Source organism: Paenibacillus helianthi, assembly GCF_001909055.1.
Lineage (GTDB): Bacteria > Bacillota > Bacilli > Paenibacillales > Paenibacillaceae > Paenibacillus_AQ > Paenibacillus_AQ helianthi.
In genome coordinates this window covers 1-57,671 of record NZ_LVWI01000103.1, presented here as the reverse complement: position 1 = coordinate 57,671, position 57,671 = coordinate 1, and the positions used below count along the sequence as shown (strand labels likewise).

58 protein-coding genes, 2 pseudogenes and 2 riboswitches (1 of these 62 running past the window's edge) are annotated in these 57,671 nt (G+C 48.4%); of the genes and pseudogenes, 15 read left to right on the top strand and 45 right to left on the bottom strand.

Annotated features, from left to right (window positions below; all coding sequences use genetic code 11):
* The 6 genes from A3844_RS30225 to A3844_RS30200 form a co-directional block, all read right to left on the bottom strand.
* A protein-coding gene (locus A3844_RS30225) for an extracellular solute-binding protein (RefSeq protein ID WP_083607100.1) crosses the window boundary here: on the bottom strand, positions 1 to 1,043 show its 5' portion. It extends 328 nt beyond the left edge of the window; the window shows 1,043 of its 1,371 coding nt (coding positions 1–1,043); it begins with the start codon at positions 1,041 to 1,043; its stop codon lies off the left edge, out of view.
* 219 nt (positions 1,044 to 1,262) lie between these two features.
* A complete protein-coding gene (locus A3844_RS30220) occupies positions 1,263 to 3,461 on the bottom strand; it encodes a DEAD/DEAH box helicase (protein WP_074109426.1) in 2,199 nt (732 codons plus the stop codon).
* Complete coding sequence (locus tag A3844_RS30215; RefSeq protein WP_074109425.1) at positions 3,458 to 4,777, bottom strand: ATP-binding protein; 1,320 nt, start codon at positions 4,775 to 4,777, stop codon at positions 3,458 to 3,460. Before A3844_RS30215 ends, A3844_RS30220 begins: the two co-directional genes overlap by 4 nt.
* Complete coding sequence (locus A3844_RS30210) at positions 4,777 to 6,384, bottom strand: TerB N-terminal domain-containing protein (RefSeq protein WP_074109424.1); 1,608 nt, start codon at positions 6,382 to 6,384, stop codon at positions 4,777 to 4,779. Before A3844_RS30210 ends, A3844_RS30215 begins: the two co-directional genes overlap by 1 nt.
* A 161-nt stretch (positions 6,385 to 6,545) precedes the next feature.
* Positions 6,546 to 7,763, bottom strand: coding sequence for an MFS transporter (locus A3844_RS30205; protein ID WP_074084448.1), 1,218 nt, complete (start codon positions 7,761 to 7,763; stop codon positions 6,546 to 6,548).
* An 80-nt stretch (positions 7,764 to 7,843) separates the two neighbouring features.
* Complete coding sequence (locus A3844_RS30200; RefSeq protein WP_074109423.1) at positions 7,844 to 8,611, bottom strand: DUF1836 domain-containing protein; 768 nt, start codon at positions 8,609 to 8,611, stop codon at positions 7,844 to 7,846.
* Positions 8,612 to 8,726: 115 nt separating this feature from the next.
* Between A3844_RS30200 and A3844_RS30195 the strand changes: the two genes are divergently transcribed.
* A complete protein-coding gene (locus A3844_RS30195; protein WP_074109422.1) occupies positions 8,727 to 10,040 on the top strand; it encodes a hemolysin family protein in 1,314 nt (437 codons plus the stop codon).
* Positions 10,041 to 10,206: 166 nt separating this feature from the next.
* Here the strand turns inward: A3844_RS30195 and A3844_RS30190 are convergent, their stop codons facing one another.
* A complete protein-coding gene (locus A3844_RS30190; RefSeq protein WP_074084451.1) occupies positions 10,207 to 10,560 on the bottom strand; it encodes a VOC family protein in 354 nt (117 codons plus the stop codon).
* Positions 10,561 to 10,711: 151 nt separating this feature from the next.
* Between A3844_RS30190 and A3844_RS33665 the strand changes: the two genes are divergently transcribed.
* Positions 10,712 to 11,200 (top strand): potassium transporter TrkG, encoded by a 489-nt coding sequence (locus tag A3844_RS33665; protein ID WP_074109421.1) that lies wholly within the window; start codon positions 10,712 to 10,714, stop codon positions 11,198 to 11,200.
* Positions 11,112 to 11,600 carry a potassium transporter TrkG gene (locus A3844_RS33660; RefSeq protein WP_074109420.1) on the top strand — a complete coding sequence of 163 codons (489 nt, stop codon included), beginning with the start codon at positions 11,112 to 11,114 and terminating at the stop codon, positions 11,598 to 11,600. The genes A3844_RS33665 and A3844_RS33660 overlap by 89 nt, the downstream gene beginning before the upstream one ends.
* Positions 11,601 to 11,638: 38 nt before the next feature.
* Here the strand turns inward: A3844_RS33660 and A3844_RS30175 are convergent, their stop codons facing one another.
* Positions 11,639 to 11,926: a hypothetical protein gene (locus tag A3844_RS30175; RefSeq protein ID WP_074084580.1), complete on the bottom strand. Its 288-nt coding sequence runs from the start codon at positions 11,924 to 11,926 to the stop codon at positions 11,639 to 11,641.
* 155 nt (positions 11,927 to 12,081) lie between these two features.
* On the opposite strand from A3844_RS30175, the gene A3844_RS30170 reads away from it, so the two are divergent.
* From A3844_RS30170 to A3844_RS32965, 3 genes are all read left to right on the top strand, one after another.
* On the top strand, positions 12,082 to 13,314 hold the full coding sequence (locus A3844_RS30170) for an aminopeptidase (RefSeq protein ID WP_074084453.1): 1,233 nt from the start codon (positions 12,082 to 12,084) through the stop codon (positions 13,312 to 13,314).
* 37 nt (positions 13,315 to 13,351) lie between these two features.
* On the top strand, positions 13,352 to 14,581 hold the full coding sequence (locus A3844_RS30165; RefSeq protein WP_074109419.1) for an aminopeptidase: 1,230 nt from the start codon (positions 13,352 to 13,354) through the stop codon (positions 14,579 to 14,581).
* A 228-nt stretch (positions 14,582 to 14,809) separates the two neighbouring features.
* Positions 14,810 to 14,983 carry a hypothetical protein gene (locus A3844_RS32965; protein ID WP_167374775.1) on the top strand — a complete coding sequence of 58 codons (174 nt, stop codon included), beginning with the start codon at positions 14,810 to 14,812 and terminating at the stop codon, positions 14,981 to 14,983.
* A gap of 88 nt (positions 14,984 to 15,071) precedes the next feature.
* Here the strand turns inward: A3844_RS32965 and A3844_RS30160 are convergent, their stop codons facing one another.
* From A3844_RS30160 to A3844_RS30150, 3 genes are read right to left on the bottom strand one after another with little or no spacing between them, the layout of a single operon-like run.
* Positions 15,072 to 15,761: an AlkZ-related protein gene (locus A3844_RS30160; RefSeq protein WP_143192210.1), complete on the bottom strand. Its 690-nt coding sequence runs from the start codon at positions 15,759 to 15,761 to the stop codon at positions 15,072 to 15,074.
* A 41-nt stretch (positions 15,762 to 15,802) separates the two neighbouring features.
* The gene (locus tag A3844_RS30155) at positions 15,803 to 16,378 is read right to left on the bottom strand and encodes a TetR/AcrR family transcriptional regulator (RefSeq protein ID WP_074084455.1); all 576 of its coding nucleotides are present in this window, start codon (positions 16,376 to 16,378) and stop codon (positions 15,803 to 15,805) included.
* A gap of 2 nt (positions 16,379 to 16,380) precedes the next feature.
* Complete coding sequence (locus A3844_RS30150; RefSeq protein ID WP_074109418.1) at positions 16,381 to 17,100, bottom strand: MBL fold metallo-hydrolase; 720 nt, start codon at positions 17,098 to 17,100, stop codon at positions 16,381 to 16,383.
* Between the two features lie 197 nt (positions 17,101 to 17,297).
* Here A3844_RS30150 and A3844_RS30145 point away from each other — a divergent pair, with 197 nt between their 5' ends.
* Positions 17,298 to 18,314, top strand: coding sequence for an alpha/beta fold hydrolase (locus A3844_RS30145; RefSeq protein ID WP_074109417.1), 1,017 nt, complete (start codon positions 17,298 to 17,300; stop codon positions 18,312 to 18,314).
* Here A3844_RS30145 and A3844_RS30140 read toward each other — a convergent pair.
* From A3844_RS30140 to A3844_RS30130, 3 genes and pseudogenes are all read right to left on the bottom strand, one after another.
* Positions 18,309 to 19,106, bottom strand: a complete 798-nt coding sequence (locus tag A3844_RS30140; RefSeq protein ID WP_074109489.1) for a hypothetical protein — start codon at positions 19,104 to 19,106, stop codon at positions 18,309 to 18,311. The genes A3844_RS30145 and A3844_RS30140 overlap by 6 nt on opposite strands.
* Positions 19,107 to 19,162: 56 nt before the next feature.
* A complete protein-coding gene (locus tag A3844_RS30135) occupies positions 19,163 to 19,525 on the bottom strand; it encodes a DUF6773 family protein (RefSeq protein ID WP_341864909.1) in 363 nt (120 codons plus the stop codon).
* A gap of 96 nt (positions 19,526 to 19,621) precedes the next feature.
* Positions 19,622 to 19,811 (bottom strand): annotated as a pseudogene (locus A3844_RS30130) (helix-turn-helix transcriptional regulator).
* A gap of 541 nt (positions 19,812 to 20,352) precedes the next feature.
* Here A3844_RS30130 and A3844_RS30125 point away from each other — a divergent pair.
* Positions 20,353 to 20,658: a DUF2089 family protein gene (locus A3844_RS30125; protein ID WP_074084460.1), complete on the top strand. Its 306-nt coding sequence runs from the start codon at positions 20,353 to 20,355 to the stop codon at positions 20,656 to 20,658.
* A complete protein-coding gene (locus A3844_RS30120; RefSeq protein WP_074084461.1) occupies positions 20,651 to 20,944 on the top strand; it encodes a hypothetical protein in 294 nt (97 codons plus the stop codon). The genes A3844_RS30125 and A3844_RS30120 overlap by 8 nt, the downstream gene beginning before the upstream one ends.
* Positions 20,945 to 21,038: 94 nt before the next feature.
* On the opposite strand, the gene pstB is transcribed toward A3844_RS30120, so the two are convergent.
* The 4 genes from pstB to A3844_RS30100 all read right to left on the bottom strand — a co-directional run bounded on the left by pstB (position 21,039) and on the right by A3844_RS30100 (position 24,716).
* Entirely contained in the window at positions 21,039 to 21,815 is a 777-nt protein-coding gene (gene pstB / locus A3844_RS30115; protein ID WP_074109415.1) for a phosphate ABC transporter ATP-binding protein PstB, read from the bottom strand.
* Between the two features lie 37 nt (positions 21,816 to 21,852).
* Positions 21,853 to 22,749 carry a phosphate ABC transporter permease PstA gene (gene pstA, locus A3844_RS30110; protein ID WP_074100573.1) on the bottom strand — a complete coding sequence of 299 codons (897 nt, stop codon included), beginning with the start codon at positions 22,747 to 22,749 and terminating at the stop codon, positions 21,853 to 21,855.
* The gene (gene pstC / locus A3844_RS30105; RefSeq protein ID WP_143186154.1) at positions 22,746 to 23,648 is read right to left on the bottom strand and encodes a phosphate ABC transporter permease subunit PstC; all 903 of its coding nucleotides are present in this window, start codon (positions 23,646 to 23,648) and stop codon (positions 22,746 to 22,748) included. Before pstC ends, pstA begins: the two co-directional genes overlap by 4 nt.
* Before the next feature lie 99 nt (positions 23,649 to 23,747).
* Positions 23,748 to 24,716: a phosphate ABC transporter substrate-binding protein gene (locus tag A3844_RS30100; protein ID WP_074100574.1), complete on the bottom strand. Its 969-nt coding sequence runs from the start codon at positions 24,714 to 24,716 to the stop codon at positions 23,748 to 23,750.
* Between the two features lie 319 nt (positions 24,717 to 25,035).
* On the opposite strand from A3844_RS30100, the gene A3844_RS30095 reads away from it, so the two are divergent.
* The gene (locus A3844_RS30095) at positions 25,036 to 25,935 is read left to right on the top strand and encodes a LysR family transcriptional regulator (protein ID WP_074109414.1); all 900 of its coding nucleotides are present in this window, start codon (positions 25,036 to 25,038) and stop codon (positions 25,933 to 25,935) included.
* A 75-nt stretch (positions 25,936 to 26,010) separates the two neighbouring features.
* On the opposite strand, the gene A3844_RS30090 is transcribed toward A3844_RS30095, so the two are convergent.
* The 10 genes from A3844_RS30090 to A3844_RS30045 all read right to left on the bottom strand — a co-directional run bounded on the left by A3844_RS30090 (position 26,011) and on the right by A3844_RS30045 (position 34,215).
* Complete coding sequence (locus A3844_RS30090; protein ID WP_083607098.1) at positions 26,011 to 26,862, bottom strand: class I SAM-dependent methyltransferase; 852 nt, start codon at positions 26,860 to 26,862, stop codon at positions 26,011 to 26,013.
* A gap of 34 nt (positions 26,863 to 26,896) precedes the next feature.
* Positions 26,897 to 27,811: a DMT family transporter gene (locus A3844_RS30085; protein WP_208619474.1), complete on the bottom strand. Its 915-nt coding sequence runs from the start codon at positions 27,809 to 27,811 to the stop codon at positions 26,897 to 26,899.
* A gap of 175 nt (positions 27,812 to 27,986) precedes the next feature.
* Positions 27,987 to 29,123, bottom strand: coding sequence for a zinc-dependent alcohol dehydrogenase (locus tag A3844_RS30080; RefSeq protein WP_074084467.1), 1,137 nt, complete (start codon positions 29,121 to 29,123; stop codon positions 27,987 to 27,989).
* Positions 29,124 to 29,213: 90 nt separating this feature from the next.
* A complete protein-coding gene (locus A3844_RS30075; protein WP_244169895.1) occupies positions 29,214 to 30,032 on the bottom strand; it encodes a VanW family protein in 819 nt (272 codons plus the stop codon).
* Positions 30,032 to 30,559, bottom strand: a complete 528-nt coding sequence (locus A3844_RS30070; protein WP_074100576.1) for a cysteine hydrolase family protein — start codon at positions 30,557 to 30,559, stop codon at positions 30,032 to 30,034. Before A3844_RS30070 ends, A3844_RS30075 begins: the two co-directional genes overlap by 1 nt.
* A gap of 177 nt (positions 30,560 to 30,736) precedes the next feature.
* Positions 30,737 to 31,459: a 7-carboxy-7-deazaguanine synthase QueE gene (gene queE, locus A3844_RS30065; RefSeq protein WP_178381934.1), complete on the bottom strand. Its 723-nt coding sequence runs from the start codon at positions 31,457 to 31,459 to the stop codon at positions 30,737 to 30,739.
* On the bottom strand, positions 31,452 to 31,934 hold the full coding sequence (locus tag A3844_RS30060) for a 6-pyruvoyl trahydropterin synthase family protein (RefSeq protein ID WP_074100577.1): 483 nt from the start codon (positions 31,932 to 31,934) through the stop codon (positions 31,452 to 31,454). The genes queE and A3844_RS30060 overlap by 8 nt, the downstream gene beginning before the upstream one ends.
* On the bottom strand, positions 31,934 to 32,596 hold the full coding sequence (queC, locus tag A3844_RS30055) for a 7-cyano-7-deazaguanine synthase QueC (protein ID WP_074109413.1): 663 nt from the start codon (positions 32,594 to 32,596) through the stop codon (positions 31,934 to 31,936). Before queC ends, A3844_RS30060 begins: the two co-directional genes overlap by 1 nt.
* 28 nt (positions 32,597 to 32,624) lie before the next feature.
* Positions 32,625 to 33,125: a preQ(1) synthase gene (queF, locus tag A3844_RS30050; RefSeq protein WP_074084472.1), complete on the bottom strand. Its 501-nt coding sequence runs from the start codon at positions 33,123 to 33,125 to the stop codon at positions 32,625 to 32,627.
* Between the two features lie 230 nt (positions 33,126 to 33,355).
* Positions 33,356 to 33,399: riboswitch (PreQ1 riboswitch) on the bottom strand.
* Between the two features lie 78 nt (positions 33,400 to 33,477).
* Positions 33,478 to 34,215: a ZIP family metal transporter gene (locus A3844_RS30045; RefSeq protein WP_074084473.1), complete on the bottom strand. Its 738-nt coding sequence runs from the start codon at positions 34,213 to 34,215 to the stop codon at positions 33,478 to 33,480.
* 248 nt (positions 34,216 to 34,463) lie between these two features.
* Here A3844_RS30045 and ymzB point away from each other — a divergent pair, with 248 nt between their 5' ends.
* Positions 34,464 to 34,799, top strand: a complete 336-nt coding sequence (gene ymzB, locus A3844_RS30040) for a protein YmzB (RefSeq protein ID WP_074109412.1) — start codon at positions 34,464 to 34,466, stop codon at positions 34,797 to 34,799.
* Positions 34,800 to 34,874: 75 nt separating this feature from the next.
* Here the strand turns inward: ymzB and murB are convergent, their stop codons facing one another.
* The 12 genes from murB to bcaP all read right to left on the bottom strand — a co-directional run bounded on the left by murB (position 34,875) and on the right by bcaP (position 48,208).
* On the bottom strand, positions 34,875 to 35,786 hold the full coding sequence (murB, locus tag A3844_RS30035) for a UDP-N-acetylmuramate dehydrogenase (RefSeq protein WP_074109411.1): 912 nt from the start codon (positions 35,784 to 35,786) through the stop codon (positions 34,875 to 34,877).
* Between the two features lie 236 nt (positions 35,787 to 36,022).
* Complete coding sequence (locus A3844_RS30030; protein WP_074100707.1) at positions 36,023 to 36,823, bottom strand: ABC transporter ATP-binding protein; 801 nt, start codon at positions 36,821 to 36,823, stop codon at positions 36,023 to 36,025.
* A gap of 464 nt (positions 36,824 to 37,287) precedes the next feature.
* Entirely contained in the window at positions 37,288 to 39,105 is a 1,818-nt protein-coding gene (locus tag A3844_RS30025) for an APC family permease (RefSeq protein ID WP_074109410.1), read from the bottom strand.
* A gap of 126 nt (positions 39,106 to 39,231) precedes the next feature.
* Positions 39,232 to 39,391, bottom strand: a riboswitch (cyclic di-AMP (ydaO/yuaA leader).
* A 228-nt stretch (positions 39,392 to 39,619) separates the two neighbouring features.
* Positions 39,620 to 40,051: a disulfide oxidoreductase gene (locus A3844_RS30020; protein ID WP_074100705.1), complete on the bottom strand. Its 432-nt coding sequence runs from the start codon at positions 40,049 to 40,051 to the stop codon at positions 39,620 to 39,622.
* Positions 40,051 to 40,806 carry a DsbA family protein gene (locus tag A3844_RS30015; protein ID WP_083607097.1) on the bottom strand — a complete coding sequence of 252 codons (756 nt, stop codon included), beginning with the start codon at positions 40,804 to 40,806 and terminating at the stop codon, positions 40,051 to 40,053. The genes A3844_RS30020 and A3844_RS30015 overlap by 1 nt, the downstream gene beginning before the upstream one ends.
* Before the next feature lie 380 nt (positions 40,807 to 41,186).
* The gene (locus tag A3844_RS30010) at positions 41,187 to 42,503 is read right to left on the bottom strand and encodes a hemolysin family protein (protein WP_074084479.1); all 1,317 of its coding nucleotides are present in this window, start codon (positions 42,501 to 42,503) and stop codon (positions 41,187 to 41,189) included.
* Positions 42,504 to 42,900: 397 nt separating this feature from the next.
* A complete protein-coding gene (gene gerQ / locus A3844_RS30005) occupies positions 42,901 to 43,299 on the bottom strand; it encodes a spore coat protein GerQ (protein WP_244169899.1) in 399 nt (132 codons plus the stop codon).
* Positions 43,300 to 43,723: 424 nt separating this feature from the next.
* Entirely contained in the window at positions 43,724 to 44,146 is a 423-nt protein-coding gene (locus A3844_RS30000) for a cell wall hydrolase (protein WP_074084481.1), read from the bottom strand.
* A 349-nt stretch (positions 44,147 to 44,495) separates the two neighbouring features.
* Complete coding sequence (locus A3844_RS29995; RefSeq protein WP_074100561.1) at positions 44,496 to 44,885, bottom strand: DUF2500 domain-containing protein; 390 nt, start codon at positions 44,883 to 44,885, stop codon at positions 44,496 to 44,498.
* A 212-nt stretch (positions 44,886 to 45,097) separates the two neighbouring features.
* Entirely contained in the window at positions 45,098 to 45,274 is a 177-nt protein-coding gene (locus tag A3844_RS32960; RefSeq protein ID WP_167374778.1) for a hypothetical protein, read from the bottom strand.
* Between the two features lie 231 nt (positions 45,275 to 45,505).
* Positions 45,506 to 46,798, bottom strand: coding sequence for a WD40/YVTN/BNR-like repeat-containing protein (locus A3844_RS29990; protein WP_167374777.1), 1,293 nt, complete (start codon positions 46,796 to 46,798; stop codon positions 45,506 to 45,508).
* Between the two features lie 24 nt (positions 46,799 to 46,822).
* A complete protein-coding gene (gene bcaP, locus A3844_RS29985) occupies positions 46,823 to 48,208 on the bottom strand; it encodes a branched-chain amino acid transporter BcaP (RefSeq protein ID WP_074100557.1) in 1,386 nt (461 codons plus the stop codon).
* Between the two features lie 258 nt (positions 48,209 to 48,466).
* Here bcaP and A3844_RS29980 point away from each other — a divergent pair, with 258 nt between their 5' ends.
* Positions 48,467 to 49,393: an L-lactate dehydrogenase gene (locus A3844_RS29980; RefSeq protein WP_074084484.1), complete on the top strand. Its 927-nt coding sequence runs from the start codon at positions 48,467 to 48,469 to the stop codon at positions 49,391 to 49,393.
* Between the two features lie 247 nt (positions 49,394 to 49,640).
* Here A3844_RS29980 and A3844_RS29975 read toward each other — a convergent pair whose 3' ends face one another.
* Positions 49,641 to 50,549, bottom strand: coding sequence for a tyrosine-type recombinase/integrase (locus tag A3844_RS29975; protein ID WP_074084485.1), 909 nt, complete (start codon positions 50,547 to 50,549; stop codon positions 49,641 to 49,643).
* 1 nt (position 50,550) lies between these two features.
* Positions 50,551 to 51,480, bottom strand: coding sequence for a LysR family transcriptional regulator (locus A3844_RS29970; protein WP_074084486.1), 930 nt, complete (start codon positions 51,478 to 51,480; stop codon positions 50,551 to 50,553).
* Positions 51,481 to 51,614: 134 nt separating this feature from the next.
* Here A3844_RS29970 and A3844_RS29965 point away from each other — a divergent pair, with 134 nt between their 5' ends.
* Complete coding sequence (locus A3844_RS29965; RefSeq protein ID WP_074109409.1) at positions 51,615 to 52,925, top strand: APC family permease; 1,311 nt, start codon at positions 51,615 to 51,617, stop codon at positions 52,923 to 52,925.
* A 97-nt stretch (positions 52,926 to 53,022) separates the two neighbouring features.
* Here A3844_RS29965 and A3844_RS32555 read toward each other — a convergent pair whose 3' ends face one another.
* Positions 53,023 to 53,637 carry a hypothetical protein gene (locus tag A3844_RS32555; RefSeq protein WP_167374776.1) on the bottom strand — a complete coding sequence of 205 codons (615 nt, stop codon included), beginning with the start codon at positions 53,635 to 53,637 and terminating at the stop codon, positions 53,023 to 53,025.
* Between the two features lie 191 nt (positions 53,638 to 53,828).
* Here A3844_RS32555 and A3844_RS29955 point away from each other — a divergent pair, with 191 nt between their 5' ends.
* On the top strand, positions 53,829 to 54,779 hold the full coding sequence (locus A3844_RS29955; protein ID WP_074109408.1) for an alpha/beta hydrolase: 951 nt from the start codon (positions 53,829 to 53,831) through the stop codon (positions 54,777 to 54,779).
* Positions 54,780 to 55,065: 286 nt separating this feature from the next.
* Here the strand turns inward: A3844_RS29955 and A3844_RS29950 are convergent, their stop codons facing one another.
* Both A3844_RS29950 and A3844_RS29945 read right to left on the bottom strand, forming a co-directional pair.
* Complete coding sequence (locus tag A3844_RS29950; RefSeq protein WP_074109407.1) at positions 55,066 to 56,286, bottom strand: aminotransferase class I/II-fold pyridoxal phosphate-dependent enzyme; 1,221 nt, start codon at positions 56,284 to 56,286, stop codon at positions 55,066 to 55,068.
* Positions 56,287 to 56,593: 307 nt separating this feature from the next.
* Positions 56,594 to 57,439: pseudogene (locus A3844_RS29945) on the bottom strand (GerAB/ArcD/ProY family transporter); the annotation flags it as partial.
* A gap of 10 nt (positions 57,440 to 57,449) precedes the next feature.
* Between A3844_RS29945 and A3844_RS29940 the strand changes: the two are divergent.
* On the top strand, positions 57,450 to 57,671 hold a 222-nt coding region (locus tag A3844_RS29940; protein WP_143192014.1), incomplete at its 3' end, for a helix-turn-helix domain-containing protein.

Here is a 57,671-nt window from a genome sequence, read left to right as displayed (position 1 = left end):
GATATTGCGAATGCACTTCCTGGTGCAAGCATGAATTGGTTAGGGTCGCCTTTGCCGTTAACTGTAGGGAATTGGAATGCTCCTACTTTACCAGCTACGGACGAAGCATCCACTGCGCCTGTTTCCCAAGATCCGATAACCCACATAGCCGCTTTACCGGATTTGAAGATGTTACCGCCGGCATTGGCGTCGATGGAAGTTGCGCCGTCAGGGAACGCGCCTGCTTGAACCAACTGTTGGAAAGCATCTACTGCTTCTACGAAAGCAGGATCTTCAAAGGTTTTCTTGCCATCCATTACGTCCTGCAGGAAGCCGGGGCCGCCGTTGGTGCGAAGCAGGATATTCATGAACAAGAAGGAGCCTGTCCAGGAATCTTTTTCACCGATTGCCAGTGGGGTAATGCCCTTATCCTTGAGGATCTTTACATCTTTAAGCATTTCTTCAAAGGTAGTTGGTGTTTTAGCGATACCAGCCTTTGCGAATAAATCTTTGTTGTAATAAACCACTTCGATGTTATTACCATCCGGCAGCGCGTATACATTGCCATTAAAACTGTAGTAGTCCAGCAGCCCCGATTGATATGTGTCTTTGAGTCCGTTCTGGTCCAGCATATCGTTCAGCGGAGCGAACAGTCCGGCATCTACAAACGGTTTCATTTGTGCGGCCGGGTTAACGATTGTGATATCAGGTACTTCTTTGGAAGCCGCTTGCGTTTTGAGCTTCACTTTTTGCTGGTCTGTGTTCAGCGTATCCAGTTCAATCTTGACATTTGGATGTTCCTTTTCGTACTGATCCTTCAGCTCATGCACCATTTTGTAGGACGGTGTGGTTGGATCGGGATAAATGTTCTGGAAGGTGATGGTTACCTTCTTGTCACTCTTCGTTGTATTTGTTGCTGTTCCGCTGTTGGTGCTGTCAGGTGCTGTACTTGCCGCTGCGTTATTCTTGCTGTTGTCGTTCGAGTTGCCGCATGCCGCAACGCTTAAAGCCATTGCTGCTGTTAGTGCGACGGTGAATGTTGTCTTCATTTGTCTGTTGACCATGAATCAATGCCCCCTGTGTTCGTGATAGGTTTATTATCTTCTGATTAAGCGCTTCCAACAAGGTGGGAACTGCAGAAATAAGGTTTGTTTTTTCTAGGTATACCAAAAAAATACTCCTGTGCTCAGCAGCAGGAGTATTTGAAATTTCAAATCTATTCATTAACAGGCCTTGCTATAAATAGCATGGACAGACCTTCTTGCTGATTCAGCACGTTTTCTTTATTCCGTTCTCCCCCACTGTTTCAGCACCTCTACCAGCCCCGGAACATCCAGCCCATCGAGCGAAAAAGCTTTTCGCAGCAGGTCATGCGGAATGAATTCATCGTATTTGCCAAGGTACGGTGCTTCATCTGGTCCCAGTAGAGCGATCGGATTGGATGCAGCGGTGGCCTCCGCTATAATCTCCTGCTCCAGCGTCTCAGCATCTGTTTTTCCGGCAACAACCATATAATAAGGCTCCATGGGGGTTACCGAACGTAATCCCAGCGGGCCTTTGAGATTATTCTTCAGCAGCCGTTCCAGGGTACGGAACTGCCGGCTTCCGGCCCAAGGGAGAATGAACATCGAATCTCCGCCTGCAGGAAGCACAGAATGCTTAAGCAGTCCGCTCTCCTTGGCCAGGCGGCGGGCCCGTTCCAGTCTTGCGGCCGCACTGGGTGCCAGATAGGGGTACAGCACCGTAGCTCCCAGTACTTCACGAATCTTAGTCATAATGCGGGTATGCACATCCCCGCCCGCGCCTAGCCATAAGGTATCGACCTTACCGCGCGAGCCTTTGACATACACGGCCTTATGCCGGTTGTCTACCTCTTCAACCTTCCAGAGCTTACCCGCAAGTGTGAAGCAGTATCCTGGCGGCGGCACTGTGGTAATCGAACCGATCTCCTCAGTGCCGTTATAGACCACATGCTCCTCGTCGTCTTTGAATACGGCATAGAACCGGAAGTTATTGACGATCTTCTCCCCCGCCAGCCCGATCAGCAGACTGCCCTCATCCATGGACTGAATATGACCCATGCCGATCATATATTCCATGAACGCATCATAATCGGCAGGCTCAATACTACTGAACGAAGGCAGGCTAAGCACTGCTGCCTTTAGATCCTCCGGCTCGGCTTCGCCCATACTCTTCAGTATGCTCATCGTCTGATGGTAGAGCAGCCCGACAGGAAGCTGCCGCACGACCAGCGGCTCGACCCACTTCTCGCGCACATAGAGTTCGATGACCGCGATAGCCCTCAGCAGCGTCCACGGCATCCGTGCAGGAAGCTGCGCCTCCTCGTCCTCTTCCTCCGGTGTGACGAAGATCATCTCCGAGGCGGCGTCTCCCCTTCGCCCGGAACGGCCCAGCCGCTGCACGAAGCTGGCGCAGCTGTAGGGCGCACCAAGCTGCAGTACGCGCTCCAGCTCCCCAAGGTCAATGCCGAGCTCCAGCGTCAGCGTAGCTGCCGCCACCGCCGGACCACTTCCCTGACGGAGCGCAGCCTCCGTCTCTTCACGCAGCATCGCGGAGATACTTCCGTGATGCACATGGAATACATCGCGCTCCCCCCGCTTCGCCGCAAGCCGCCGCATCTCCAGGATCGCCTCCTCGGCATCGGAGCGGCTGTTCGTGAAGATGAGCGCCTTCTTCGAATGTGTATGATCATAGATGAAACCATAATACGCCTGGCGCGCCCGCTCCAGATGTTCGGCCTGTACCTCGTCCCGTGCATCCGGGAAGGAAAAATGTTCTACGCTGAGGCGCAGCTTGCGCCCGCCCTGCGGTGCGGAGACCTCCACACTGTCGCGGGTACCGGCAGCCAGCCATTCCGTTACGGATGCGTAGTCGCTAAGTGTGGCAGATAGACCGATCCGCCGCGGGTGGCAGCCCGCCATCCGGTTGATCCGGGCAAGCTGGCTGAGCACCTGGATACCGCGGTCCGCCCCCATGAAGGCATGCACTTCATCGACTATAATGAAGCGAAGATCATGGAACAGCGCCGGAATGGCGTTGGGGCGGTTCATGAGCAGCCCCTCTAGGGATTCCGGTGTAATCTGCAGGACTCCGGAGGGGTTCTGCATCAGCTTCGTCTTGTCTGCCTGCGGTACATCCCCATGCCAGTGCCAGACGGGAATATTCCCTTCGCGCAACAAATCATTCAGCCGGGTGAACTGGTCATTGATCAGCGCCTTAAGCGGCGCTATGTAGAGAATACCCACCGAAGCTGAAGGATCTTCATACAGCTGGGTAAGAGCCGGAAAAAACGCAGCTTCCGTCTTGCCGGAAGCTGTGCCGGAGGCTATCAGCAGATGATGCGGTGTATCGAACAGGACGCGGCAGGCGTCCACCTGGGCCTCACGCAGTGTTTCCCAGCGGTTCTTATAGATAAACTCCTTAATAAACGGAGCAAGCCTGTAAAATGGATTATCGCTCATAGGTCAAACTCCGCCAGAAATCCGTCCAGCTCGTTCGTCTCTGTTTCAGCAGGCTTTACCGTCCGCTCGCCAACAAGCTTCTCGAACGATATTTCCGGATGCTGGTGCAACGTATGCAGCAGGTCCATGAAATCGCGCACCACCTCGCGCGCGGTGAGCAGTTCTTCCGCACCGAGACGGCCTACGGCTTCTTCCATGAAATGTACGAGCTGCTCCTGCGTAAGCTTGGCCTCATAACCGTAGTGAAGGGCGTGAATATCCCGCAGCTTTTGCAGCAGCACCAGAATTTCCTCGTGAGAGAGCATATCCAGTGATATAATCGGCCCGGTAAAATTATTAAGACCCGTCCCGCCATAACGTCCGGCTACAAGCCTTGACCGCAGCGCTTCATAACTGAACAGCCCGCGGCGTCCGTCTTCCACGAATTGCGGTGTCCCCCCAATAAAGATCCCCAGCCGCTCCGCCTTGCCCTGCATAGTATCGTTGAACATGGTCAACAACTTCTCATAATTGCTCTGGCGCGAAATACTGTTGGTGATCTTATATAAGTTAACCCCTTCATCAATAAACAGCAGCAACCCTTGATACCCGATGGCACCCGTGAATTCCGCCCATAGCTTCATATACTCATACCAGTTGTCATCGTCGATAATGACACCTACGCCAAGCGCCTTGCGCGCTTCGGTACGGGTGGCGAACTCGCCGCGCAGCCAGCGCAGGGAATCCTGCTTGAGCTCATCATCGGCAAGCTTATGGCCGTTCCAGTAAGCGGCTAACACCTTGGCAAAATCAAAACCGTGTACAAGCCCGCGCATTTCCGAAGCCACGGAATAGATTCTTTGTTCCACCTCTTCACCGAGCTGCGGGGCGTCCGGGCCATAGCCCTTCTCCTGCATCACGGCTTGCTGCAGGGTAACGATCCACTTCTGGAGGATCATCTCCAGTGCTCCGCCGTCCGGGCGTGTTCGTGTGGACAGGTGGCTCATCAGCTCTTTATATGTAGCTAGGCCCTGCCCTTTGGTTCCTACCAGACGCCTTTCCGGGGACAGGTCGGCGTCCGCCACTACAAAGTCCCGGTCCATGGCGTAGTTGCGGATAATCTGCAGCAGGAAGCTTTTGCCGCTGCCGAATTTACCGGTAATCAACTTGAAGGCTGCGCCGCCTTCGGCAATATTATCCATATCACGGAGTATGGCCTCGACCTCGGGCCGGCGGCCAACCGCGATATGCTCCAGACCAATACGCGGAACAACACCCGCTGTCAGCGAGTTCATCAGCGCAGTGGTCATCCGTTTTGGTATCTTCAGTACACTCATCAATCATTCACCCCACCCAAGTATGGCAGCAACGGCATAAATTCCTCGTTCAGCTCTTCTCCATCGATCAGCAGATCACCCAGAAGATCCATCGCAGTCTCATTGATTCCATCGAACAGCAGCTCAGTCATCGTTCCACCGGCCGCAGCCAGATTGTTCACCACATTCATTCCTTTACCTTCTGCCAGAGCACGAACGACAGCCCATTCAAGCGGAGTCAGCGCAGCAGCGAACTGCTGTAAGATTGCAGGAGTACCATTACCCGCATCTGGCAGAGCCTCAGCCATAGGGCCACTATCTTCTATAATAAAAGAAGCTTCGGAATCCGCAGAGCGGTTCTCCTCCTCAGACACATGCAATTCCGCGAGTCCCGGCAACTCCTCTTCTGCCTCTGGAAGCCGATCCAACATTAGCTCGTTTTCCTCTACCGTAAGCAGTGTCCGTACGATGTCGGAATCGTTTTGAAGCTGCTTCAGCTTCCGGGGGTCAATGATAACCGCCGGGCCCTTTTCCTTCTGCTCTTCCTTCCGGAATTCACGCTGCAGAAACCGGGTGACCAGGTCTTCCATGTCGGCATCAACCTTCACATCCTTTAACCTGCCCCGGTAGCCCAGCAGCGCGCGCAGCTTATTCTCCGTCAGCCGGAACAGCCTGGTGATCAGACTGCGTAGTGGAGGAGATTTACTGATCCGCACCACTGGCACCAGTACAGAATAGCCGTATAACGAGATGTCGTACACTGCACTACGAAACAGATAACGTTCCCGCACTACTGCCGGACCCGGAGGGAACATTCCGATCAGATTAGAGCCATGCTTACGGGCTACGTATGCATCAATCAGCGCAACCACCAGCGGGATATAACGTTCAGCCACCGCCTTGCCTTCACCTGCATAAAATTTCGACTTGCTCATATCGTAATCCGACATGATGGTCAATACTTCAAAAGACAGCTGCTCCGGTGCAAAGGTCAAACAGCGCATCAGCTCAAGCTCCGCCAGATCACCGGCAAGGCCACGCGAACGGGCGACTATACCAGTCAGCGGGACCTCCAGATGATGCACAAATGAGAAATCCGCAATCCATCCGCCCAGGTATTGATCCAGTCTTTTATATTGATCCCGGTAAGCTTCCCATAACAGATTTAGCTGCCGGTATCCTTCCTGAGGCTCGTCCCAGCCCACACCATTAATCAGCTCGTAGACATGCAGAAAGATATAGGACAGATCCGTCTTTGGATACCTGCCCTGTCTGACCTCATCCCGCCAAAAGAAATACCATCTGCTCTGCGCTCCGGTCATGTGCCCATAGGTCGGCCAGTAGCTTTTGAAAGGAACAAACAGCGCTGCTGCTTCCTTGTGATCCGCAAGTTCCCTGGCCCGGACAACAAACTGGCTCTCTGTTGTAGTTACCGGTTCCTGAGTTTCTTCCATATCCCATAGTTGAAGCTGTACTGTTGACTCCTTCGGAGTCTTTTTCTTGGGCATTACCGCTGGTACCTTGGGAACCCTGGCCTCTGCTGAAGCACGTGGAGGAATCGGCACATTCTGCTCTGTGCTCTCCCACACCAGTTCTGTAAAATGCGGCTCTTTCCCGTCTCTTCTCAACTCTCCCACCCCCATTCCGGTCTTACGAAAAAACGGTCCTGTTCACAGAAGTGAAGGAACCGTTTGTGTTCTTCTGGTATGAAGTAACGCTGTCTGCATCTTACTATTAATATTAGCATTCTTGACGGACGAACATCAAGCCTGCCACTGAAGAATTGGGACTAACTGAGCTCCATTCCTTTGGTCTCTTTGCCGAGGAACAGTACCGCTAACGCACCGATGATAATGGTCCCGAAAAAGATCATGAATATCGATCCGATCCCTACTTCATTGCCAACCATGACTCCCACCAGCGTGGGTGCGATAATCCCGCCGATCCGGCCAAAGGAAGTCGCAAGTCCTGCCCCCGTTGAGCGGATGGCTGTCGGGTACAGCTCCGGTGTGTAAGCGTACATCCCGCCCCATGCGCCCAGATTGAAGAACGACAGGCAGATACCGGCAGCCATCAGCATGCCCTCGGTATTTGAATTTCCGAACCACGCAGCACTGACCGCTGTGAGCAGAAGATAAATCACAAGCACAAACTTGCGGCCGAATTTCTCGATGAAATAAGCTGCTGTGAAATATCCCGGCAGCTGTGCCAGCGTCATAATCAGTACATACTCAAAGCTTCTGACCAGACTGAAGCCTTTGATTACCATGACCGTAGGCAGCCATAGAAACATGCCGTAATAGGAAAAAACAACCGTGAACCACAAAATCCAAAGCATGATCGTTGAACGCCGGTATTCCCCGGACCAGACGGTGGCAATGCGGCTCCTCAAGGGTACAGGAGCTTTCTTTTGGATCTCTGCAAATCGTGGAGAGTCATCAATCGCCCGACGCAAGTACAATGCATAAAGGGCAGGTACGGCACCAATAGCAAAAGCCACTCTCCAACCGTAATCCGGAATCACGAAATAAGCGATTAACGCCGAGACGATCCATCCAACCGCCCAAAAGCTCTCCAGCAGGACCACCGCCCGGCCTCTTTCCTTCGCAGGCATACTTTCCGAGACCAGAGTTGAGGCTACAGGCAGTTCTCCGCCAAGTCCAAATCCGGCGATAAAGCGCAGCACACACAGCATGGCATACCCGGCGGCAAAAGCCGATAATCCACTGGCCAGTGAGAAAATAAGAAGTGTCCACAGCAGTACCGATTTACGTCCGAAACGGTCAGCCAGAATACCTGCAGCCGCCGCGCCCACTGCCATACCTATAGAATTGATGCTCGTCAAATATCCGATTTTTTCCGGTCCGAGGCCCCATTCCTTGGCAAGTGCCGCCACCACAAAAGAAATCATCCCCACATCCATCGCATCAAACATCCAGCTAAGGCCCGCACTGAACAGCAGTTTCCTTTGCTTCGGATTTTGCAGTAACGACATATTATTTAGCATTGTGCACCTCTTCCCTAACTCCGACTAATCAACCTGGTATTTATTGCTTGTTTCACTTACACATTCTAAGATTGGCGGGTTCAAAAATCAAGGAATAGCGCTGCGTTGCAGTATTGCCGGGCCAATGCCTGGAAATAGCAGGTCTGTACGGAGATGGCGGCAATCATTAGCATATTCCGTACGGCATGCCGCTGGGACCTTGTTAAATGGTTCAAACGCTGCATCATATGATCGAGCGATACCTTAAGCACCCTGTCCGCCTTAGAGGAGAACTCCTGCTGCGCGTTGCGGTCGGCGATCCCCTGGATAGGCATCACAGGACTGCTCTTAATTTCCTCAAACAACTCCGCATAGGCATGATATAGCTGTGCGGGTTCAACCAGATCATCATCGTCCCGATCCGGGGCGAGAAAGAGCATTCGGAACAGCTGGCGGATACTCTCGAAATCAAGCGCTGCTTTCAGGTCATCGATCATTAATAGAAGCGCCGCCTGATTAACGGAATATTTTTTGCCCTCCCTGGGCGAGCCCAGGTATTCTTTGAAATCGCGTTTCACCCAGTTCTGCATAGAAGTGGCAGATAGTGTAGAATACTCAATCAGGTGGCCCAGTGTGGCGATTTCTCCAAGGGACAGCCCCTTTACAGTTCCGCCTTTGATCAGCTTTTGCAGAATGGGAGGAATCTCCGTGGACAGAAAAGCCGGGAGCGAAGCCCCCTTTTCCACCTCTTCATGATGAAATTTTGACCAGGCAGCCTGCAAAATATGCAATGGCTTCCGTTCCACAGCCCCGTGCAGGGACAGCAGCAATTCCGACATCTCAATCCGTGTGAGTGTAAAAGCTTCCATATATGGCACCCCTTCGCCATTTGATTTTCTATTGAAAAGTTCGTACAATGAGTTCATATGAACTCATAATATGAGTATAACCTATTTTAACGACGAGAGGGATGGTAAAGATTTTATGGGTATAGGACTTAGTTTGACGCTTGTGGCAATTTTGATCATTTTAACCGCATTTTTTGTAGCGACGGAATTTGCATTAGTACGGCTGAGAGGCAGCCAGATTAGCCAGATGGTGCTGGAGGGCAAGAAGAATGCCCTGGCGGTACAACGGGTTGCAGCTAACCTGGACGGCTATTTATCGGCTTGCCAGCTGGGGATCACGATTACGGCACTGGGCATCGGGGCTTTGGCGGAACCTGCGTTTGAGCAGCTTCTGATTCCATTGTTCGATCTTGGCAATATCAGCCACAGTGTGAGTGAGCCCATTGCTTTTGCACTGGCATTCATTATTGCCACATTCCTGCATGTCGTAGTCGGTGAGCTTGCTCCGAAGACGGCCGCTATCAATATTCCGGAGAAAATCGGTCAAATCACCTCACCGCTGATTATTTGGTTCTACAAAGTTTTGTACCCGCTCATTTGGCTGATGAACGGTTCCGCCAACCTGCTTGTCCGTATGTTCGGGATGAAGCCGGCAAGCGAGCATGGAGATGCGCATAGTGAAGATGAGATTCGTCTGATTCTCTCCGAGAGCTATGAGAGCGGTAAAATCAACAAAGCCGAATATGGCTATGTAAACCGGATCTTCACCTTCGATGAAATGCTGGCCAAAGAGATCATGGTGCCCCGGACAGACATGGTTTGCCTGTTCACCGACCATTCCCTGAAAGAGAACTTAGAAATCATCCGTAAGGAGCAATACACCCGTTTTCCGGTGGCTGACGGAAGTAAAGACAACATCATCGGAATGATCAATACCAAACAGCTTTATCTACAATACGACAACAATCCCGACTTTGATTTCAAAAGCCTGATTTTACCGCTTCTAACCGTGTCTGAAGTTACTCCAGTGAAAACCTTGCTGACCCGTATGCAAAAAGAGCGTGTGCATATCGCCCTGCTGCTTGATGAATACGGCGGAACCTCCGGTCTGATTACCATCGAAGATATTCTCGAAGAGATTGTTGGTGAGATCCGCGATGAATTCGACGGTGACGAACGCCGCAATATCGAGAAGCTGAGTGATTTCCATTATTTATTCGACGGCAATGTCTCTGTCCTGGAAATTAAGGAACTGACAGGTCTTGATCTGCATGACGATGAGGTAACCACGATCGGGGGATGGCTCTACAGTCATCTGGAAGAACCTGCAGTTGGTAAAAGCGTGACCCATGAACAGGTCAAGCTTACCGTCCTTGAAATGAACCGGCACCGGATTCGTAAAGTTGAGATTGAAATCGGACAGCCCGGATCGGAAAATCAATATGTATAACCGGAATAATTAAACACATTAAATATAGCAAAGGCGCTCCGGTTTGGAGCGCCTTTTCGTGTGAAGAACAGCCAACGGATCAGAGTTATCGGAAGTGCTCCGTTATATATTTAACGTTGTTAATCTTTTATATGATTTAATGCCATTAATTATTTTCTGGCTTCTCTTAACATCGGCATATCATTAGTATGTTCCCATCCGGGTCCTTGAAATTGAACCAGTGATCATGCTCGATGTCAGTCAGCAGCTCTGCTCCGGATTCCTTGACAAAATCATAGGCCGCATCAATATCCTCAGTGTTCAGGTGGAAGGAAGGAACCTTCAGTACGGCTTCGGTTGTGAAAATTCTGCTGTCCAGCACAATACCGGGTCCTTGCATTGGAACCACGTACAAATGATTGAACAGCACTTCGCCGTCAAGGGGAAGCCCCAGTAAATTGCAATACCAGTTTTTTGACCGTTCAATATCACTTACCGGAATAAAAACAGCGCCAATCTGATTCAGAATCGGACTTGTCACAGCCAGTATGCCTCCTCTATAAAACTTCTAATATATTTGGACCTCTTAACCATTTCGATAAAATATGCCAATTCCCTCCCCCTTTAGAGGATGGATATGAAGATATGGTATAATCTTGTCAAATTATCTTCAGACGTCAGGAGAACATCAATTGGCCATCGTACCTTTTAGACATCAAACCCTGACACCACCCAAAATATTATCCCTGGGATTCATATTGCTGATCGCAGCCGGAACGATCCTGCTGTGCCTCCCGGCGGCTTCCACCGGAGAGAGAATTTCTATAATTGATGCTTTGTTCATGGCGACCTCAGCAACCTGTGTAACGGGCCTTGCCGTCCTTTCGGCTTCAGCCGTTGTAATTCTGGGCGGAGCCATTGTCTTTTTTGGGCTGGAGTTGAACAACACCCTAAGGCCGCTGCATCCCGGAGGCAAAATAATGGCCTCTTTCCTTCAGGCGATTACCCCGCGCTCTGGCGGAGTTACAACCATCGAGATTCCGCTTCTGCGGGAATCCACCCAGTTCCTAATGCTCCTTCTCATGTTCATCGGTGCGGCTCCAGGCTCCACCGGCGGCGGGGATCAAGATCACTACCTTCGCTATCCTCGTCAGTACAGTTTATGCCAAGATCCGGGATAAGGAAGGTATTGTCATTTTCCGCCACCGCCTCTCCAAAGAAAATGTATATCGGGCAATTACTCTGTCCCTACTCTCGCTCATGCTCGTTGTTGCCGCCACGATGCTGTTGTCGGTCACCGAAAGCGCTGATTTCTTGACTGTGCTCTTCGAGGCTGTCTCCGCATTTGGCACCTCTGGCATCACCATGGGGCTTACACCTGAGCTTACAACGATAGGCAAGCTACTGGTGATTGTTCTGATGTTCGTCGGCCGGACAGGCCCGTTGACGCTGGCTTACGCCCTCAAGCCTAAGAACACAAAGAGCTCTACCGCTATCCCGAAGGCAATATCACGATTGGCTGATACGAGCAGAAACCGCTTCATCCAGCTTCTTATTCACAACAAAAATGCGACCCTTTAACGACATCACTCATGCCATTAAGGGTCGCATTTACTTTTTCACTCTTCCTCAGCCTCTTCCGGAATCTCCTGGGTATCCAGTGCAGCATCCAGCAGCAGATTGTAGACATCGTCATCATTTTCAAGCAGCGCATCGGTTTCCAGGAACTGCTCCTCACTTCCCGGCTCACCGGCAAAGCTCAGACTGTAATCCCATTCCGTGCCGCGTTTGCTGAAAAATGTGATCTCATAAGGGGAACTGTGATTTTCAAGTGTAAAGACCGTTCTCCCTACGAAGCTTCGATCCTCTTCGCGTTTCATTTCTGCTTTTAGTATTTCCACGTTCATGTTCGTTTCTTCCCTTCATCATGTCCTAACTTCTCCTTAGTATATCATGAGATGAGAGCATTTCCCTACCTAATGTAAGCCAATTGACTTTTTTCATCCGGCGGTTAATAATTTAATACTAAAGACTAAATCAATCGAAATTGGAGGGAATTGCAATGACCCCACTGGAAACTCAGCTCAGTAAATATGCGGATTTGGCGGTTCAAATTGGAGTTAATGTTCAGCCCGGACAAATCCTCGTCGTGAGTGCGCCAATCTCGGCCGCAGAATTCGTTCGTATGATTACGGCCAAGGCATATGCCATCGGCGCAAGCCAGGTAAAAGTCAACTGGAGTGACGAGTTCATCACCCGCCAGCAATTCGAGCATGCCGCACCGGAAGTGTTCACGAAGGCACCTACATGGTTCGCCGGAGAAATGACCGAGTTCGCTGAGAATGGAGCAGCTTTTCTTCATGTCATCGCAGAGGACCCCGACGCTCTCAAAGGCATTGATCCGGAGCGGATTGCGAACTTCCAGAAAACCCGCGGAGCGGCACTGACCAAATACCGTGAAATGCAAATGTCCGACAAAGTCAGCTGGAGCATTGTTGCCATCCCGTCGCAGCCATGGGCAGATAAAGTATTCCCTGAAGTTCCGGCAGAACAACGCATCAGCAAGCTTTGGGATGCAATTTTCCACACTGTGCGCCTGGACCGTGAAGATCCGGTAGCGGCCTGGCAGGAGCATTTGGATACACTTGAACAAAAGGCCAATGTCCTGAACGCCAAAAAATACAAAAGTCTTCATTACATAGCACCTGGCACAGACCTTAGCATCGAGCTGCCTGAAGGCCATCTGTGGGCTCAAGGAGACAGCATCAATGCCAAAGGTCATTCTTTTGTCGCCAATATGCCAACTGAAGAAGTATTCACAGCCCCACTCAAAACCGGCGTCAACGGAACTGTAAGAAGCACGAAACCGCTTAGCTACGGCGGGAACATCATCGATAACTTCTCTATTACCTTTGAACAAGGCCGGATCGTTAATGTAAAAGCTGAAAAAGGCCAGGAAGCACTGGAATATCTTATCGGACTGGATGAAGGGGCGAAATATCTCGGCGAAGTTGCACTGGTCCCTCATAAATCTCCAATATCCGAATCCAACATCCTGTATTTCAATACTTTGTTCGATGAGAATGCCTCTAACCATCTGGCCATCGGCACGGCTTATGCCTTCTGTCTTGAAGGCGGTAAGGATATGAACCAGGAAGAATTGATTGAACGAGGCTTGAATACAAGTGTTACCCATGTCGATTTTATGATCGGTTCTCCTGAGATGGACATTTACGGCATTACTGCTGATGGCACCAAGGAGCCTGTATTCCTGAAGGGAAACTGGGCGTTCTAACTGAAACGGAACAGAGAGATTGAGGGGAGCGGGAATTATGCTGAGTTTCAAGCAAAAGCTGGAGAATTACGCACTGCTGGCAGTAAAAATCGGAATTAACATTCAACCGGGGCAGACCCTTGTGGTCAACGCTGACATTGCTTCTGCTGAACTGGTGCGCCTGGTTGTGCGTCAAGCCTATGAAGCCGGGGCAAAGCTGGTCAAAGTGAATTATACGGATGAGCTTGTCACCCGGACAAGGTATGAGCTAGCCCCTTCCGAAAGCTTCCTCGAACCGCCAAAATGGCAGGCAGATGAGCTGGAGGATCTGGCACGCGGCGGAGCGGCTTTCCTGTCGATCGTTTCAACAAATCCGGATTTGCTGAACGGGATAGATCCCGTTCGAATCGCCGACAATCAGCGCACCGCAGGTCAAGCCATGGTCCCTTACCGTGAACTGCTGATGGGTAACCATGTCAGCTGGAGCCTGGTGGCTTACCCTTCTCCTGTCTGGGCAGCCAAAGTATTCCCGGACGCTCCGCCAGAGCAGCAGGTAGAACTGTTGTGGGATGCTATCTTCAAAGCAGTCAGAGCAGACCAGGAGAATCCGGTTGAAGCCTGGAGCCTCCACCTGGGGGGCCTGAAGCAGCGCTGTGATATTCTAAATGCGAAGAGATACCGCAAGCTGCACTACACCGCCCCGGGCACGGATCTGACTCTTGAACTGCCTGAAGGCCATATCTGGTGCCAAGCCGGAGCTGTGAACGGTCGCGGAGTTCCTTTTCTCGCTAACATTCCAACAGAAGAGGTATTTACAGCTCCGCTTAAGACAGGGGCGAACGGCAAGGTCAGCAGCACCAAACCGCTGAGCTACAGCGGCAAGATTATTGACCGGTTCACCCTCACACTTGAAAACGGGAAAGTTACAGACTTCACAGCCGAGGAAGGTCAGGCAGCGCTGGCGTCTTTGTTGGAGATGGATGAAGGCTCGGCTTATTTTGGCGAAGTTGCCCTGGTGCCCTACCACTCTCCTATCTCGGAAAGCGGTATTCTGTATTATACTACGCTCTACGATGAAAATGCTTCCTGTCATCTGGCTATAGGTGCAGCTTATGCCTTCACCCTGGAGCAAGGAACTACAATGAGCAAAGAAGAACTGGCAGAGCACGGGATGAACCAGAGCCTGACACATGTAGATTTCATGATGGGATCTGCAGAGATGAATATCGATGGAATCACGGATGAAGGTATTGCTGAACCTATCTTCCGCAACGGAAATTGGGCTTAATCCAAACTTCTCGATAGCTTGACATTTCCATTTTCAACAAAAAACACCCTGGAGTTTCTCTTGTAAAAGAGGGCTTCAGGGTGTTTTTTTGCCTAACCAGCTAGTTTTAATCCTATAAATAGTCCAATTTTGAAGTTTTGTTCAAAATATATTCACAATATTGTTGAATTTTTTTCACAATTATGTCACAATACAGTTAAGGATTCTATTTCCAAGGAGGTTGTCCCGATGAAAGAATCATTGTCCCATGACATGGAAACGGCTGAAGTTGACCGCACCGAAGTCAAAGCTCCAGTCGACCCGAGCATCGTTGCTTCCAATGCCATCAAGTACACGGCTTATGTCATGCTGTTTTTTGGGTTCCTATATTTTCTGATTGCTTACCTGGCCCCCATGCTGTAAGAAGCTGATTAATTATATATGCTCCATAGAAAACGCTTACGGCTGATACCTTCCTTTAGGGGAAAGAATCAGCCGTTTCTATTTCTATTTACCAGGACAATACTTTCCCGAGCCATTTAACAGCACCGGGATGCCATTCCTGTTCCATACGCGATCGGAGCCACGTCACTGCTTCTTCCCTCGTACCTTTAAATGCTGGTATCTTATAATCCGCCATCCAGTGGCTTACCGTTTCAAATGAAGTGCTGTTCCACCCATTTTTCTCTCCAGCCGCATTATGTCGCTCCTTAACTCCTGAAATGACAATATCCAATGTGCCTTGCAGTTCCGTAACGGCATTGTCAAATGCAGTTTTCTTCTCCTTTGCCTTCATATCCGCCAGCGTACGGAGTTCACGTGTCTCAATCCCCTGATTATCGCGAATGATCTGTAGCAAGGTTAATGCTTCCCTGCTGCACAGTCCGCTATCGTAGCGTTCCTCCAAGGAAAGCTGGCTACCCGCAGCCGCCGTGTAAGCCGGGAACCATTCACTGGAGACCAGGACTGCCTTTTTCCGAATGAACTTTCCATATGCAGCCACACCCTCGCCGGGGAAACGGGCACGCCAGGACCATGGATCCAGCTCCGTATCCGAATGCCAATTCTCATCTAGGGTCAATCCGGTCACGGAAGGATGCTCCGGGAGGAGTGAGGCCAGCGGCAGGATACCCAGCTTGCCAATAACCTCTTTCATTTCCTCATAAGTCGTGACTATTCCTTGCTCTTCCACTCTGCCCACGAATGTTTCCTCCTTAAATTCAACTCGTTACCCTTGTCCTGCTACTCTCTTAAGCTCATGCTTCGGATACCAGCAATGAATGTGCTAATCAGCCGGTTTAAGCTGACGTTGGTATCCAGAGGCATGCCAAATCCTCCCTTGTTCTCCAAGGCAGCGAATCCGTGCAGCAAGCTCCGCCAGCCCCGGACCGCATGCAATTCTCCCTCAGCGCCAAGCTCATAGCCGGACAGCACTTCAATAATTAATGATAGTACCTGTTCGCTCGCTTTCTTCAGCTCCGGATTTCCTTCCTCTGGCGCCCGCAGCGTGGTCTCATACAGTCCGGGATGCTGCCTCGCAAAGCCAATATAAGCTTGTCCCATGGCGTGTACAGCTGCATCACCCTTCAGTCCAACCGAAGCAGCAGACATTGCGGCATACAGCAATTCAAGGCCGTGTACAGCAAGCAATGAACGCAGACCCTGGAGTCCGTTAATGTGATTATACAACGACGGTGAACGTACGCCCAGCTTGGCTGCGAGCGCAGCCAAGGTCACTTCTTCTATTCCTTGCTCATCGGCAATTTCCGCAGCTGCCAGTACTAATGTATGTGTGTCCAATCCAGCTCTGGGTGACATTTTCAGTTCCCTCCTTTCTTCTGCATTTCTTCGGCTTGTTTAATCGCGAACTTCATTTGTTCGACCGGTGCCTTAAGCAGATTTCCGTGTCCTACTGCTAGAAGCTTCGGTGAAAGTCTAAGTAGTTTCATCGCACTTTCCAGTGCTGTGGTCTTATTCCAGGTAGCCATCGCAGGGAAAGGGAACAACGGTACAACCGTTCCTGATACAGCTGTTCTACGAAAGGTCTGAAAAGCATCGCCAACCACAAGAGCGCCGGTACGCTGATCCAGGAAAGACATCGAACCCGGTGTATGGCCCGGTGTCGAAATAGCTGTTAACGAGCCTATAGCATCGCCCTCCCGCAGCAGGATATCCGGCACGGTGGTGATTTTAGCCGGAACACTGCCTTTTATTGGCGTCTGCAGTTCGTCAGCCCTCAAAGATCGGTCGCCCCTAAGCAAGGCCGAATCTCTTTCAGAAATATACACTAGCGCTGCCGGAAGCCGCTTCTTCAGTTCATCCAACGCTCCAACATGATCACCATGGGCATGTGTCAGTATGATGCGATTAACCGGTTTATTCAGCTTAGTAGCCGTGTCCATAATGCCCTGCACACTGAACGGCATCGCAGCATCAATTAACGTCAGTCCATCCTCTTCTTCTATAAGATAACAATTCACAGGAAAGAATCTGGGCATCCAGGTCAACTGCAGCAAATGGCCTTCTTGAGTTAATCTCATATGAGCCCCTCCAAAACTAATGTTATTAGTTATAATATAAACTAATGTAATTAGTTTATCAAGTGTTTATGCTCAAACATAGAGAATAACTTTTTATTCTACATTAGGAATATAAAGTCTACTTTTTCAAAACCATATGTGGTATTATTCACTTTATATAATACAATTGTATTAAATAAAGGAGGCGTGCTGCCATTATGAACCGATTCAAATCTGGGAAAAGTACAGCAAAAAGCTCAGGAAAAAGGCTGCTGCTGTTTGTTTTATCTGCAATAATCCTCCTGATAGGTTCAGGATTTTTGTACGAATCCATAGCTTCGAATATGGCTAAAAAGCAATATCCGCCACCAGGAAAACTGGTAGAAGCCGGTGGCTTCAAACTGCACCTAAACAAACAAGGTTCCGGGGGTCCTACTATTATTCTCGAAGCGGGAAGCGGCGAGACCAGCTTATCGTGGAGGAATATCCCTGAAGAGCTGGCTAAGATCGCAACTGTGGTCAGTTATGACCGGGCTGGTTATGCATGGAGCGAGTCATCTCCCAATGAGCGAACCGGCGCTAATATCGTCCGAGAGCTGCATGACGCGCTTATGAACGAAGGTTTACCCGGCCCTTATCTGGTTGTTGGCCATTCCCTTGGCGGAATGTACGCTCGTCTCTTCACTGAGACCTACAGGGATGATGTCGTGGGTCTCGTACTGGTGGATGCCAGACCGGAGAATGATGAACGGGAGACAGCATCTATTCTAAAAGCAGAGAACTTCGCCGGGAATCCATCAGCTGCCGTGCTCACCATATTGAAGCGTTCTGGAATTATGCGGTTGTTCCAGAACAGCCTTTTGGCAGGTATGGTTGCGAAGGAAGATCGGGGTGAATTCATTAATGTCATATCTACACCAAGCTATTTTACCGCCAAAGAGCAAGAAGGCGCCTTGGCAAGTTCAACCGAGGATGCTATCCGCGGGCAAACCTTCGGCGCTCTTCCGGTGCGTATCATTGCCCGGGGGCTTCCGCAGGACTATGCTTCATTCGGATTTTCCGAAGCAGGCGGTAAGCAGCTCGAAGCGATCTGGCAAGCCGGACAGCGCAGCATGCTGAACCTCTCCACAGACAGTGAACTCACCATTGCTAAACAAAGCGGCCATATGATTATTCATGATCAGCCGGAGCTAGTCATCGAGACGATACGCAGCTTGCTCTCTTTGTCTTTATAGCATAGTGCCAAAATAAAATTCCAGCTTCTCCCGCGAGATCCTGTCCTCACCCCGCCAGTTGGCAACAGAGATAAAATCACTATCTCCGCCACGCCCCAGCCGGGGCTCTTCCTGCGGCACCAATATTCCCGCAAAACCCCAAATCTCCATAAGCACATCGCGTTCCTGCTTACTTGAGGGGAACAGGTCTTTCCAGCGCTTTTCCAGTTTACGTGCCGTATCACCAGGATCACACTCTTCCACTGCTTCTATCAGGCGTCTGAGGATTTCCAAATCTGCTCTGCTAATGCTGAGTTCTTCTTCTCTACTTAGGAGTTCAAGATCCAGCCAGCAATACAAAAGCTGGTTAAGACGGACCCCGCCCCATTTCACCCTTTCAAAGTTAAGCACATTCAGGTCTGCATTTATATAGTTCTTGTCGGACATGATTTTACCCGCGTTACAATCTCCACAGCAACTATAACTGGCTCTCTCCAACGGGTGCTGTTCATAGGTATGAAGTGCCAAGCCGGAAGTCAGTGCCCAGCTGGACAAAGCACTCCGTAAATGAACTTTCCGCGAAGACAGGCTATGTACAAAAGCTGTCGCTACCCGTTCTTTGGTGACGGCGCTATCATGAAGCTCCCGAATCCGGCGCACACATTCGTCATGTGTGATCGTAACCGGATCAAACATCAGTCCATGGCTTTTGGCATATTCAAAATCTTCACCAGTGTATACAGCTGGAGCACTCTTCCAGCCAGCCGAAGACCAAAAGGTTGTCTGTAGAACTTTCTTGGCTCTTTTGTCCATATTCATGCATCCCTCCATCTGATTTATACGATTCAAGAAAGCATTATGCATTAGATTCAGTCCAGGGGTTTATCAGCATTTTGGGTTGATCTACTCATCATCGCTCTCTGTATCCAGTTGATGCCAAAGAAAAATATCACACCCCCAGCCAATGCGCTTGCCACATTTTTGAACAAATCTGTCGTTCCGCTTTCCAGCAGATCATAGCTGATCATCAGGACCGTCCAGACGGTTGCCCCTATGGCACCGCTCAGCAGATTTGCTTTCTTGAACTTCTGCTTCTCTCCGGCTCTGCCCGAAAGTAGGTAGAGACCACTACGAATCCCCTTAACCGTAATATAGAGGCAGGCTGCCATCAGAATAAGAAATATATCCAACCAGTACTTTATATCCCACTGCAGAATAAATACCTTTACCATTATGTGATCAACAGCCCCACAAGCACAATCAGAAAGCCGTGTGAATTCAGTTTTGATTCTCGGCTGTAAGGCGTTCATCTTTGTAACCACTATTCTTCATGCTTCTTCCTCCCAGAAAATATCATTTAAGGTTCGCCCCAATACCTTGCAGATGGCAATACATAGCCGGATGGACGGATTATATTTGCCGGCCTCAATCAGCCCGATTGGTACTCGTGACCCCTACCGCTTCCGCAAGCTGCTCCTGGGACAGATCCTTCTGAATCCGCGCCAGCTTCAGCTTCATATTCTTCTGCTCGCCCACCTGTCCCCCTCCTGAATCATTATAAAATGGTAATATTGTAATCTATAAACGTCATCATGTACATTATATATTGCATCATGCATGTTATTATACAAAAAGGCATCCCGCAGGATGCCCGAAAAGAAGCACTGGAATGATGACGATGCTATAGGCACGAAAGTATAATCCTAGCGTTTCCAGATATCTTTACATGGATTGGTCTTCCATATCGTGCCGATTCCCCACTCCCACGCTGCAGCTGGAAATTCTGCATCAATATGGAGACGGGAACCAGAACCGCTATGTTTTGTGTGTTCTGTGGGTCCTTGTAAGTATCAATGGGCTGTTGGAAAATGTACATTGTTTCGAGGGAACTAATCGCCAAGATGGTAGCTCTGGTCGCTGTTGTCGCTCTTGGCGTACCCTGTGGATAGGCTCCCTTTAGATTGAACGTATCCGGGTAAAAGTCATTGTATATATTGACCTTAATATAATTAATGTTATAATGAACATTATTAATAATAATACGAAAGGATGGTTCGGTTTGGAGATTGATAAAATACCTGTATGGATACTTGCCCTAGAGCAAGAAGATGCCGTGTTTCTTAAAAATTTTGTTGTGAAATCGGGATCTTTAAAAGAAATATCCAAATTATATGATGTTTCTTACCCAACTGTACGACTGCGACTGGACAAATTAATTCAGAAGATACTGATGAATGACCAGCAGGAGGAGGAACCTTTTCAGGCGTTTATTAAGGGATTGGCAGTTGATTCCCGAATTGATTTAGAAACCGCTAAAATAATTATTGAAAAATATAAAAAAGATAAGGAGAAACGTAATGATTGAATTAATTATTGGTTTGAGTATTGCTGCTATATTAATGTTGGTAGAATATTTGTTGAGTGTAAAATTAGAAAATCCCTTGTGGGGAGGGATACTTCCTTTAATTTTGATTATCGGAACTGCTTATGTTTTTATGAATGGCATATTACAGCCAAATTCTAAAACCCTTTTTCCGTTTCTACTTTTAATCTCTTTTATACTTGGAGACTGGGGTACTGGACGTGAAAAGCATATCAAAAACCGCAAAGCTGAACTTGAAAAAATGAAAATAAAGGATATTGAGTATTAAAGCCTTTAGGAACTGTTTTCAAATTCTGAATGCCTGAGGGCTTAACAAAAAAATATGGTCCCTCACCAAGGAGGGACCATACTTGTTCAGAGTATCAGCCGAAGCGGCCCATGATATACTCTTGAGTCATTTGATTCTCAGGGTTGCTGAAGACCTTCTCCGTCTTATCATATTCTACAAGCGAGCCCAGGTAAAAGTATGCTGTATAATCCGAGATCCGTGCAGCTTGCTGCATATTGTGTGTAACAATAACAATCCGCAACTCCTCTTTCAGTTCCTTGATCAGCTCTTCGACTTTACCGGTAGATACCGGGTCAAGGGCAGATGCGGGCTCATCCAGCAGGAGAATCTGAGGATTGACCGATAAGGCTCTGGCAATGCAAAGACGCTGCTGTTGTCCGCCGGATAATGCGAGCGCTGAATCCTTCAGACGGTCCTTGACTTCGTCCCATAGAGCCGCACGGCGCAGGCTGCCCTCCACAATTTCATCCAGAGCCGTTTTGCCCTTGATCCCGTGATATTTAGGACCAAATGCGATATTCTCGTAAATGGATTTGTAGAAAGGGTTAGGCTTTTGCCAGACCATACCGATTTTTTGGCGAAGCTTGATTACATCTGTACCTGGAGCATTGATGTCCACACCATCGATCCAGATGCTCCCCTTTGTTGTGGAACCGGAGATTTCATCATTCATCCGGTTGAGCGAACGGAGAAAGGTTGATTTGCCGCAGCCCGAAGGGCCGATTAGCGCTGTAACTGTATTCTGTGCAAAAGGAAGACTAATCCCTTTTACTGCTTCATAAGTGCCGTAAAAAATGCTCAAATCCTCGGTTTGGAACGATTCGCGTACCATTGGTTCCGCTATACCCATCTCATATTCCTCCTAATGATCCATCGTATACTTGCTGCTAGCTCATTCTTTTTGAAGCCGTAAGCTTGCGGTATATCAAACGGCCGAAGTAACGGGCAGCCAGATTGAAAATAAGTACCGTAATTACAAGCACTGCCGAAGCTCCCGCTGCGATCTGTATGGCATCCGGGGCTAAGCCTTCACTGTTAACTTTCCAGATGTGTACTGCCAGCGTTTCTGCCGGACGGAAAGGGTTCAGCGGCGAAGTTGCGCTAGCCGGATTCCAGTTGGTGAAATCCAGACGAGGGCTGCTCATGCCTGCCGTGAACATCAGCGCAGCCGCTTCCCCAAAGACACGTCCCGCCGACAGAATGGTTCCGGTGATAATGGTCGGCAACGCGACTGGAAGCAGCACAGTAGTTACAATCTTCCACTTGGACAACCCAAGGGCAAAGCCTGCCTCCTTCTGCTGCTTCGGCACTGTGCGGAAGGCCTGTTCCGTAATCCGCACCATCAGCGGCAGGTTGAAGAAGGTAAGCGCCAGAGCACCTGAGACCAGGGAGAACCCGAGGTTAAAGGTGTTAACGATTAGCAGGAGACCGAACAACCCGACAACGATCGAAGGAAACGAAGACAATACCTCCACGATCAGACGGATGAAGTTGGTCAGCTTGCCTGGGCGGGCATATTCCGCCATGAAGATCCCGGCACCCAGGCCTAGCGGAACCGTAATGATTAGGGTCAAGACCAGCAGGTAGATGGAGTTGAACAACTGTGGCCCGACGCCTCCGCCTGCGCGAATCTTTTGCGGTGCAGAGGTTAGGAAATCCCAGCTGATATGGTTAAGGCCCCGGATCAGAATGTACCCCAATAGTCCTACCAGGATGGCTACAATAAGTAATGCGAAAAAAACGATAAGTGCTGTGGCAATTTTGTCTGCGGTTCTCGGCTTCAAATTTTATTTCTCCTTTCGAGCATTCTTACGAGGAGGACAAAGACAAAAGTCATCAGCATAAGAACCAGCGCCATACTCCACAGCGCGTTATTTTGCGGTGAGCCCATCGTCGTGTTGCCCATGCTCAGTGTAATCACACTGGTCAGGGTCGATGCCGATTCAAAGAGCGACCGTGGAACGAAAGGCGCATTCCCAATAACCATTTGCACAGCCAGAGCTTCTCCGAATGCACGAGCCATCCCCAGCACCACACCTGTCATAATCGCAGGGAACGTAGTCGGGAGAATCACACGGGCTATGGTCTGCCACCGGGTGGCACCGAGCGCAAAAGAGGATTCTTTCAGATTTTGCGGCAATGAAGCCAGCGCGTCTGCAGCCACGCTTGTAATGGTCGGCAGGATCATGACCGACAGGACAAGCGCGCCTGCAGCAACCCCGATGCCCTGACCAGGGAACGTATTACGCAGAAAAGGAACAATGACGCTAAGACCGACGAAGCCGTACACGACTGATGGAATACCGGACAACAGCTCGATTACCGGCTGCAGCAGCTTTTTGCCCCAGCCTGGCACAATTTCTGTCATGAACAGTGCAGCACAGATACTTAGAGGACTTGCAATCAGTGCAGCAATCAGCGTAACCAGGAAGGAACCGGCGATAAAAGGAAAAGCTCCATATGAAGGCGTGTCTGCTTCAGGCGACCATTTAGTGCCAAACAGAAATTCAGATACTTTTACATCTCCACTGGTGAATGTGGATATTCCTTTGGATGCTACAAAATATACCATCGATATAATGATGACTATCAATAGCAGTACACAGAAGGACATATACGCCCGTCCAATAAAATCTTCTATATGATGTTTTTCAATCTTTGTTTTCTTTGGTTTTGCCCTCAAGATGCTCCCTCTTTCTAAAGTGAAAAGAGAGGCAGAAGAATTCCGCCTCTAATCACTTGAAGTTCTAATGGATGATACACTTGAATGTTTTGTTGTGAATTACTTAGTAGTTACTTTACCCGCAACATCACGGGAAACCTGCATTTTCACAGCTGGAATATAACCCAGTTCCACTACATCACCATTCTCGTTCTGCACTTCGTCAGACACCATGTAATCGAGGAATGCTTTTACTACCTCAGTTGGTTCGCCGTTAGTGTACATGTGCTCATAAGCCCATACCGGATATTTACCAGTGATTACATTGTCAACAGATGGCTCAACACCATCATATTTTAATGTCTTGACTGAATCATCGAGGTAAGACAGAGCCAGGTAACCAATCGCTCCTGGTGTTTCTCCGATCATTTTCTTAACCGTACCGGAAGAATCTTCCTGAATAGATCCTTGAAGATCTTCTGTTTTGGTTCCAAGTGCGAAGTTTTCAAAAGTAGCACGTGTTCCGGAGCTGCTTGGACGGTTGATGATCTGAATCTTTTGGTCTGCACCGCCAACTTCTTTCCAGTTCGTTACTTTACCTGTGAAAATATCTACAAGCTGCTGCTTGGTTAAAGTATCTACACCTGCATCCTTATGAGTTACTGCTGCGATGGCTACAACCGCTACCTGATGGTCCACAAGCGCTTTTGCTTTTTCAGCATCGGCATCCTTCAGTTTTTCTTGTGCGAATACATCGGAGTTACCGATATCCACTTGCTTCTCAGCAACTTGAGTAAGACCTGTTCCGCTTCCTCCGCCTTGTACCTGAATATCAACGCCTTTATTGGTTTTCATGAACTTCTCAGCTACCTGTTCAACCAGCGGTTGCAATGCTGTAGAGCCTGAAGCCAGAATAGATCCGCTCAAATCTGTACCGCTGCTCGTTTCTGTAGGTGCATTAGTGGCAGCTGCGTTTTTCCCGCCATTATTGGTTGCTGCATTGTTTCCACCGTTGTTGTTGCCGCATGCCGAAAGTGCTACTACACTTGTTAATGCCAAAGCCATGACCCACGTTTTTCTGAATTGCATTTTTTTGTCTCCTCCTGAGTGTTTTGTATAGCCTCTGCTGCCGTGAATGAACAATAGACATGTCCACCGGATCAACATCCGCTATGTTTTGTGAGTATCTGCTGCTGGTTATCTGCTTCATACAAAACTCACCTTTGGAAGCATCAGACTGTGTTCGTGTCACATCTGACTCTTCCTATTCTAGAGCCCGTTCGTCAGGGAAAAGTATTAAGTATGTAAAGCGAAGGATAAAAAACATAATAGTAATTGTATATCACTATAGATATAATCTATATTAAGAATAAAATCCTTTAATGAATCCCTATTTTTGTGGAGGTACATGGTGAATATTGTTAAGCTTCAAATCGTAGTCCTGATTGAAAAATATAAAAAAGTAACCGATGTGGCTGCCGAAATGGGCTTAAAACAGCCCACCGTTTCCTTTCATATGAAAAGCCTGGAAAGCGAGCTGGGCACCCCACTTTTTCAATACCGCAGCGGACGGGTGCTGCTTACCGATGCGGGACGTACGCTGTATCAGTATGCATCGCGGATTGTCGCACTTGCAGCTGAAGCTGAACGAAGCCTCAAGCAATACTCCTCTCTCTCTTCCGGTCATCTCGAAATCGAAGCAAGCTATGTGCCAGGTACTTATCTTCTGCCTAATTTGGCATCGCAATTCATCCGCCAGCACTCCGGCTTGGATATTTCGCTGTCCGTGCAGCCGGATACTGTCATTCGCGAGCGATTGCGGGGCAGGGAAATCCAGCTTGCTGTTCTGCATACCTATGACGGGCAGGACAGCTCCTTTACAACCCGCACGATTGCCCGCAATGAGGCTGTTATTGCGTTTGCTGCAGGACATCCGTTTGCGGACATCCCGAATATTTCGCCTGATCAGCTTGTCCTGGAGCCATGGATTCAGCATGAGACAGGTTCTTTTCTGCAGGGGATTACGGATGAATGGGCTGAGCGGAATGGTGTGAAGGTGTGGGGACATGCTGTAGTGAATTCACCCGAGGCAATGAAAGGAATGATTCGTAACGGAGGAGGTGTGGGGCTATGCTCAAAGACCGGAATTGAGGCTGAACTCGCTGCGGGAGTCTTAAGCTGCATACCGCTGCCAGGTGTACAGCCCGAGCATGGTGATTTCGCACTGGCATGGCGGAAAGATTATACCCTTACCCCTTTACAACTTGCGTTTGCAGAATTGGCAGCGGGTATTGCAGAAGAGGAATAATTCAAAAAAAAGTATAGCCCCTTGAGGACACTGTTTACAGCGTCAAGGGCTATACTTGTTGGTTTATGAAGACTACTACATTTTTTCCGCCACTAGTGCGAAGGTCTTAGGAATTCCTGCATCAAAAACGTCAGAAGATAAATTGGGCTCTTCGGCTAATTCCCGGATGATCAGCCCGCTTCTGGCTGCTGCTGTCACGATCTCACCCAATGTCCAGCGCCGCCAGTATACAACACTGTGTTTCTCTTCTCCCGAAGGTACTCCGGATGAAGGCAGATACTTGGAGTAAGATATCTTCTTTTCCTCCAATGAAGTGTCAAAATAATCGCCGCTCACCTTGTGCTTACGGATCTTGGCCGTTGATCCCTTGGAGGAAATCAGTTTCGTCGTAACGGGATGGAAATCACGCAGCACGAACCGGCCACCGGGTGACAACAGCCTGCATACAGTATCCATAAATGGGGCCAGATCCGTAAAGTAATGTACTATTCCCATTTCAGCAAAGACGATATGATACGAACTATCCAGTAGTTCTTCCGGCAGCTTCAACACATCCGATACGATGTATTGAAGTTGAACGCCCGCTGCTTCGGCCAGTTCGCCAGCATAACGGGCGTTGGCTTCCGAGAAATCGGCCACACTCACATTTGCTCCCATGAGTCCGAGTGCTACGGCTTTCATGCCGTTAGAACCCATGAGATTTAGTACTTTCTTATCCCGAAACTCGCCTAGGTAGCTCAGCAGAGGGTACAGCTTGGCAGCAGGATCTTTCATGAGCTTCGCCGCAGCTTCAGCAGGAGTGCCGAAACGGGCGGTCCAGGCGGAGTAGGTATCCTCATTCCACAGCTCTTCACTGGAAGGAACTACGCCTTGTCTTTCTTCCGGTTCGTTAGGTTTTGGTTTTGGAAATTGTTCATGTTCATTCATGGATAGAAACCCCTTTATCTCTATTAATAATCTATTAGGATGCGCTCGGAAGTGCTTCCTTTACCTTCACCGCTTTTTTGCGTCCTGCATATAAGTATACAGCGAGTCCACTCATTACCAATACTCCACCGCTCCATTGCAGCCCTGTCAGTTGTTCACCCAGGAGTAAGAAGGCCAGAATGCTCGCCCCCACTGGTTCACCCAGAATGTTCATCGATACTGTAGTTGCTGAAGCATACTGCAACAGCCAATTGAACAGAATATGCCCGAATACGGTGGGAACCACAGCCAGCAGAACAAAGATTCCCCACTCCCGCGGGGGATAATCAAAGAATGGAATGCCAGAGAGCAAATTATATACGCAAAATACTGCTGCCGCCGAAATAAAAACGATCAGGCTGTAAAGATAGGATGGCATTCGGGCCACAAGCTTCTGTCCAATCAGTAAATGGCCGGCAACCGCAACAGTCCCCCCGATGGATAGCAGGTCACCTGTGAGGTTGTCCGCAGAGAGGCCAATATCTCCCCAGCCGATAAAGACCACACCGATTATGGCGATGCCCAGACCCAATATAGCGGAAGAGGTACTTTTTTCCTTATACAGTATGTAGGCTCCCAGCATAATAAATACAGGCTCCAGCGCCATAATCATGGTTGAACTGGCCACAGAGGTATACTTCAACGAACCCATCCAGAGTAAAAAGTGCAAGGCCAGCATAACGCCAGAGATTCCCAGCATGAGCCAATCCTTACGGCGCAGCGCAAATGCCGCCCCGCTGTACGGCCTGGCAAAAGGCAACATCAAAAGCGAGGTGAAGAGCAGCCGGTACATACCTTGAACGGATGCTGGAGCATCCGACCATTTGATGAAGATTGAAGAAAACGAGATGGCCACAATTCCAATTAGCATCAGAAGCGGGACAGGAACGGGTGGCTTTTTTGAATTCAACGGATGGCTTCCTTTCAGGTTAGATATAACTCACTATGTTAATTTATCGCAGAATGAAGAAAATTGCAGCCATTTTCACAATAAATAAGCAAATAAAAAAGCATGAACTCCGCTTCCTGGAAGAAGTCCATGCCTGTATTTATGAAGATCCTTATCCGGATGCTTACGTTCCATACTAAGGCTTAAGCACAACCTTGATGCAATCCTCTTCCTTCTCATTGAAGACCTTGTACGCATGTTCTGCTCTGCTGATCGGCAGCCTGTGCGTAATGATATCCGTTGGATCAAATACATTTTCTTTAATCATTGAATATAAAGCGGGCATGTAGTGAATAACCGGAGCCTGTCCCATCTTAAGTGTAATATTGCGCTCAAACAGATGTCCCAGCGGGAACATATTATAGTTAAGCCCATACACACCGACCAACTGGATCGTTCCGAACTTACGCACGACCTCTGCTGCAATCCTGAAAGCTCCAAGCGAGCCCCCTTGCAGCATCAGTGTGGTTTCCACCTTTTCCACCACTGTTTTTTTGGCATCGAGACCGACGCAATCAATAACTACATCTGCTCCACCGCGGGTAATTTCTTTTAAATGTGACTCAATGTCCTTCACTTTCTCAAAATTGAAAATCTCCACATTATTGGTCTGCTTGGCATGGTGGAGACGATACGGAACATGATCTACGGCAATCACCCGGGATGCCCCTTTGATCCACGCGAACTTTTGAGTCAACAGCCCAACCGGCCCACAGCCCAGAACAATGACCGTATCTCCCCGTTTGACGCCGGCGTTCTCAACACCCCACCAGGCTGTCGGCACGATATCTGAGAGAAACATCAGCTTCTCATCATCCATCTCTGCATCCTCAGGCACAACAAACGGGCCAAAATTGCCATAGGGTACACGGAGTAGCTCAGCCTGACCGCCGGCAAACCCGCCATACGTATCTGAATAGCCCAGATAACCACCTGTATCCTTGGCATCGTTGGCATGATCACATTGGCTCTCCATTTCATGACGACAGAAGTAGCACTGGCCACAGGCTACGTTAAACGGAACAATGACACGGTCGCCCTTCTTCACCTTGGTGACCTCCGGACCCACGTCCTCCACGATTCCCATCGGTTCATGCCCAATAATGTAATCGTCATGCATACCAGGGATTTCTCCATTATAGATGTGGAGGTCCGAGCCGCAGATGGCTGTAGAGGTTATACGGACGATGATGTCATCTTTTTTCTCAAGCTTGGCATCAGCAACTTCTTTGACAGCTACTTTCTTCTTGCCTTGATAGGTTACTGCGATCATGTATGACCACTCCTTCGGATGAAGAGATATGAACCAGCAGGCTATAATTCCTGCAAGCCATACTATGTTATGCCCCCAAATCCTTCAGGTTTATCCATGCAAGAGCGGGGAATACATCATCAGTGCAACATTCTCGGCAACCGCTTCATCGGCCACCAACTCGCCTTCAGGCGTCATTACCTTGCGCCGGATGCGGTTTCTGCGGATGTAACCTCCCCACGGTTCCAGACTGATCACATGCTCCGCTTCGTATACTTCATACGTATAGAGTGGTTCGGCATCACAGCGCCATTCCCCATATAAGTGAGTGTCATCCAGCCACAGTCTAAGCTGATAAGTTTCTTCGGTCGGGTTCAGGAGCTGCAGATCCAGATAGTTATAAGCACAGGTCGCCCCGCTGCCAAAAGGCTGAGTGCGTTGTTCATCCGGAAATACATCGTAGCTGTGGCGGTGACGTTCCGTAACACAAAGCGGCGTATGCAGAGTCATCCAGTAGATGAGATTGGACAACTGGCACAAGCCGCCCCCGGTTCCGGAACGAAATCCGCCGTAATACAGAACCATCCCATCAAGGTACCCTTTCCGCCGGGTCGGCTTTCCGATGTTCTGCCAATAAGAAAATGTCTCACCGGGGCGTATTATCAGACCATTTAGCTTCGAGACAGCAAGCTTCAGGTTTGTTATCTTGTTATACTGGAGCTGCATATCAACATTCCGCAGACTGCGCAGCAGCGGTGTTGCATGACTGGCGGAACGAAAATGAAGGTCTTCTGCAAGATGCACCTTGGCTCTCTTCTTCCTTTGTATTACCCATTGCCCGTATCTTTTCCAGGTAAAATACTGTTTTCCGGCAAAAAGTCTCAGGGGGGAACGCCGGATTGGCTTCATGGCTGCTTTGGCGGTATCCATTAGAATTCCACCACTTGTTCCTTAAGAAGTTTGGCAAATCTCCCTCCAATGACAGAATTGTGATGCTTTACAATTTCGCCCCCGCTTAAGCTTTCATTGTCAAAGGTAGTATGCGCATCCTCAACCAGCACACTGGAGTATCCCATGCTGAATGCCCGTCGGGTGGTGGTATCCAGACAGAACTCGCTTTGCATACCGCAGATCACCAGGTTGGTAATGCCTAGTTCCTGAAGCTTATCATGCAGATTTGTCCGGTGAAAGGCATCCCAGGTAGGCTTCTCGACAATCAACTCACCTTCCAGCGGGGTGACATGTCGGCTGATCTGCCAGGTGGGAGTCCCCTTAGTGTATTCTTGATCTTCTGTGTGCTGAATATATACAACCGGAACGCCTGCTGCCCGTGCTTTATGCAGGAGGGAGACGATTCTGCCCGTCACTTTCTCCTCCTCATACAGCTTCATGTCTGGATAAGAATACATTGCTTCTTGAACATCGATGATAACTAACGCAGTAGAATCATTTGCCATTGGATAATCTCTCCTCATTCATATAATAATAACGAGCCCTATATCTACGCTAAAAATTATACCAGAACAGGAAATGATACGGCTTCATTTTTGTAACAGTTGCTTCCAACTTGCGAATATCCAAAAAAAAACGGACCTCTGCAGTGCAGAAGTCCGGCTGATTATCCAGTTTATAAATTATTTTCCCCGTTTATTATGCCAAATGAGTGCGTGCAGCTGCGGGAGCACCCTCGCCTTATTCATCTCAGAATCAGCGATGACCAGATTGAACAGCCATTCCAGCCGTCCCAGCAGACGGGCCGAAATGTCTCCCTCTTCCGTAACATCATCATTGCCAGGCTGCAGGAAAATCGGGACCTCCGGATAGCGGGTGTGGATGCTTTTCGCATATTGGTAATCCTCATCATTAAACACTACAACCTTCAGACTGTAGGCAGACTTGCCTTGGGTCTTCAGTTTGTTCATAATGCCATCAAGCATCTTCCAATCGGTCTTCATCCCTGAGCTTGGCGGCTTAGGGCTAATGGTAAGCACATCCACATCGTAGAACCAGTCCTGCCATCTGCTGCCCTGCGTTTCAATGGCTGCCTGAATCCCGCGCTCGTGAAGCAAATCGATGAATGTGCCCACTCCTTCACCAATCAGTGCAGGGTTACCCCCGGAGATGGTCACACAATCAAAATTATCCCCGGCAAGAAGCGTGAGCTCATCCATAATCTCCTCAGGCAAAAGCATCTTTACTTTATCCTTGGCCGATCCGTCCCAGGTAAAAGCGGAATCACACCAGCTACAGCGGTAGTCGCAGCCGTAGGTGCGGACGAACATGGTTTTGACACCAATTACCGCACCTTCACCCTGGATCGTTGGACCAAACATCTCAATTACCGGCAGCTTACTCACAGTCACAGCCCCCATACAGGCGGTAGGATGGCCCCTCATCAGGAATATCCGCTGCCAGCACTTCCGCCCAGGAAGTTGGAGTCTCCCACAGCTTAACGGAATACAGCGGGAGTGAGGCCTGCTTCAGACGGTAGGCAATATATGCCGACATGTTTTCCACCGTGGTACGGAACGACAGCAGTGCCACCTTTGAACCTGTGTTTACCAGTGTCTCCAATACAGGCTCATTCCCCATAGCCAGAAAAGCGTGATCCAGATGGTCCAGAAGACTCTCCTGCACCGTTGCCTTGATGTCGCTGAAATCAATGACAAACCCTTCGTCAGAGTGTCCCTCTCCTACCAGCGGCTTGCCCTTCAGTACGACCTCCAGCTTGTAGGTATGGCCGTGCAGGTTGCTGCACTTCCCTTTGTGGCCTACCAATTGATGAGCGGAGTCAAAAGTAAAGATTTTGCATACAGATACTTCGCCCATCATCAGGATACGACCTCATTTCGTTCCGCTTCATATTGGTCCAAGCCACGTTTCCGCAACAGACAAGCCGGGCAGGTGCCGCATCCGCTGCCAATAATTCCGTTATAGCAGGTTAGCGTATGCTCACGAACGTAGTCAAAATATCCGAGCTCGTCGGCCAGCTTCCAGGTTTCTTTTTTATCCAGCCACATCAGCGGCGTATGAATGACGAACTCGTAATCCATGGATAGATTAAGAGTGACATTCAGTGATTTCACAAATACATCCCGGCAGTCCGGGTATCCGCTGAAATCGGTCTGGCATACCCCCGTAATGATGTTGGCATACCCAAGCTGTTTGGCAAGAATCGCTGCAAAAGACAGGAACAGAAGATTACGCCCATCCACGAATGTACTCGGCAATTCCTCCCCTTCACCGGCGGCAATCTCTATATTATCCCGGGTCAGCGCGTTAGGCGCCAGCTGATTCAGCAGGCCCAAATCGAGAATATGCTGCTTCACATTGAATTTCTCGGCTATTTCCTTGGCGACCTCAATCTCCGCAGCGTGGCGCTGATTATAATTGAAGGTCACCACTTGAACCTCTTCGAACTGCCGCAATGCCCACATCAGGCAGGTTGTGCTGTCCTGGCCGCCACTGAATACGACTAAAGCTTTTTTGTTCATCGGTTATTCTCCTCTCACTTGCCCCGGTTTAACGGTTGTCCACTTTCTCTGGATACAGGTCATGATTGATCAGCCGGTGCTCGGCCATCGCTTCATATTTGGTTCCCGGACGCCCCCAGTTGCAGTAAGGATCAATGGAAATCCCGCCACGCGGGGTGAACTTACCCCAGACTTCGATATATTGCGGCTTCATCAGGGAGATCAGATCATTCATAATGATGTTTACACAGTCTTCATGGAAATCCCCATGATTACGGAAGCTGAACAGATAGAGCTTAAGTGACTTGGACTCCACCATTTTTTGCTCCGGAATGTACGAAATGTACATGGCGCCGAAATCCGGCTGGCCGGTCACGGGACACAGGCTCGTAAACTCAGGACAATTGAATTTCACAAAATAATCGCGGTCGGGGTGCTTGTTGTCAAACACCTCCAGAATGTCCGGATCATACCCGAATTTATAGGTTGTTCCTTGATTGCCCAGCAGGGTAACCTCCTGCATTTCCTCTTTCAATCTGCCTTCTGACATGACAAAAAAACCCCTCTCTTTTCCTCCGGCAGTTCACCGGAACTGGAAAGAAGAACGAGTTTCGAAAACCTGGCTCTACTAAGAAGAAACGCCTCCCACCCAATTCGAACGGATGTATAATGCTGACTGACAGGCGCTGTCTTTTTGCGCACAGCATAACAGGAAGAGAAGTACAGGCGGCTGCCTACACTTTTCCTGGACCCCTTATTTCCGGGATGATTTATGCCAAAACGGTCTTAGTTTTTTATAGAGGGAGTTTGCGAACCTCTCCTGTGCTCAAGGCCCAGAATTCTTCTTTATGATATTACTGGCGAATTGAACTATACCATGCCGGGCGGTGGGTTGACAACCCTCACAGATGATCCAAAATCAGTGAACAGAGCATCCCCATCGCGGCAACAAGTCCGGTCAGCGGTCCGCCTTCCTCATAGGCTTCGGGCATCATGCTGGAGGATACCATAGAGATAATTCCTCCCCCGGCAAAAGAGGCGATCAGCGCAGTCGTAGATCCGCTGGCATGATCCATGAACAAGTATCCTGCACCCGATGCGATGGTGGATATCACAAGAACGCCGAGCCATAATAAGACGATCTTACCCCTACTGTAATTGTCCTGCTTAAGCCCTGACGTACTGGACAAGCCTTCAGGAATATTGCTGATGAAGATAGCAACAACCAGCAGCATGCTGACCCCTTGACCGGAGATCAGACTGGCACCGATCATAATCGATTCCGGAATAGCATCCAGCACTGTTCCCGCAAAAATAGCCATACCACCTCCCTGCGCCTTCGTATTGCTGCTGTCTCTGACGGATCGTTTACGTCCTGCACCGCCTTTGTGCGAGATATACCAGTCAAATAGTGTAAACACCACTGCACCGGCTGTGAATCCGATAATGGCCGGGATAAGCCCCCCTTCATTGGCCGAATCATCCAGCAGTTCATACGCCGCCGCACCAATGAGTACCCCCGTACCGAAAGCCATAATGAATCCAATCAACTTGTTCGGGATCGGCAGATATAACGCCAGCAGCGCTCCAAGTAGCACAGCAGAGCCGGAAATGGCCCCCCATAACAGAGCACTCCACAATAGATTCACCTTCCTTAACTAAAATAGCTCAGATATAAATAGAAGTGCCTGATAGTAATTTACACTAGAAAAGAATATTACAATCATCTGCAGGTTCGGCAGTGATTTTATTAATGTCATGAATTATTAAAGTAATTAAACTATATTCCATTATCCAACTAAAAGCAGTATTCAGAAGACTGGATTCAATTTCGAAGAAAAGGGTAACTTAATTTCTATAATCTTCTTGATAAGGATGGGATCAACTGATGGATCAAAGTGTACAGAAATTAATGGATTGGCTGACCGCCCAAGGGGGCGAAACCCTGGTGATTGACAAACAGGAGATGAAAGACCTGGACACTGTCCACTTCAATCTGGCAACCGTGGATTATCGTGATGCCGAAGATGTTATTGATGAATATCTGGACAGTGCACTGATTCTGCGGGGCACAGGCAACACATTGAACAGGGATGGCAAGCTTGTACCACTGCCCCAGCTGAATTACGAGATTGCTGTCAGCGGGCTTCAACTGGATACAGTTCATGACGGTCAGGTTGAACTGCGGACAGATAGAGCCAAATATTCCATCTCCAAAAGCTGAATACACTCATTCTCAGGCAACAATGCTCCATACAAAAAAACAGGACGCGGTATATGAACTGCGTCCTGTAATATGTTACTCTTCTCCAATAATCTTAACTTCCGTCTCCAGCTCTATTCCGAATTTATCCTTAACCGCAGACTGAACATGATGAATCAAACCAATATAATCCTTGGCCGTGGCATGATTGGTATTCACAATGAATCCAGCATGCTTGCGCGACACTTCGGCTCCCCCGATTCTTATTCCCTGAAGTCCGCTCTCTTGAATCAACTGTCCGGCGAACCTTCCTGGAGGGCGCTTGAAGACACTTCCGCATGATGGGTATTCCAGCGGCTGCTTAGATTCACGCTGGTGCGTCAAATCATCCATGGCCGCCTTGATACTCACAGGATCACCTGGCTGCAATGCAAATCGGGCCTCCAGCACGATGAATTCGCCGCTGGCAAAGACACTTTTGCGGTAACCCCATTCCAGTTCGTCACCTTGGAGTGTCACTAGCCGTCCCGCTTTGCTGATGACAAGTGCACTTTGCAGCACATCCTTGACCTCTCCGCCGTAGGCACCAGCATTCATATATAGAGCTCCGCCTACAGTTCCCGGGATTCCGCAGGCGAACTCTAGGCCTGTAAGTTTCTTCTCTAAGGCAAATCTGGATACTTCGATGATCTTTGCACCGCACTGGGCATAGAGCAGATTGTCCCTTAGTCCCATTTCGGTTAAGTCAGCTGTCTGCAGGACAATCCCGCGGATCCCACCGTCACGGATAATGACATTCGATCCATTACCCAGAACGGTCAACGGGATTTCATTTACACGGGCATATGTAACAATGGACTGAAGTTCCTCGTACGTCGCAGGTGCTGCCAGGATATCAGCCTGACCTCCCATACGTGTGAACACATAACTCTCCAGCGTCTCACGCTGCTTCACCATGCCCGTCGGAACCAGCTGCTGCAGATCCTCATATATTTTGCTGATATTCATGTTCTTTGCTCCTTTGACTCTATAAAAATAATGTCCCTTGATTCACTATAAGAGCGAGCCCCGTTATTTATATGCAATTAAGGAAGGTGGGATTTAACCAGGGCAACCACAACTTTAACAACGAACAGGCTCCCTTGTCAATGACGGGAGCCTGTGGCCAGCTGCATATATAATCATTATGAGTTACATTTCACGTTTATAACCTCACCTTGTGCGAAGGCTGGTTCTTAAGGAATTCACACCGCTTTGTATGCTGCCAATTCATAAGGCAGACAGAGTGGCACTCCTGTCCGTGGATCAGGGACAATATCCGCTTCAATCCCGAATACTTCACGCAGTACAGTTGGCGTCATTACCTCAGCCGGTGCCCCTTCACTAATCACATTCCCGGATTTGATTGCTACCATATGCTGGGCATAACGGGAGGCATGATTCAGATCATGCACCACCATAATTATGGTGCGCCCTTCTTCCTGATTAAGCTTCTGCAGCAGTTGTAGAACCTCCAGCTGGTGAGCCATATCAAGAAAAGTCGTCGGCTCGTCCAGAAAAAGAATATCGGTCTGCTGCGCCAGAGCCATTGCAATCCAGGCCCGCTGGCGTTGTCCTCCGGATAGACGGTCAATTGGGCGGTCGTGGAACTCTTCCATACCCGTTACCGAGATCGCATTTGCGATAATGCTGCGGTCCTCAGAAGTAAGCGTACCGAAGCCCTTCTGATGTGGATAACGCCCATAGCTCACCAGCTCAGATACCGTAAGTCCGTCTGGTGCAGTGGGATTCTGCGGCAGGATCGCCAGTTGCCGGGCTACTTCTTTGGTAGACAGGTTATGAATCGACTTGCCGTCCAACATCACGCTGCCGCTCTTAGGCTTCATGATACGTGCCATCGTCTTGAGAATGGTAGATTTCCCTGAGCCGTTTGCCCCTACTAGCGCAGTGATTTTCCCTGTTGGAAGAGACAGGTTCAGTCCTTTGACAATCAATGCCTCCGCATACCCAATACTTAACTGATCAGTGTTCAATCGATCCGACATTATCTTCACTCCCTAAAGTTTTATGGTTTCACAGGGATCTCTTCTCTCAGGTAGAGCAAATTAGCACCGTAGATTTATAAAATCCTGTATATGTAGAATCTAATTGCTTCAGAGGGTTGTATATCTTCGCCGCGCCTCATTAAATGATATTGATTCTCATTCTCTATGTCAATAAAAATATTTTCTTTTTGCAGTACCCGTTCTTCTTCACAGATGCTCTGTTAAGTTTTCCAGAGAAATTTCCCATGTCTCACTGCAATACTCTACTTTATGAATACTAGTATAAGATGCCGGAAATGCCTTCCTGCTTTTGTTCGTCCATTCTAATCCTTTCAGAATATGATAGATTATGAAATAGATTGCCATAAAAATCTCCCCTTGAACTGTTCTGATTATTCCTAATAATACCATGAAAAAAGGCAGCTCCCGAAGTATCCGGAAACTGCCGTGCTATGAAATACATCTTATTTGTGCAAATGATAAGGCACTGTTGCTACTACGATATCTTTTTGATTCATCAGATAAGAACGGATGAACAAGCTGGTCTGATTATGCAGAACCGCCTGCCACCAATGCTTGGTAACGAACTGTGGAATAAGTACTGTAATATGATCGGTTGAAGCGGTCTTCCACTCGACTGTTTCAATAAATTTGACCAGTGGGCGCAGAATGCTGCGGTAGCGGGAACGTAGAACAATCAAGCGCACTCCCGGATTCCATTCCTCCCACTTTTGTTCCATTTTGTTAATTTCTTCTTCATCGAACCCAACATAGACGGCCACCACATTATCCGTTAAGGACTTGGCATAGCTGATCGAATGCAGTACGGCTCGTGTCACACCCGAGACAGGAACAACCACGGTGCTTCCTTTGATGCAGGGCTTATCCGTTGCCGGACAAATACGCAGCTGATCGGCGGTATTGAGGTAATGGTAGTGTATACGGTGGAATACGAACATTACAACGGGCAGGAAGATAAAAGCCATCCAGACACTGGAGAACTTCGTAATAATGAAGATCAGAGTAATCGTCAGAGTAGTTAGCATCCCCACCGTATTCACGGTAAATTTATTCTGCCAGCCTTTAGGTTTGGTTTTATACCAGTGCACCATCATCCCAAGCTGGGACAGCGTAAACGGAATAAATACACCCACCGCGTACAAAGGAATCAGACTTTCTGTATTTCCATGAAAAGCAGCCACAAGCAGGGCTGATAATACACCTAGAAAGATAATACCATTTGAGAAGCCCAGGCGGTCACCGCGGACCATAAATGCATGGGGCAAGTACTTGTCTTTGGCGAACATAAACGCCAGCAGCGGGAAAGCGGAATAAGCTGTATTGGCCGCCAGGAACAGAATTACAGCAGTAATCCCTTGTATGAAAAAGTACAAACCGCCACGTCCAAAAGTAGATTCAGCAATTTGGGATACAACCGTGGCTTTGGTATCCGGTGTAATTCCGTACCAGTAGGCAAGCAGTGTGATTCCGGTAAACATACTTCCCAGGATAATTCCCATCAACATCAAAGTCTTGGCTGCATTTTTCTCCGCAGGCGCCTTGAAGTTTGGAATGGCGTTCGATACAGCCTCTACCCCTGTCAGAGCTGAACAGCCGGAGCTGAAAGCCTTAAGCAGTAAAAACAAACTGACATTCGATACCGCTGCCCCAATCTCAGGGACATTAGCATGGGCTCCGCCAGTAGCATATTTGAATACCCCTGCAATGATCAACACGAAGATCGATACCACGAATAAATACACGGGAATTGCAATGAAAGATGCAGATTCCGTAACGCCCCGCAGATTGACAATAGTCAAGAGCAGAATAACGGTTACGGCGATTAACACACTATGATTATGAAGATTTGGAAAAGCGGATGTGATCGCATCCGTACCCGCTGATGCACTAACCGCTACGGTCAGAATATAATCTACCAGGAGCGATCCGCCAGCAAGGAGTCCGGTAGGAACCCCGAGGTTGCTCTTGGCTACGATATACGCGCCTCCGCCCTGCGGATAAGCAAAGATGGTCTGACGATAGGATAAAATCAAAATAGCCAGCAAGCCCAATACGGCTAATGCGATTGGCAATGAGTACCAGATGGCTGTGAAGCCTGCGGCCACCAGTACAATCAGGATTTGTTCCGTTCCGTAGGCTACAGACGATAGCGCATCAGAAGACAGGACAGCCAGTGCTTTCACCTTGGATAACTTTTCATGATCTAGTTCGTTCGACTTCATCGGACGCCCGATCAATAGTCGTTTTACCTTGCTTACCATTGTAATAACAGTTCCTCTCTTTGCTTACGTTGAAACGGTAATACCGTGCGCTGTTTTCATTGGTGGATTTCATAAATGCAGGCACAAAAATAAGCATACGGAAATGATCCGCATGCTTACGCATCGTCATTATCCCACCATTGCTTACGAGGTTAGCTGGCGGATTCGGGCTGTGGTAGCCCTACGGTTGCAGCCCTTCCGGACCGTTCCCGATTCACCCCTTTGGCGCTTAGGCCAATGTTGGTTCCCCCGTTTTTCCATACGGAAAATTCAGCGCATATTCAACTTCTCACAAGGTCTAATGATAGTCTACAATACGTCTTCCGTAAAGCGGTGAAAAAAATGAAAAAAGAATGAAAAAACATCCAATTTACGCAAAACCAAGATGAGAGATAACGCGATCTTTCATTCTCTGCGATTATCCCGTCATCACGTGTTTTTTCAGGGTTTTGAACCTCATTTGTGTCTGAAATTTCAGGAATGATTTGTGCTCTAAATTCTGCAGTGGCTTCAGCTACTCTACTGTGTCCTCTTTACGTCCGGTCCAGAGCAAAATCGTGATAAGAGCAAAGGCGATCAGCGCAAGCAGTGGAATCGTAATGAACCCGAAAAAATTCAAATAATCTTTATTGCAGGGCACGCCAATTGTACACGGGAGCACCTTGCTAAGTGCGGGAATCTTCTGCTCAGCATAATGATAAATAGAAATACTGCCCCCAATAAGACTTAATGGAAGTACATAGGGAATAATTTTTTTGTCATTCCGGTATGTAGCTACTCCCAGGAGAATCAGCTGCGGATACATGAAGATACGCTGGAACCAGCATAGCTTGCAAGGCTCATATTTCAGCACTTCACTTAGATATAAGCTTCCCGCTACTGCAATAACAGATACAAACCAGGCCAGATAGAGACAGTGGCGTCTGCAGAACATAGAGAACTTCATCACTCGGCCTTCACTGCTTCGGACGCGGACTTAATCTGTGCCTTAATGGCTTCCATTTTGAAAGGCTCATCTACTTTGTGTCCATTGATAAATACAGTAGGCGTTGAAGTTACTCCTGAATCCTTGGCAAGACTGATATCACGTTGCAGCTCACTCTCATAGGTCTTCTCCTTGATATCCTTACGCAACAGATCCAGATCGATTGGCAGCTTTTGTTTCTCAGCCAGATTCACCAGGAATTCCTCTGTAGCCCATTCTGCTTTTTCATCCCCTTGATTGGCATAAATCGCATCGTAATACGTCCAAAAAGCTTCACTGTTCTGATGGTATACAGACAGGGCTGCCAGGGAGGCTGTCTCGGAATCCGGACCGATAAAGGCCATATTTACGAAGTATATAGCAGCCTTATTCTGATTCACATATTCCTGAGCCAGCTGTGGCTTGATGACACCTGCAAAATTGGAGCACGCCGGACATTTGAAATCACCGAATTCAACGATTTTAACGGGTGCATCTGCTTTACCTAGTCTTGGCAGTTCACTGTAATTGAAGTCAACCGCTTTGCCTGAACCTGCATTTGAAGATGAATCCTTCGACGCAAGTATAAAAAGAAGGGTGAAAATAATCACTACAATGGCTACTGTGCTAATAATCAGAATTCTCGTTTTCTGCTTCTGCTGTTCCTGCTCTGCCCTGCGTTTCTCCGCTTTACTCATTTGGGGAACCATGACACTGTTTTTTTTAGATTTGTTCAAATGAGAGTTCCTTTCTGTCCCGGCGGGACTGTTGAAATGATGGTATTTCCTTTAAAATTATATAATTAAAACTCTCACATTGGCAAACCTTCATTCATACCACCTCAGACTTCTCATTACGTTCTTATTTTCCTAACGCCCCGAAGTTCTTTGTTGATGAGAAGGCTCCATTCGCCGTAAAGGGATCCTGAGGCTGAAAACACTCCCCCGCCTCTGGCGTTATCCGACCATATGCGGGAAGCATCCACAGGAGAGTCATTTTCAATTCATTATGACTTGCAGTAACCTGCTCCACATCCCTATTCCAAGGGATTTTTTATACAAAAAAAGACACAGCGCCTTTCTTGACGCCATGTCATGGATCAACTTCTATGATTTGATCAAGCCCCAGCCTCTTCAGCCAAAAACTCGACTTTCATTACTTTAATACGGGATATCCGTTTGTTGTCTGTTTCTTCTACCGCAAATAAATGACTATCAAATTCGAATGTCTGGCCTTTTTGCGGCGGGTTTACTTCAAGCTTGGAATACAACCAGCCGCCGATGGTATCATAATCATCCGTTTCCATGTTCAACCCCAGCCGGTCGTTGATCTCTTCAATCAGCATCAAACCGTCAATGGAGAATTCGTTCTCTCCCAGCTTCTCTACCCCAGGGCGCTCCTCGTCAAATTCATCCTGAATTTCACCAACGATCTCCTCCATGATATCTTCAAGCGTAACCATGCCGGAGGTGCCGCCGTATTCATCGATCAGAATAGCGATTTGCGTCTTCGCACGCTGCATTACTTTGAGCAGTGCACTAATCTGAATCGATTCTGGAACGGTAAGAATGGGACGAATCAGTTCATTGTATTTGGGTGCATTGTCCCGGATCAGATCCTTGATATGAATAAAGCCCAGAATGTGGTCCTTATCACCGTCGCAGACCGGATATCTTGTACGCATCCCGTCAAAGGCAATCTCCATATTTTCTTCAACCGTCAGATTATTGTTCAGACAGATCATTTCTGTACGCGGAATCATAATTTCGCGAGCCATCGTATCGGCAAACTCGAAGATATTATCCACCAAGGTCATTTCTGTATTATCGATCAGTCCACTCTTGTTGCTCTCCTGCATTAGGATGCGGATTTCTTCCTCCGTATGTGCTGTAGCCAGCTCCGAGGCAGGCGATAAGCGGAAAATCCGCAGCAGACCGCTGGCCAGACCTTTAACGATCCAGATGAAAGGATACATGATCCGGTAAAAAACATTCATCGCACCTGCGGTTAGCAGAAGTACCGCTTCAGCTTTGTTCACTGCAATTGTCTTGGGAGCAAGTTCTCCGAGTACAATATGCAGAACCGTGATGAACATAAAAGCAATAATCAGCGAAATCACATACACTGAAGTTTCGCCAAATCCTAGGCTTGTTACAATGGGTCCCACAATCGTGGCGATCGCCGGTTCTCCCAGCCAACCAAGTGCCAGAGAAGCAAGAGTAATGCCAAGCTGACAGGCGGACAGATAACCATCCAGATTGTGTACGATATTACTTGCTGCCACTGCCTGTTTGCTGCCTTCCTCCATCAGGGAATCTATGCGTCCGCTTCTTACCTTCACCATCGCATATTCAACCGAAACAAAAAAGCCATTTAACAGAACCAGCAATATAATAAGACCTACATGTAATATACCGGGTAAAGGGTCGCTCAATTTATACTCCTATCCACCGTCTCCACGATTCAGGCGGATAGGCCCACCTCCTTCGTTTGTTCAAAATGTCGGCTATTGCAGCAACAACAGTTCCTTTCTGAATCAATTTCCCAATGCATTCATCTCCTGACTGGAATCACGAATATATATATATACACATTATTATAATATTACTTTGCGTATAAAAACAGGTGCGAACAAGTGTAAAAATATCATCCTTGTTTGCGCTGTATCAATAATAGTAATTCCGTGAAAGAATGATCCTTCTTCTACCTTAGGTTAAATCTTAAATACCCCTTCCGTCAACCTCAGTACACCGGAATGCTAAGAAACGGCAACCGCCCTTTGTAAAGGCGTGTTGCCGTTTCCCTGTTAAACTAGGATATGCGTATTGTCGTTAACGATAGTTGCGTGTAGTCGGAGGATTGCCAATCGTACCGGGGTATTGATATACAAGCGGCTCATCAAAGGTAGCATAATCGAAGTTCACCATCAGCAGCACAATGCGCTGTCCGGTGGTTTTGTCGCTGATAATAATGTGGTCACGGCCTGCAGCTTCCAGAACACCAGTATAGACCTTGGCGTTCCAATCTTTGTTATTCTCGTATGTGAAGTAAAAGGTGCCGACTTTGCCTAGATTCAGCCGGAAAATGTTTTCGATGTATGATTGCTCATAGACTGGAGCGGTAGTCGATACTACGTTGCCGGTTGGAGTCATTGGGCTGCCGCTGGTGACTTGAGGGGGCGGTCCGCTCATCGTACCCATAGTGCCCATAGTACCACCCATAGTGCCCATAGTGCCAGTACCCATGGTGCCCATAGTACCAGTACCCATAGTACCCATAGTGCCCATTTTTCCCATTCCCATTGGGCTCATGCTATGCATGCCGTTCATATTATTCATGTTGCCTACATTGCTCATGTTGTTCATATTGTTCATGTTGTTCATGTTGTTCATGTTGTTCATGTTGTTCATTGCACCAGAGGGATTGCTGCCAATCGTATAAGTAACGGGGCGGTAAGGTTGAACGATCATCTTTAAAAAACCTCCTAGTTATTGTTGGTGTGCAGGCTGATTCGGACAGCCTAAGGTAAGCTGAAGCTCGTTCTCAAGCTAACGGTCACTCAGAGAAACACTACCTGGAGTAGAACCAGATTTGGGCAGCGGAAGCGAAGCACCGAAATTCCCGGCTGCATCCGCATCCGCCGACCTGAACGGTTTAGTATACTGCAGGACAGTCCTCGCTTGTGGGAGTGTAAAAGCAATGTGCTTTATACCGGCCGGTATTCTGCTGGTTGAACCAGGTCGCCGGGCAGTCTCCGACGGGACGGAAAAACCAGAGGGCGTTAGATGCCGGCCTGGTTCGTTCACCACCGATAGCACGTCTGGCGAGACGGATATCGGACTCCCTGGCCCGCTGGTAGAAATATCCTTTCTGAGGAGCTTCGAAGCCACCTGGACTCTGAAAGACCATGTCATTCACATTGCGGATGTTTTTGAAATCCAGACAGTTGCCTAGTATCCGGTTGACGCCAACATTGCCGACCATTAGCATGCCAGAATCTCCATCCTCCTCGGCTTCTGCCCGCATCAACCGTGCAAGTACCCTTACATCCCCCGAGTTTGCTTTAATTACGGCCACTCTTTCTCCTCCTTAGCCTACACTTTCTCAACTGCTCGCTGTATTGTATGTGCATTCGCCTAAGAGGTGACTGCTGCGCCCAATTTTCTCCCTGTTCCTGTTCTCAGAATCCATTCGATTTTGGCTCACAGATCATTTTACGTGTTATTCCGCCGTCAATCACAAGCTAAGCACCTGTGACAAAATTGTTATCCGCTGTAGTCAGATACAGGCTGCAGATATTTCATGTTCTGATTACACTCATAGGTAGTTAAATTTCACATCATACAAATATCCCCTTGTTCCTCGAACCGGAAACAAGGGGAATCTATAGTATACGCCGCGATTCTGTAAACAACTTACATTTTCCCTATTCTGCTGTTGAGTAATGGGGCTGCCGTTGAAATCCCTGGTATCTTGTACCCTGATAAGTCAGAATACCCCTGTCTCCCTCCGCACTCATGCCGTATTCATTGCCGTCTACCTTGAATTCCATCCGCACGCCATTCTCCAGCTCATAGGTCAAATAATAGGTGGTGTTCGTCCGGCTGTTATTGTTGTCATCCTGCAGCTGTTGCCGGAGTTCACTGCGTTTGCTGACGATACGGGCAGGGATGGTCAATAGGGGCGAGCTGTTATTCCGGCTCCACACAAGCAGCCCCCTGCCTGCAGAAACAGCGACAATGCCAATCACCACAGCAAGAAAGATCGGTATTACCGTCCCCGTAAGATCAAACATCCAAGCCGGATCCGGGCCCATTCCCATGACTTAATCCCCCTTATTCCCCATGTTCTCCTGTTCCCTGCCAGGATACAGGCACTTCTGTACATGTATATGCCCCAGGTATTCCATACAGCATTACAAAAACATTATTTTCGATGATCTATAATTGCAGGCAAGGCAAAAAGACCACTCAGCTCTCTTTTCAGAGATAAAAGTGGTCTTCATTAACGTTGATCCGGCAACTTCGATTAAGCGTGTACGAGATCCAATAATTGCTTAGTTTCATCTGTTTCTTCAGGAAGCATTCCATTGTCTGCCCAGCAAGCTTTGCATTGTTCTTCTGTTTCACACAGGTGTGCATCATCACAGTTGTAGCACAGTTGCAGAAGGTTTCTGGTTACAAAATCCGTTTCGAAAGTTTTCATTTTAATCTCTCCTATTCGGGATGAAAGTTTGTGAAAAAATGAACTTGTTCTCTATGTGTTAAATATATCACAGTATTATTCGTTTGTCATGTGATTTTTTTCACATTTTTAAAGAAAATTTTAAATAAGATTTTTGATGCTTCATTTTTCATAATCGAAATCTATCAAATAAAGAGAGCCCAGCCAACCCGAATTAGGTTGTTGGGCTCCCCTCGTATTCACGATCTGAATTTACATCACCCGCCAGCTTAACCCTCCATTAGTGGTCTGGAGCAGGATAGATTTGCGGTCTTCTTTTTTCTCAATCAACAGCCATCCCACCTCGGAGGAAACAAACTGCAGCTTCACAATCTCAGGATACTCCGCTAGCTTCGATTGCAGCACACCGCTGGCAGGAAGCGCCGTCCAGGTCTGGCCCTGATTCGTGGTCTTATACAGCACATCCTTCTTCAGGGTCCAGCCAAGCTGTGCGTTCAAAAAGGCGGGGGCAATATGGCGGTTGATCCCCGTCTGGGGTCCCAGTCCAAAGGTTACAAATTTCCAGTTCCCGCCCCCATTAGCTGTAAAATAACCATTGTAAGTAATACTGCCTTCCTTGTCCTTTTGGCAACCTACAGACATCCATCCATTCAGACTGGCCTTGTCAAAAAAATCAGGCTCCCCTGTGATCACCCGGTCACAACCCCGTAACTGTTCATTAACGAGAAATTCCGGACCCTGATCCCAGGTTACCCCACTGTCTTTGGTCATGTAGATTTTGGGAAGTGCACCGGTCTGTAAGGTCACAAAACCATGTCCAAAATCCTTGAACACCATTCCCGTAATCACACCGGATATCGGGATCGTATTATTCGGCAAGTTAGGATTATATTGCTCGTTTTGCATGACCAGGTTCCAGATCGCTCCACCATCGTTTGTAGCATACAGTGCTTTGCTCTCTTTGGTGGTTTTTGCATCCCAGGAGGTCATCAGCCATCCGTGATCTGGGGAATTGAAATAGATCGAAGAAATCGCATTGGCATCAGGAAAAGAAGAAATTTTCCAGCTGCTTCCCCCATCTGTCGTGCGTAGTACAACCGTTTCCGTATGACCCGATGCGCTGCGGATGATCCATCCATTGCTCGGATCTGTGAAGAATATGTCTTTGCCATAGACAGGATTGGACAAAAACTGGACATTCGAAGATGGCGAGATATTGCTCCATGTCTTGCCGTTATCCATCGTCATATATATCCGCAGCTCATTTTTGGTTACGCCCCAGGCTAGCCCTATGGCATCATTCAGCAGTCTAAAATCCGTCAGACGGGTCTGAATCTGATATTTCGGCGTACTTTTTTCGTTGTCAATATTTTGGGCATCCGGGGTAATCAGCGTAATCGTCTGCCCCTCTTCCGGCGCTTCCGTCGGCTGTGGGGGCTGGGAAGGTTCCGGAGAAGGCGAAGAGCAAGCAGAGAGTATAAGCAAGGTCAGGAGTACCGTAAATACAGCTCCTAGAGCCTTAAAACCTGTAATCTTGAATGACAAAGCCCTCTCCTCTTCCTGCATTAATTATTTGTTATGATTCAGATTACTTCTCTTGTAACCGTATAAAGCATAGATGATTAAACCAATAACCAGCCAAATCACAAAGCCGATCCAGGTGTCTCTTCCCAAATTATACATCAAATATCCACAAGCCGCCGCACTAAGCAAAGGAATTACAGGCACCCATGGAACTTTAAATCCTCTTTTCAAGTTCGGATGGGTATACCGCAGTGCGATTACACCCAGCGAAACGACAAGAAAGGCGAAAAGTGTACCGATACTGGTCAGATTAGCCAGACGGTCCAGCGGAACAAAACCAGTGACCACGGCAATAATGCCGCCTACCATCCAGGTGCTGCGTACAGGGGTGTGCGTCTTAGAACTGATTTTGGATAAGGTCTGCGGCAGAAGTCCGTCCCGTGAAATCGCAAACATTAGACGGGTCTGGCCGAACAACAGCACGAGCAGAACTGTAGTCATCCCGGCAATAGCCCCCACGGAGATCAGCCCGGCGATCATATTCTGGTCCACAAAACGGAGTGCAAAAGAAACCGGATCACTGACATTCAGGCTCTGGTAAGGGACGATCCCGGTGAGCACCAGCGATACAACGATATAGAGCACCGTACAGATCGCCAGGGAGGAAATGATCCCGATGGGCAGATCACGCTGCGGCCGTTTTACTTCTTCTGCTGCGGTGGATAAGGCATCAAAGCCGATATAAGCAAAAAATACAGTAGCTGCACCATTGACTACACCATGCAATCCAAAGGGCATAAAGGGCGTCCAATTCTCCGGTTTCACATAGAAAACACCAGTAACAATAAACAAAATGACCACCGTCAGCTTGATTATTACCATAATGGCATTAAAGCGGGCTGTTTCCTTGACCCCCCTGGTCAATAGGAAGGAAATCAGCAAAATAATGATAATTGCAGGCAGGTTGATAAACGTTCCTTTGTCCGCATTATAAGCCCCGGAGAGGGCTGTGGGCAAATGCAGGCCAAATCCGTCAAGGAGACCCTGGAAATATCCAGACCACCCGCTACTTACCGCTGCCGCTGCAACGCCGTACTCGAGCACCAAATCCCATCCTAGAATCCAGGCTAATAGTTCACCGAAAGCCACATAACTGTAGGCATAGGCACTACCCGATACCGGAATCGTGGATGCGAACTCTGAATAACACAATGCTGACAGCACACAGGCAATCCCTGCCAGCACGAATGACAGCACCAAGGCAGGGCCCGCGTGCTCTGCTGCCGCCACTCCCGTCATTACAAATATACCGGTACCAATAATCGCCCCCACACCAAGCATGGTTAGATCCAGAGCACCTAATGTCTTGCTGAGCTTGACTCCTTCGGCGCTTGCTGGAGCACTCAAAGGTTTCTTGCGGAATAAATCCATTCGTTCATTCTCCCCTGTCTTCTATATAAATAGATCATGCTATAAAGAAGCGGCCAAACTAAAGAACAGATAACCCAAATAATTACAAGGAATATGGAAATACTACACATTACTTACTCAGTTATTCCAAAATCCTTGTTAGTTTGCCCATTTTCGGGTAATGGATTAAATGCGGACCGCTTGAAAACACTAACCTTAGCGCTTATGATGGATAAGATTGGACACAAAAAATTCAAAAACTCAGGAGGAGATATAGCAATGGCCCCCCCATTCAAACCAAATCGTGTCGTAGTGATCGGCACTGGTGCAGTCGGCACTACTACGGCCTACACTTTGCTGCTGCGCAGACGCATGCAGGAGCTGGTTCTTATTGATGTGAATCATCAGAAAGCCCTTGGTGAAGCACTTGATATGAACCATGGCATGCCTTTTGTCGGTGGCGTGAAGCTCTGGGCAGGAACCTATGAAGATTGCCGTGAAGCAGATATCATTATTGTGACCGCTGGCGCCTCCCAAAAACCCGGTGAAACCCGGATTGATCTGCTGCGCAAAAACATCTCGATTTTTAAAGACATTATCCAAAAAATCACGAAATACAACCAGCATGCTATTCTGCTGATCGCGACGAATCCAGTGGATATTTTGGCTTATGCCACCCTCAAGATCAGTGGCTTCGACCGCAGACGTGTTATCGGCTCCGGAACAGTACTCGATAGTGCAAGATTCCGGTATCTGATTGGCCTTCACAAAGAAATTGACCCGCGCAGCATTCACGGACAAATCATTGGTGAGCATGGTGACTCCGAGCTGCCTGTATGGAGTCTGTCCAATGTCGCCGGGATTGATCTCGGTTTTGACGAAGCCGAACGCCAGGATATTTTTGAGGACACTAAAAATGCCGCTTATGAGATCATTGATGCCAAAGGTTCAACCTCCTATGCGATTGCTCTGGCACTGGATCGGATCGTAGATGCCATTCTTAACAACGAAAGTGCCGTGCTTAACGTCTCCACGCTGCTTAACAATTATAATGGAGTCTCCGATGTTTTCCTGGGAGTCCCATGTGTAGTTGACCGTTCCGGCGTACGTGAAGTACTGGATCTGCCGCTCAGTGAAGAGGAGAAAGCCCTATTCCAGAAATCCGGTGACAAGCTGAAAAGTGAAATCTCTAAACTGGAGCTATAGACTGTACTCTGGCAGTTCCCGACTATTTCCCCCTTCCATTAGGGAGGAGATAGTCTTTTTGGCATGTTCTTACTTGCTGTCCGGTAGACCAAACTTCAGGACCGGAAAACAAAAGAAACCGTCCTTCCGGTCATGGAGAATAACCCCCACTACTGAAAGGACGGAGTTTCTAATACCAGTAAATATAACATGAATCGTTATGTCTGCCAATGAAATAGGTCCTTGCTATTATATGATGAAAATACTATTACGGCATACTGATCTGCAGTCTGGACATCGCTTCTTCTTTCTCCCGGCTCGTGATATGTGTATATACGGTAGTGGTCTGGATAGATGAGTGTCCCAGAAGCTCCTGAACAGTCCGCAAATCCGCCCCCTTACGCAGCAGCATGGTAGCGAAGGAATGGCGCAGCTTGTGGCTAGAGTAAGGTCTGCGGAGGGCAGCGGGTACTTCACTCTGGAAACGGCCAAAGGTATCGGAAGCAATTCCCTGGATCCCCCGGATGGATAATCTGCGCCCTTTTTGAGAGATGAATAAGGCATCCTCCTTACTTCGCCAAGGCTCAAGCCTGTCCGTCAGGGCCTGCTCCAAAAAAGGGGCAAGCTCCGCAGGCACCGGAATATTCCGCCATTTGCGGCCTTTTCCGAATACTCTAAGTGTAAGGCGTTCGGCATTATAGTCGCTCAGATTCAGGGTGTGAACCTCCCCTACCCGCAGTCCCATATAGGACATAAGCAGAAAAACCGCGAGGTTACGGCTTCTATACTTCCCTTCGACAGCAGACAAAAACCGCTGCAATTCATGCTCCTCCAGATAGACCGGCTCACGGTTTTTCTCCGTCTTGGATTTCTTAATGCCCGCCGCAGGATTCGCAGTCAGCAATTCAAGCTCCATCAGTGCCTTAAACAAACAGTTAACAGAAGCATGCTTACGGTTACGTGTTGAATCGCTGACTCCCCGCTCACGGACTGAGGTTAAGTAGGACACGATATGCAGCTTCTTGACGGTCTCCAGACTTTTACCGTTCAGACTCACCAGAAACTCCCGCACATCGGCAAGATAGGACTTCTGTGTATATGGGGTAAAGCCGGCATCCTTCATCCAGATTAAAAAAGCATCCAGCTCTTCTTCATAGTCAGGCTCTGGTTGGTTCATGTCAAATTCCCTCCCATTTATTATTGTCTGTTTCCCCGGTTCTCCATGCAGACGCATGATTCTCTACAATTGTCAGGAATTCTGCCAAAGCCGGTGATTTCCACTTTTTATTATGGTACGCGGTTTGGGTAGCTACCCGCTGCGACTCGTCATTCCAATGAAGACGGGCCAGCTTGCCTTCAGCCAGCTCACTCCGGACCGTAATCAGGGGCAAAAAAGAAATACCCAGTCCGGCCATCACACATTGCTTAATCGCTTCTATGCTCCAGAATTCCAGCTTCGGATCGGGGAACACGCCGTGGCTGTTCAAATGCCGCTCGAACAAGGTACGATAGGTGCATCCGGTTTCGGTGTGCAGAATAGTTTCGTCCTTCAGATGAAGCGGCAGAACCTCATCCAGATTCATAAGCGGATGACCAAGCGGAGCAATCAGTGTCATCGCCTCATGAATAAGCGTCTCGGTATGAAGATCCTTATACTCCGTCTCGGGCTGCAGCAAAAATACCAGATCCAGCTCACCGGAGCGGACAAACTCGGTTAGTTCCCAGCAGGCGCCAGGCTTCAGTGTGATCTGCACCTGAGGATACCTTCCGCGGAATTCCTTAATGATGCCAGGCAGCCGAAAAGCAGCCAGTGACTCAGGTGCCCCAATCCGCAGCGCTCCGGTCAGTTCGGTTTCCGAACGCAGCGCAACCTCAGCCATAGTGTGCATCCGGGAGATCTCCTGGGCATACGGGAGCAGACGGCGGCCAGCATCTGTGAGGATAATCTTTTTACTGATACGGTCAAACAGCGGCTGGCCCAGCTCTGCTTCAAGCGCCTGGATCTGGGCGGTAATGCTGGACTGCGCATAATCCAGTTTCTGGGCGGCACGTGTAAAGCTGCCGGTTTCGACTACGACCAGAAATGTAAACAGATGGCGTGATTCCAGGGAGACCCCTCCTTCATATATAATGATTATCTATCGGTTTTTCAGATGGATGTTATCTGTTTATTCCGTTTTTCCAATGGATCTATTATCTGATACTCTATATATAAATACAAGGAAAGCAGGCCATATTCATTATGAAACAAACTTTGCAACGCAATATAGGAATGCCGCAGGCCATTGCCCTATATATTGGGGCCGTGCTGGGTTCAGGGGTTCTGATCGTCCCTGGACTTGCGGCTGAATTGGCTGGGCCTGCCTCTCTTCTCGCTTGGGGATTTATGACGCTGCTGATCCTCCCCTTGGCTCTGTCCATGGGTCTCCTATCCGCCAAATTCCCAAATGCGGGGGGAGTCTCACATTTTGTCACACTGGCATTTGGCCCAAAGGCGGGCGCACTGGTTGGCTGGTTCTTCCTGATGTCGGTCCCGATCGGAGGTCCCGTCGCCGCATTAACCGGAGCCGGTTATATGACGGCAGCTATGGGCTGGGGGGACAATGCCCGAATTGCTCTGGCAGCAGCCATGCTGGGAATTGGCCTGGTTACGAATTGGATTGGAATGCAGGTAGCCGGGAAAGTACAGATTGCTGTGGTGATTGCCATCGTCGCTGTATTGGTATTTTCATTTGCCGCTGCAATTCCCCGGATAGAACGTGTCCACTTTACACCGTTTGCTCCGCACGGCTGGATGAGTGTCGGCCAGGCGGCAGCCATATTGTTCTGGTGCTTCATCGGCTGGGAAGCCGTGTCTCATTTGTCTGAAGAGTTCAAGGACCCCCAGCGGGCTGCAGTCAAGGGCGTCACCATCGCCGCCATTATTGTAGGAGTACTGTATTTCTTGTCCGCACTTGCTACTGTCGGTACCCAGAGCTATCTGAAGGGCGGAGCCGATTCCTCCCTGGTCTGGATCATCAGCCAGCCGCTTGGCTCCTGGGGCGGATTCATCGCCGGCTTGACCGGACTGTTCATCTGCACCGCGACTATTATCGCTTATACCGGGGCCGCTTCGCGAGTAGCCTTTGCACTTTCCAGGCAGGGCTATGCCCCTAAATGGATGGGCCGTATGTCGAAGCGATATCAGACCCCCACAGGGGCCATCGGTTTCCTGCTATTGTGCTTTGTCACAGTGCTGTTTCTGTACGGCAGCGGACTGCTTTCCATTACGACGCTGATCCAATTTCCAAATGCCACCTTCATTTTGACATATATCGGGGGCTGTGCTGCGGGAATCCGTCTCCTGAAGGGCAACCGCACGGGTGTTGTGATCAGTTGGATCTCATTCGCCGCAACAGCGGGTGTGTTTCCTTTTACCGGCCTAGCGATTGGTTATCCGCTGTTGATTACTGCCCTCTTCTTCCTGATTGACTATACCAGAGCGGATCGCCATACAGCCCATCTGGAGCCACTGCCAGAAGATCCGGACGAGGTTAAACGGAACGTACTTTAAATATTCCGTGATGTGTGATAAGTATACCCACCAGCAAAACAAACAGGCCGCAGCGACCTTGCTGACAAGGACGGATGCGGCCTGTTTGTTTACAAGCTTACATAATCTCTACGGCAAAAACTGCCGAGGTTTGATTCAGTGTATATTTCCCATCTTCAGTCAGCCAAGTGGCCTCATATAGATAATAGTATAATCCTTTCACTTTGGGCGCTTCAAACACCCCATCCGACAAATCGACCGGAAGATATACATTATTTTCTCTAATTTCCGAAACATATACCTTAGCAGGCAGTGGTTCGTAGTTAGGCTTAATGCTGATCCGATCCCCCGGATCAATAACTGTGGGGGGCTCACCGTTTAGCATGGCTCTGCCACCCACATAATCAGCACAACCCAGCGTGTCCCAGCAATAGCTGCTCTGTACTACATGCACTGAAGTTATTGGTGTGCTTACTATGGGTAGAGGGGGCTGGCCTGCTGGTGTCACAGCTTTTGATGATTTCGGGATTGGTAGCGCCGAGAGAACTCCTAATGACTCCATGTTATCTGCTGGCTCCTTTGTTCCTGTCGATGTTGCCTCTAAGTCTTCTACAGAATGCTCTGGCTTCTCTTGTCTCCCTTTAATAGAAGGATCAATGGCTTGATTTGCTGCATAGCCCACAAACATCAACCCAAGAACCAACAAAACCATCCGGCTGAAATATTTTATCAACTTACTCACCTCAGTTATAAGACGAGTTTTCCATTAAAAGGTTGCTAATTATCTATATCAAGGTGTATCTTGCAGTTCACTGCCACTTGGATAATTCCAAATAGAACCAGCCCCTGCCGTTTCAGTTCACGAAAACTTGGTTATGAATGAAAGGAGACTGCCCAAAATGGGATAGAAGGAGACGATTGACCATGCCAAAAGATAATAAAATCATTCTCGAAGCTGCGGCCCGAAAATTTGCCGATGACAATGCCGAACCTCCATTTCTGCCTGACCTGGGACCTGAAAAAGGACGTGAAACAGTGAACACTGTGCAGTCCAGTGAAATTTACAAACCGGAAGCAGATCTTCAGGATCTTACCGTGCCTGGTGGACCCGGAGGTGAAGTTCGTATACGTATCATCCGCCCGGTGAACACTTCAAGTGAAACTCTGCCTGTCATTTTGTATATCCATGGTGCGGGGTGGGTCTTCGGCAACAGCCATACCCATGACCGGCTGATCCGCGAGCTGGCAACAGGTGCTGGAGCAGCCCTCGTATTCCCTGAATACAGTCTCTCTCCCGAAGCCAAATATCCTACAGCCATTGAGGAGATTTACGCGGTACTGACCTGGATTGCCGATCATGGCTCAGAATATGGCCTTGATACCAGTAAATTAACCGTAGCCGGCGATAGTGTCGGCGGAAATATGACCGCAGCCATAACCTTGATGACCAAGGAGCGGGGCGGCCCAAAGATTTCCAAGCAGCTCCTGTTCTATCCGGTAACGGACGCTTCTTTTGACACCGAATCCTACCATCTCTTTGCTGAAGGCTACTTCCTGCAGCGGACCGGGATGAAATGGTTCTGGGATCAGTATACAATCAGCGAGGAAGAGCGTGACCAGATCACAGCCTCGCCGCTTCGTGCCAGTCTGGAGCAGCTAAGTGGACTACCAGAAGCACTAATCATAACCGGCGAAGCCGATGTCCTCCGCGATGAAGGCGAAGCCTATGCCAATAAACTGCGGGAAGCCGGTGTATCCGTAACCGCGGTTCGCTTCCAGGGAATAATTCATGACTTCGTGATGCTGAATGCCCTGGCTGAAACTAATGCCAAAAAAGGGGCTATCCTGCTGGCTACCAGTTGGCTTCGTCAATAGGTCAGGTTTAGCGTTTACTTCATTAATATACATCAGCAAACAGGCCTGCAATGGATATTCTCCGGTGCGGGCCTGTTTTTTTGCATGAGGTTACATATTCTATTGTCTATATTTCACCCGTTATTTGCGCTGTGCATAGAACTCAGTCGCTTGGACCAGCATGTCCTTCAATGATCCGAAGGAAGTTCTCTTGCTTACATGTTCCTTGAGCTGATCCAGCGGCAGGTGAATTATTTAGTTTACATAATATTATTTATGTTATCTAATTTACTCTTCTCGGGAGAATCTAGCCGTTCATTCGTAAATACTCCCCTATTCTCCGGGCGGCCTCCAAAAGCCTCTCTTCCTCTTCTACCAGTGCAATTCGGACGTATCCCTCCCCTTGTTCCCCAAAGGCTGCTCCAGGAATGACTGCTACTCCTGTTCCCAGTAAAAGGTCGTGTGCGAAGCTGTGTGATCTTCCTTGTCCCTGTCCAGTATTGTAGGCATCAGGCAGCTGTGCCCAAATGAACATAGTCGCTCTAGGCTTCTGAACTACCCAGCCTTGCCGAGCCAATGCCGCTATAAATACATCCCGTCTCCGTTCATACAACGGTGCAACTCCTTCATTCTCCCCCGCTTTCATCGCCATCTCCAATGCAGCTACAGCTGCTTCCTGGATGGGGTCGAACACACCATAATCTACATTGCTCTTAAGCTCCCTCAGCGCTCCAACCGCCTCACGGTTACCGGTCATAAAGCCTATCCGGCAGCCAGCCATGTTGAAGCTTTTTGAGAAGGAATGAAATTCAACAGCAGTGTCGTGTGCCCCTGGCACCTGCAAAATGCTAACTGGCTTATACCCGTCAAAACCCATTTCCGAATACGCCAGGTCGTGTATAACCAGCACATTCCATTTACGGGCTAATTGGATTAATTTCTCCATATATGTAAGATCCACCGTTGTAGATATCGGATTGCCGGGAAAACTGAGCAGAATAAAAACAGCCTCCTGCCATACCTCATCCGGTATGCTGTCCAAATCAGGAATGAAGGCGTTCTTCTCGAGCAGCGGCAGTGTCCAGGCTTTTACTCCTGCTATCGCTAATGAACCGGAATAAATAGGATACCCCGGGTCAGGCACGATAGCCAGATCACCCGGATTACAGACGGCAAGCGCCAAATGTGCCAATCCATCTTGTGAGCCCATGAGCGCCACGATTTCATCCTCCGGATCTACCGTTACACCAAACCTTGCTTCCATCCAAGCAGCTGCTTGTTTCCGGAATGTCACGCTTCCTCTGGATGATGGATAGGTGTAGCTATTCTCCCTAAGTACAGCTTCACTCAGAACCTGACGTATTTGTAGAGCGGGTGCCTGGTCCGGACTGCCGATTCCCAGATCGATCACATCTAGTCCGGATTGCGATGCTTCCTCTTTCCATGCTGCCACTTCTGCAAAAATGGAGGAACCCAGCCGGGACAGTTTGTCTGATCTCCAGCTTCGTTTGGAATTGCTAAATGTCAACGAGTCCACCTACTTGTTTTTTGAATCATTATAGCATGACCCAGAAGAAGATGATTTCGAAACTTTTAGCGATACTCGGTGAATACATATAATTGTTAGCTTTATACTTAAATATTACTTTTTTCCTTTTTATTCAATGGATTCGAGTCGTACAAGTGCCTTATTCCATAAATAAAATCGATCTCATCCAAAACAGCGTATAATTTATGTTATACGCTGTTTTTTTATAGGTTCATAGTTGTCTTTAATATATTTTTTATGTCTCTGCAACGCCAACGGGTCCATCTTGAAAAAGAGAGGTTGATGTTTACACATTCTGCTTCAATACCTTCTTTCTAATGATCAGCACCACTGAAAGCAACACAGACAACAAAAAAAACAATAGGATTCCCATCCTTCCAATAACATCCCCAACGGCAAATACATCATTGATTCGTACGGGAATCATGGCCGTAATGAAAATCACCGGCATTAGCCCAAAGATGACAGGGACAAGCCTAATCTTGAACACCTGCGAGATCCCCAAAGCAGCATTAAAGTAAAAACTGCTAAAGATGCAAAACATCTGCATCATCCAGATCACCAATAGCGGGAATTCGAAGCGTTCAAAAAAGAATCCAGTGATCTCTAGGCTGCGCACTAAATCTATAGTAGGCCAGGTACTCGTGATCACAGAATCTATAGACAGACCTCCGATAACCATAACCACAGTGAGAATGTATAAGATCATAGGTATGGCAATTCCCGTTAACATGGCTTTGATCGCATGCTCCGGATGCTGCATGAAGGCTGTGATAACCATCACCACTTCACATCCCGTAAAGACAAGTACTGTGGATTTCAGTCCCCTGATTACAGGCATGAGACCTTCACTTAGTACAGGACGCAAATGGTTAACATCAAATATTCTGATACTAAGGACATAGCATAAGATCAAGATAAAGAAGCTTATGGGGAAAATAATTTGATAGGCTCTGGCGATGGAATTAATGCCTCCAAACACCATATAGGCCCCAATCCAGATGAAGGGAATGATAATTGCCCAAATGGGTGTTCCTTGAAGTAGAAAAAAAATCATTATTTCTCCTATATAAGTTGAACTAAAGGAATTCATTTGCACACTGTCGAATAAAAAAGTACAACCTAAAAGCGACGGTGAAACCATGCAAACGACACAAACCTTTATTGAAATTGAAAGCTTAATGAAAAAAGAAAAAGAGCGACGTATGTTTGAGCGTTACCAAGCCATTTTTCTGCATTTGAAAGGGAAGAATGCACAAGAAATCGCAGAGATCATTGGCAGAACGGAACGAACAGTCTATAAATATTTACGTGCTTATCGCGAAGCGGGCGTAGCTGGATTGCAAATCAACTATTCAACGGGA

Bases quoted from the DNA above. Each gene is read 5' to 3' on its own strand.
- A3844_RS30025 (WP_074109410.1), bottom strand. From the start codon at position 39,105: ATGGTAAGCAAGGTAAAACGACTATTGATCGGGCGTCCGATGAAGTCG.
- murB (WP_074109411.1), bottom strand. From the start codon at position 35,786: ATGAATATCAGCAAAATATATGAGGATCTGCAGCAGCTGGTTCCGACG.
- ymzB (WP_074109412.1), top strand. From the start codon at position 34,464: ATGGATCAAAGTGTACAGAAATTAATGGATTGGCTGACCGCCCAAGGG.
- A3844_RS29995 (WP_074100561.1), bottom strand. From the start codon at position 44,885: ATGGGCCCGGATCCGGCTTGGATGTTTGATCTTACGGGGACGGTAATA.
- A3844_RS30095 (WP_074109414.1), top strand. From the start codon at position 25,036: ATGGTGAATATTGTTAAGCTTCAAATCGTAGTCCTGATTGAAAAATAT.
- A3844_RS30075 (WP_244169895.1), bottom strand. From the start codon at position 30,032: ATGGATACCGCCAAAGCAGCCATGAAGCCAATCCGGCGTTCCCCCCTG.
- A3844_RS29980 (WP_074084484.1), top strand. From the start codon at position 48,467: ATGGCCCCCCCATTCAAACCAAATCGTGTCGTAGTGATCGGCACTGGT.
- A3844_RS30120 (WP_074084461.1), top strand. From the start codon at position 20,651: ATGATTGAATTAATTATTGGTTTGAGTATTGCTGCTATATTAATGTTG.
- gerQ (WP_244169899.1), bottom strand. From the start codon at position 43,299: ATGGGCACTATGGGTGGTACTATGGGCACTATGGGTACGATGAGCGGA.
- bcaP (WP_074100557.1), bottom strand. From the start codon at position 48,208: ATGGATTTATTCCGCAAGAAACCTTTGAGTGCTCCAGCAAGCGCCGAA.
- A3844_RS30080 (WP_074084467.1), bottom strand. From the start codon at position 29,123: ATGATCGCAGTAACCTATCAAGGCAAGAAGAAAGTAGCTGTCAAAGAA.
- A3844_RS30140 (WP_074109489.1), bottom strand. From the start codon at position 19,106: ATGGACAAAAGAGCCAAGAAAGTTCTACAGACAACCTTTTGGTCTTCG.
- A3844_RS30220 (WP_074109426.1), bottom strand. From the start codon at position 3,461: ATGAGCGATAATCCATTTTACAGGCTTGCTCCGTTTATTAAGGAGTTT.
- A3844_RS30030 (WP_074100707.1), bottom strand. From the start codon at position 36,823: ATGTCGGATCGATTGAACACTGATCAGTTAAGTATTGGGTATGCGGAG.
- A3844_RS30200 (WP_074109423.1), bottom strand. From the start codon at position 8,611: ATGGAAGCTTTTACACTCACACGGATTGAGATGTCGGAATTGCTGCTG.
- A3844_RS30175 (WP_074084580.1), bottom strand. From the start codon at position 11,926: ATGAACGTGGAAATACTAAAAGCAGAAATGAAACGCGAAGAGGATCGA.
- queC (WP_074109413.1), bottom strand. From the start codon at position 32,596: ATGAACAAAAAAGCTTTAGTCGTATTCAGTGGCGGCCAGGACAGCACA.
- pstB (WP_074109415.1), bottom strand. From the start codon at position 21,815: ATGGGTATAGCGGAACCAATGGTACGCGAATCGTTCCAAACCGAGGAT.
- A3844_RS30170 (WP_074084453.1), top strand. From the start codon at position 12,082: ATGACCCCACTGGAAACTCAGCTCAGTAAATATGCGGATTTGGCGGTT.
- queF (WP_074084472.1), bottom strand. From the start codon at position 33,125: ATGTCAGAAGGCAGATTGAAAGAGGAAATGCAGGAGGTTACCCTGCTG.
- A3844_RS29975 (WP_074084485.1), bottom strand. From the start codon at position 50,549: ATGAACCAACCAGAGCCTGACTATGAAGAAGAGCTGGATGCTTTTTTA.
- A3844_RS32965 (WP_167374775.1), top strand. From the start codon at position 14,810: ATGAAAGAATCATTGTCCCATGACATGGAAACGGCTGAAGTTGACCGC.
- A3844_RS30020 (WP_074100705.1), bottom strand. From the start codon at position 40,051: ATGAAGTTCTCTATGTTCTGCAGACGCCACTGTCTCTATCTGGCCTGG.
- A3844_RS30150 (WP_074109418.1), bottom strand. From the start codon at position 17,100: ATGAGATTAACTCAAGAAGGCCATTTGCTGCAGTTGACCTGGATGCCC.
- A3844_RS32960 (WP_167374778.1), bottom strand. From the start codon at position 45,274: ATGAAAACTTTCGAAACGGATTTTGTAACCAGAAACCTTCTGCAACTG.
- A3844_RS30205 (WP_074084448.1), bottom strand. From the start codon at position 7,763: ATGCTAAATAATATGTCGTTACTGCAAAATCCGAAGCAAAGGAAACTG.
- A3844_RS29955 (WP_074109408.1), top strand. From the start codon at position 53,829: ATGCCAAAAGATAATAAAATCATTCTCGAAGCTGCGGCCCGAAAATTT.
- A3844_RS30060 (WP_074100577.1), bottom strand. From the start codon at position 31,934: ATGATGGGCGAAGTATCTGTATGCAAAATCTTTACTTTTGACTCCGCT.
- A3844_RS30100 (WP_074100574.1), bottom strand. From the start codon at position 24,716: ATGCAATTCAGAAAAACGTGGGTCATGGCTTTGGCATTAACAAGTGTA.
- A3844_RS30135 (WP_341864909.1), bottom strand. From the start codon at position 19,525: ATGGTAAAGGTATTTATTCTGCAGTGGGATATAAAGTACTGGTTGGAT.
- A3844_RS30215 (WP_074109425.1), bottom strand. From the start codon at position 4,777: ATGAGTGTACTGAAGATACCAAAACGGATGACCACTGCGCTGATGAAC.
- A3844_RS30155 (WP_074084455.1), bottom strand. From the start codon at position 16,378: ATGTCACCCAGAGCTGGATTGGACACACATACATTAGTACTGGCAGCT.
- A3844_RS30195 (WP_074109422.1), top strand. From the start codon at position 8,727: ATGGGTATAGGACTTAGTTTGACGCTTGTGGCAATTTTGATCATTTTA.
- A3844_RS30070 (WP_074100576.1), bottom strand. From the start codon at position 30,559: ATGGCAAATGATTCTACTGCGTTAGTTATCATCGATGTTCAAGAAGCA.
- A3844_RS30165 (WP_074109419.1), top strand. From the start codon at position 13,352: ATGCTGAGTTTCAAGCAAAAGCTGGAGAATTACGCACTGCTGGCAGTA.
- A3844_RS30145 (WP_074109417.1), top strand. From the start codon at position 17,298: ATGAACCGATTCAAATCTGGGAAAAGTACAGCAAAAAGCTCAGGAAAA.
- A3844_RS29965 (WP_074109409.1), top strand. From the start codon at position 51,615: ATGAAACAAACTTTGCAACGCAATATAGGAATGCCGCAGGCCATTGCC.
- A3844_RS30090 (WP_083607098.1), bottom strand. From the start codon at position 26,862: ATGAATGAACATGAACAATTTCCAAAACCAAAACCTAACGAACCGGAA.